This is a genomic window from Hymenobacter piscis, assembly GCF_018760735.1.
In the GTDB taxonomy this organism is placed as follows: Bacteria; Bacteroidota; Bacteroidia; order Cytophagales; family Hymenobacteraceae; genus Hymenobacter; species Hymenobacter piscis.
This window is the reverse complement of sequence record NZ_JAHHZN010000006.1, coordinates 1-57671: the sequence shown is the minus strand read 5'-3', so window position 1 is coordinate 57671 and position 57671 is coordinate 1. Positions and strand designations below refer to the sequence as shown.

At 60.1% G+C, this 57671-nt stretch carries 47 protein-coding genes (1 of these 47 running past the window's edge); 30 read left to right on the top strand and 17 right to left on the bottom strand.

Translation table 11 applies throughout. The annotated features are described in order from the left end of the window. The 5 genes from KLP40_RS08360 to KLP40_RS08340 form a co-directional block, all read left to right on the top strand. Positions 1-496, top strand: partial view of a TPM domain-containing protein gene (locus KLP40_RS08360; RefSeq protein WP_215593324.1) — the 3' end only. Its footprint begins 1031 nt before the window's first position; the window shows 496 of its 1527 coding nt (coding positions 1032-1527); its start codon lies beyond the left edge, outside the window; its stop codon occupies positions 494-496. A 395-nt stretch (positions 497-891) separates the two neighbouring features. Then, a complete protein-coding gene (locus KLP40_RS08355; RefSeq protein ID WP_215593323.1) occupies positions 892-1353 on the top strand; it encodes a cold-shock protein in 462 nt (153 codons plus the stop codon). A gap of 507 nt (positions 1354-1860) precedes the next feature. Continuing rightward, positions 1861-4092, top strand: a complete 2232-nt coding sequence (locus KLP40_RS08350; protein WP_215593322.1) for a beta-1,3-glucanase family protein — start codon at positions 1861-1863, stop codon at positions 4090-4092. Positions 4093-4179: 87 nt separating this feature from the next. Then, positions 4180-6663, top strand: a complete 2484-nt coding sequence (locus KLP40_RS08345) for a carbohydrate-binding protein (RefSeq protein ID WP_215593321.1) — start codon at positions 4180-4182, stop codon at positions 6661-6663. Between the two features lie 475 nt (positions 6664-7138). Then, on the top strand, positions 7139-9421 hold the full coding sequence (locus KLP40_RS08340; RefSeq protein ID WP_215593320.1) for a GEVED domain-containing protein: 2283 nt from the start codon (positions 7139-7141) through the stop codon (positions 9419-9421). Positions 9422-9621: 200 nt separating this feature from the next. Here the strand turns inward: KLP40_RS08340 and KLP40_RS08335 are convergent, their stop codons facing one another. After that, positions 9622-10314 (bottom strand): hypothetical protein, encoded by a 693-nt coding sequence (locus tag KLP40_RS08335; RefSeq protein ID WP_215593319.1) that lies wholly within the window; start codon positions 10312-10314, stop codon positions 9622-9624. Between the two features lie 570 nt (positions 10315-10884). Between KLP40_RS08335 and KLP40_RS08330 the strand changes: the two genes are divergently transcribed. Continuing rightward, entirely contained in the window at positions 10885-11895 is a 1011-nt protein-coding gene (locus KLP40_RS08330) for an AlbA family DNA-binding domain-containing protein (RefSeq protein ID WP_215593318.1), read from the top strand. A 72-nt stretch (positions 11896-11967) separates the two neighbouring features. On the opposite strand, the gene lpdA is transcribed toward KLP40_RS08330, so the two are convergent. The 7 genes from lpdA to KLP40_RS08295 form a co-directional block, all read right to left on the bottom strand. Then, entirely contained in the window at positions 11968-13374 is a 1407-nt protein-coding gene (lpdA, locus tag KLP40_RS08325) for a dihydrolipoyl dehydrogenase (RefSeq protein ID WP_215593317.1), read from the bottom strand. A 310-nt stretch (positions 13375-13684) separates the two neighbouring features. Next, a complete protein-coding gene (locus KLP40_RS08320; protein ID WP_215593316.1) occupies positions 13685-14146 on the bottom strand; it encodes a hypothetical protein in 462 nt (153 codons plus the stop codon). Positions 14147-14229: 83 nt separating this feature from the next. Then, positions 14230-14931: a carboxypeptidase-like regulatory domain-containing protein gene (locus KLP40_RS08315; protein ID WP_215593315.1), complete on the bottom strand. Its 702-nt coding sequence runs from the start codon at positions 14929-14931 to the stop codon at positions 14230-14232. Between the two features lie 64 nt (positions 14932-14995). Next, positions 14996-15442, bottom strand: coding sequence for a hypothetical protein (locus KLP40_RS08310; protein ID WP_215593314.1), 447 nt, complete (start codon positions 15440-15442; stop codon positions 14996-14998). Between the two features lie 168 nt (positions 15443-15610). Continuing rightward, on the bottom strand, positions 15611-15988 hold the full coding sequence (locus KLP40_RS08305; RefSeq protein WP_215593313.1) for a hypothetical protein: 378 nt from the start codon (positions 15986-15988) through the stop codon (positions 15611-15613). 447 nt (positions 15989-16435) lie between these two features. Then, complete coding sequence (locus KLP40_RS08300) at positions 16436-17113, bottom strand: Crp/Fnr family transcriptional regulator (protein ID WP_215593312.1); 678 nt, start codon at positions 17111-17113, stop codon at positions 16436-16438. Between the two features lie 337 nt (positions 17114-17450). Further along, complete coding sequence (locus KLP40_RS08295; RefSeq protein ID WP_317196762.1) at positions 17451-19118, bottom strand: M1 family metallopeptidase; 1668 nt, start codon at positions 19116-19118, stop codon at positions 17451-17453. A 145-nt stretch (positions 19119-19263) separates the two neighbouring features. Here KLP40_RS08295 and KLP40_RS08290 point away from each other — a divergent pair, with 145 nt between their 5' ends. The 4 genes from KLP40_RS08290 (at position 19264) to KLP40_RS08275 (ending at position 24314) form a co-directional block, all read left to right on the top strand. After that, positions 19264-20187, top strand: coding sequence for an EamA family transporter (locus KLP40_RS08290; RefSeq protein WP_215593310.1), 924 nt, complete (start codon positions 19264-19266; stop codon positions 20185-20187). 269 nt (positions 20188-20456) lie between these two features. Further along, the gene (locus tag KLP40_RS08285; RefSeq protein ID WP_215593309.1) at positions 20457-23195 is read left to right on the top strand and encodes an alpha-L-rhamnosidase-related protein; all 2739 of its coding nucleotides are present in this window, start codon (positions 20457-20459) and stop codon (positions 23193-23195) included. Between the two features lie 193 nt (positions 23196-23388). After that, entirely contained in the window at positions 23389-23781 is a 393-nt protein-coding gene (locus tag KLP40_RS08280; RefSeq protein WP_215593308.1) for a group III truncated hemoglobin, read from the top strand. 164 nt (positions 23782-23945) lie between these two features. After that, a complete protein-coding gene (locus tag KLP40_RS08275) occupies positions 23946-24314 on the top strand; it encodes a group III truncated hemoglobin (protein ID WP_215593307.1) in 369 nt (122 codons plus the stop codon). A 225-nt stretch (positions 24315-24539) separates the two neighbouring features. Here KLP40_RS08275 and KLP40_RS08270 read toward each other — a convergent pair whose 3' ends face one another. The 4 genes from KLP40_RS08270 to KLP40_RS08255 all read right to left on the bottom strand — a co-directional run bounded on the left by KLP40_RS08270 (position 24540) and on the right by KLP40_RS08255 (position 31363). After that, positions 24540-25268 (bottom strand): bacteriorhodopsin, encoded by a 729-nt coding sequence (locus tag KLP40_RS08270; RefSeq protein ID WP_215593306.1) that lies wholly within the window; start codon positions 25266-25268, stop codon positions 24540-24542. A 145-nt stretch (positions 25269-25413) separates the two neighbouring features. After that, positions 25414-27057: a 2-oxoglutarate dehydrogenase complex dihydrolipoyllysine-residue succinyltransferase gene (gene odhB / locus KLP40_RS08265; RefSeq protein WP_215593305.1), complete on the bottom strand. Its 1644-nt coding sequence runs from the start codon at positions 27055-27057 to the stop codon at positions 25414-25416. Positions 27058-27171: 114 nt separating this feature from the next. Beyond that, positions 27172-30018, bottom strand: coding sequence for a 2-oxoglutarate dehydrogenase E1 component (locus KLP40_RS08260; protein WP_215593304.1), 2847 nt, complete (start codon positions 30016-30018; stop codon positions 27172-27174). 214 nt (positions 30019-30232) lie between these two features. Further along, a complete protein-coding gene (locus tag KLP40_RS08255; RefSeq protein WP_215593303.1) occupies positions 30233-31363 on the bottom strand; it encodes an L-dopachrome tautomerase-related protein in 1131 nt (376 codons plus the stop codon). 487 nt (positions 31364-31850) lie between these two features. Here KLP40_RS08255 and KLP40_RS08250 point away from each other — a divergent pair, with 487 nt between their 5' ends. Beyond that, positions 31851-32324: an RlpA-like double-psi beta-barrel domain-containing protein gene (locus KLP40_RS08250; protein ID WP_215593302.1), complete on the top strand. Its 474-nt coding sequence runs from the start codon at positions 31851-31853 to the stop codon at positions 32322-32324. 107 nt (positions 32325-32431) lie between these two features. On the opposite strand, the gene KLP40_RS08245 is transcribed toward KLP40_RS08250, so the two are convergent. Together KLP40_RS08245 and KLP40_RS08240 are read right to left on the bottom strand one after the other, a co-directional pair. Further along, a complete protein-coding gene (locus KLP40_RS08245) occupies positions 32432-33445 on the bottom strand; it encodes a hypothetical protein (protein ID WP_215593301.1) in 1014 nt (337 codons plus the stop codon). Between the two features lie 203 nt (positions 33446-33648). Beyond that, positions 33649-34050 carry a hypothetical protein gene (locus tag KLP40_RS08240; protein ID WP_215593300.1) on the bottom strand — a complete coding sequence of 134 codons (402 nt, stop codon included), beginning with the start codon at positions 34048-34050 and terminating at the stop codon, positions 33649-33651. Positions 34051-34195: 145 nt separating this feature from the next. Between KLP40_RS08240 and KLP40_RS08235 the strand changes: the two genes are divergently transcribed. Beyond that, a complete protein-coding gene (locus KLP40_RS08235) occupies positions 34196-36178 on the top strand; it encodes a WG repeat-containing protein (RefSeq protein WP_215593299.1) in 1983 nt (660 codons plus the stop codon). 63 nt (positions 36179-36241) lie between these two features. Here the strand turns inward: KLP40_RS08235 and KLP40_RS08230 are convergent, their stop codons facing one another. Further along, positions 36242-36652: a DUF6799 domain-containing protein gene (locus KLP40_RS08230; protein WP_215593298.1), complete on the bottom strand. Its 411-nt coding sequence runs from the start codon at positions 36650-36652 to the stop codon at positions 36242-36244. Positions 36653-36896: 244 nt separating this feature from the next. Here KLP40_RS08230 and KLP40_RS08225 point away from each other — a divergent pair, with 244 nt between their 5' ends. Further along, complete coding sequence (locus KLP40_RS08225; RefSeq protein WP_215593297.1) at positions 36897-40040, top strand: lantibiotic dehydratase; 3144 nt, start codon at positions 36897-36899, stop codon at positions 40038-40040. Here KLP40_RS08225 and KLP40_RS08220 read toward each other — a convergent pair. Together KLP40_RS08220 and KLP40_RS08215 are read right to left on the bottom strand one after the other, a co-directional pair. Then, entirely contained in the window at positions 40018-40749 is a 732-nt protein-coding gene (locus KLP40_RS08220; protein ID WP_215593296.1) for a LytR/AlgR family response regulator transcription factor, read from the bottom strand. The two genes, KLP40_RS08225 and KLP40_RS08220, sit on opposite strands and share 23 nt — an antisense overlap. 3 nt (positions 40750-40752) lie before the next feature. Further along, entirely contained in the window at positions 40753-41796 is a 1044-nt protein-coding gene (locus tag KLP40_RS08215; RefSeq protein ID WP_215593295.1) for a sensor histidine kinase, read from the bottom strand. A 441-nt stretch (positions 41797-42237) separates the two neighbouring features. Here KLP40_RS08215 and KLP40_RS21410 point away from each other — a divergent pair, with 441 nt between their 5' ends. The 17 genes from KLP40_RS21410 (at position 42238) to KLP40_RS08140 (ending at position 57515) form a co-directional block, all read left to right on the top strand. After that, positions 42238-42372, top strand: coding sequence for a hypothetical protein (locus KLP40_RS21410; protein WP_262898925.1), 135 nt, complete (start codon positions 42238-42240; stop codon positions 42370-42372). A gap of 180 nt (positions 42373-42552) precedes the next feature. Further along, the gene (locus KLP40_RS08210) at positions 42553-43614 is read left to right on the top strand and encodes a glycoside hydrolase family protein (RefSeq protein ID WP_215593294.1); all 1062 of its coding nucleotides are present in this window, start codon (positions 42553-42555) and stop codon (positions 43612-43614) included. Between the two features lie 259 nt (positions 43615-43873). Then, positions 43874-45475 (top strand): HAL/PAL/TAL family ammonia-lyase, encoded by a 1602-nt coding sequence (locus KLP40_RS08205; RefSeq protein WP_246558724.1) that lies wholly within the window; start codon positions 43874-43876, stop codon positions 45473-45475. Positions 45476-45534: 59 nt separating this feature from the next. Next, positions 45535-46260: a 3-oxoacyl-ACP reductase FabG gene (gene fabG / locus KLP40_RS08200; RefSeq protein WP_215593293.1), complete on the top strand. Its 726-nt coding sequence runs from the start codon at positions 45535-45537 to the stop codon at positions 46258-46260. A gap of 8 nt (positions 46261-46268) precedes the next feature. Then, positions 46269-46697, top strand: a complete 429-nt coding sequence (locus KLP40_RS08195; protein ID WP_215593292.1) for an acyl-CoA thioesterase — start codon at positions 46269-46271, stop codon at positions 46695-46697. Then, the gene (locus KLP40_RS08190) at positions 46694-47836 is read left to right on the top strand and encodes a beta-ketoacyl-[acyl-carrier-protein] synthase family protein (RefSeq protein ID WP_215593291.1); all 1143 of its coding nucleotides are present in this window, start codon (positions 46694-46696) and stop codon (positions 47834-47836) included. The genes KLP40_RS08195 and KLP40_RS08190 overlap by 4 nt, the downstream gene beginning before the upstream one ends. 3 nt (positions 47837-47839) lie before the next feature. Continuing rightward, on the top strand, positions 47840-48490 hold the full coding sequence (locus KLP40_RS08185; protein WP_215593290.1) for a beta-ketoacyl synthase N-terminal-like domain-containing protein: 651 nt from the start codon (positions 47840-47842) through the stop codon (positions 48488-48490). Between the two features lie 27 nt (positions 48491-48517). Beyond that, a complete protein-coding gene (locus KLP40_RS08180; RefSeq protein WP_215593289.1) occupies positions 48518-48790 on the top strand; it encodes a phosphopantetheine-binding protein in 273 nt (90 codons plus the stop codon). A gap of 41 nt (positions 48791-48831) precedes the next feature. Continuing rightward, the gene (locus KLP40_RS08175; RefSeq protein ID WP_215593288.1) at positions 48832-49536 is read left to right on the top strand and encodes a 4'-phosphopantetheinyl transferase family protein; all 705 of its coding nucleotides are present in this window, start codon (positions 48832-48834) and stop codon (positions 49534-49536) included. Next, positions 49533-50726, top strand: a complete 1194-nt coding sequence (locus KLP40_RS08170) for a beta-ketoacyl-[acyl-carrier-protein] synthase family protein (RefSeq protein WP_215593287.1) — start codon at positions 49533-49535, stop codon at positions 50724-50726. Before KLP40_RS08175 ends, KLP40_RS08170 begins: the two co-directional genes overlap by 4 nt. Before the next feature lie 19 nt (positions 50727-50745). After that, positions 50746-51762 carry a beta-ketoacyl synthase N-terminal-like domain-containing protein gene (locus KLP40_RS08165; RefSeq protein WP_215593286.1) on the top strand — a complete coding sequence of 339 codons (1017 nt, stop codon included), beginning with the start codon at positions 50746-50748 and terminating at the stop codon, positions 51760-51762. Between the two features lie 34 nt (positions 51763-51796). Beyond that, entirely contained in the window at positions 51797-52279 is a 483-nt protein-coding gene (locus KLP40_RS08160; protein WP_215593285.1) for a hypothetical protein, read from the top strand. Between the two features lie 247 nt (positions 52280-52526). Further along, a complete protein-coding gene (locus KLP40_RS21405; RefSeq protein WP_262898924.1) occupies positions 52527-52655 on the top strand; it encodes a hypothetical protein in 129 nt (42 codons plus the stop codon). A 186-nt stretch (positions 52656-52841) separates the two neighbouring features. Then, complete coding sequence (locus tag KLP40_RS08155) at positions 52842-54137, top strand: phenylacetate--CoA ligase family protein (RefSeq protein ID WP_215593284.1); 1296 nt, start codon at positions 52842-52844, stop codon at positions 54135-54137. A gap of 224 nt (positions 54138-54361) precedes the next feature. Further along, positions 54362-56554, top strand: coding sequence for a TonB-dependent receptor (locus KLP40_RS08150; RefSeq protein WP_215593283.1), 2193 nt, complete (start codon positions 54362-54364; stop codon positions 56552-56554). Between the two features lie 37 nt (positions 56555-56591). Continuing rightward, positions 56592-57242: a tetratricopeptide repeat protein gene (locus KLP40_RS08145; RefSeq protein WP_215593282.1), complete on the top strand. Its 651-nt coding sequence runs from the start codon at positions 56592-56594 to the stop codon at positions 57240-57242. A gap of 111 nt (positions 57243-57353) precedes the next feature. After that, positions 57354-57515, top strand: a complete 162-nt coding sequence (locus KLP40_RS08140) for a hypothetical protein (RefSeq protein ID WP_215593281.1) — start codon at positions 57354-57356, stop codon at positions 57513-57515. Positions 57516-57671 lie beyond the last annotated feature (156 nt).

Here is a 57671-nt window from a genome sequence, read left to right as displayed (position 1 = left end):
CCGCTACCGCCGCCGCCTGCACCAGCTCCGCGAAACACCCTACCCCTGCCCCACCTGCGCCACACTCCTGCACAAGCTCGATGAGCAGGCCGACGACGCCCACCTCCAGCCCGGCCAAGTAGTGGAGGAGCGCATCGATTCCGTGGACTACGACGTGTGGGAGTGCCCCCAGTGCCGGCACACGCTCACCCTCGACTACCTCAACCCGGGCACCGACGTCCAGCGTTGTACCCAGTGCCACCACCACACCGCCGAGCCCCGGCCCAAGCGGGTCATGGAAGAGGCCACTACCTACCGCGCCGGCTGGGGCTGGCGGGTGCACGCGTGCGCCTTCTGCGGCCATGAGGACCTGGAGCGCTACACCATCGCCCAGATCAGCACCAGCGCCTCGGGCGGCTCCTCAGGGTCATCCGGGTCGTCGTCGGATTCGGGCAGCAGCTGGTCCAGCAGCAGCGGGGGCGACTCGGGCGGCGGCGGGGCCGGCAGCAGCTGGTAAGGGGAGCCGGCTCCTGCCTTTCGGGGGGCACCGGCGGGCGTTAGTGGGGAGGCCGCCCGCGCCCGCCGAGCGGGGTGGATTTCTGCGGCTATCCGCTTCCGTTTGCAGAAATTAAAGAGTAACTTTACCACTTTCGCTACTTTGGGTGCCCCCCCGCACGGCGCTATCCGGCGCTCCTGATGGCACCCGCTATCAACCGGTCCGGGAACTTCCCTCCGCCGCGCGGCTACCAGCCTTTCCGGCCGGTTTGCCCGGCCGCCGGGTCATTCCCTCGGCTCCTGGAGCCGTATATAGGAACTTTGCTAGATTCTGCTCCGTTGAGGATCAGATAAAGAAGCTTTACACTTTTGATTTCGCTTTGCGGAGCGAACCTTAAAACCAATCAAACACACCATATGGGTAGATCACAGGCCACCTTCGGCAAAAGGGAAAACGAAAAGAAACGACTGAAGAAGCGCCAGGAAAAGGCGGAGAAGAAGGAGGAGCGCCAGGCTAATTCCAGCAAAGGCCAGGGCCTCGATGAGATGCTCGCCTACGTGGACGAGAACGGCAACATCGTGGACACTCCCCCGGATCCGACCAAGAAAAAGAAAGAGATTCCCCTGGAAAGCATCCGTATCGGTGCCATCCGCCAGGAGGATATGGAGGAGGAAGATCCGGTTCGTACCGGCTCGGTAACTTTCTTCAACGACTCCAAGGGCTACGGCTTCATCAAGGATTCGGCCACTCAGCAGAGCGTGTTCGTGCACGCCAACAGCCTGGGCGGCATTACCATCAAGGAGAACGATAAGGTTTCCTACGAGGTGGAAATGGGCCAGAAAGGTCCCAGCGCCTTCAACGTGAAGCTGGCCGGCTAGCCGGTCCGTTTACAGATAACGACGCAGCCAGGCGGCTGAAGCTCTTGCAGCTTCAGCCGCTTTTTGGTTTTGGCTCCCTTGGATTCAACGCCGGGGCTTCAGTTCTGCATCTATCTGCATCTGAGAGACGGTTAATCAACTAAAAAAAATACCGGTCCGGATTGTTTTTTAAACGCCGGCCGGCGGTCAGCCCTCCGGAAGCGGCATTTTGCGGATGCGCCCGCAGGGCTGCCCGGAACTGGCACGGAGCCGTATCGGGCGTGTGTTGTAAGCGTTTAGGAGCCGTTGGACCGGGCAGAAGCCCCGGCCCAACGGCTTTTTTTTCTCCCCAAAAGAACCTTGCTTGGAGGGCTTAAACCGGAGCTGCACCTAGGCTACCGGCGCGTTTTTCGTTCCGCAAAGGCGGTTGTTGGCGCTGCCTGGGCACCTGTACCGCTCCCCCGTCCTCTGGCCTTGCCTTCGCCGCTGCGCAAAGGCCTTCTGTTCTTCCCACCACAACCTACCACTATGAAAAAGCTTACGCTTCTTTCCCTCCTCTGCCTGCTGCTCGGGGCGCTGGCCCCCTACCCGGGGCGCGCCCAGGGCAACGTTCCGTTTACCATTGCCAATAACTCCCCCTTCGCCGATAACTCCCTGTTCGTAGCCATTGTGGGCATTGACGGGGCGGGCAACCACGTGTGGGTAAATCCGCGCAACGGCCAGGTACTGCCCATGTCGTCGGCGTACAATACCGTGACGGGGCCCACCTACAACGGCAATACCGGCCCGGGCCAGAACTCGAAGTACGCGGGCTGCTTTTTCCGCCTGAGCGACATTCCCAACAAGACCTTCACCCTGCCCTACATTGCCGGCTGCCGGGTGTTCATTGCCCAGGGCCAGCAGCTGTACCTGTACTTCTTCGGGGCTTCGGGCGCGCCCTCGGGCTACGCAGCCCCGGACTTCCAGAACCCCAACGACCCCAACAAGGGAATTCGCTACGAGTTCATCGAGCTGACCAACAACCAGTACGGCTTCTTCGGCAACCCCACCCGCGTGGATTCCTATCACTATCCCATGGGCCTGGAGCTGTGGGGCGGCGGGGGCTACTACAAGCGCGTGGGCGAGCTGAAGAGCCACGCCGATATTCTCTCCGCCTACCAGTCGTTTGCGCCGCCGGCGTTCCAGAGCCTGCTCAATACTGCGGCCGGCACCATCACCTGCCCCGGCAAGTCGCCGGCGTTCCAGAGCGGCGGCACCCAGGTGGGTTACTTCGGCTCCTACATTGATGCCATCTGGAGCAAGTACGCGAACGAGGACCTGATTTTTTACGCCGGCGACGCGGGCGTTTTCAAGGGCCGCATCAGCAACGGGCGGCTCACGGTGGTGGGGCAGTCGGGCGGCTTTGCGGGGCGCACGGGCGTGGTGGCCCGCAAACCCACCACCCAGGAAGTGCTGGAAGGTAAGGGCGCCCTCGACAACCGGGTGGGCGACGGGGACTGCGACCTGGTAGTGCAGGCCCAGCTCTGCGCCGCCATCAACCGCCACGTGGTGAATACCACTACTGCCAACCCCGGCCAGCAGAACTGGTACAACGCGGCTCAGTACTACCAAACGGCCCCGGCCAACTACTACGCCCGGTTCTGGCACCAGGGCGGCATCAGCGTGGACAACCTCAACTACGGCTTCGCCTACGATGACGTGAACGACCAGTCGTCATCGGTGCACGCGGCCCAGCCCACCCGGGTAACGGCTACTTTCGGGGGATTCGCGGGCACTACGCCCCCACCAGCCGGTGGGGTGGCTACGCTGTACAAGGACTGTAACTACACGGGCACGGCCGTGGCCCTGCCCCCCGGCGACTACCCCCTGAGCGCCCTGCTAAGCCGCGGCCTGCTCAACGACGACCTCTCCTCGCTGCGCGTCAGCTCCGGCTACGAAGCCGTGCTCTACGAAAACGACAACTTCACCGGCGCCAGCCTGCTGGTGACCAGCGCCGGCAACGCCTGCTTGGTCGGCAACCCGCTCGGCACCGACAACTGGAACGACAAAACCACCTCCCTGCGCGTGCGAGCCGCCTCCACCGCCACCTTCTCCCGCCTGCTCGAAGCCGAGGCCGCTACCCTCAACAACGGCATGACCGTGGAGGCCTGCTCGGAAGGCGGCCAGAACATGGGCTACGTGGATGCCGGCGACTACCTGGTCTGGAACGCCATCAGCTTCCCCACCTCCGGCGCCTACCTGATTGAGTACCGCATGGCCAGCGGCACGGGCGGCGGCACCCTCTCGGCCGACCTGAACGCGGGCGCCATCCAGCTGGGCTCCACCAGCGTGGGCGGCACCGGCGGCTGGCAGAACTGGACCACCGTCAGCCGCACCGTGAACCTGACGGCCGGCACCTACAACTTCGGCATCTACGCCCAGACCGGCGGCTGGAACCTCAATTGGGTCCGCATTACCAAAGTCAACACTGCTGCCCGCCCCGCCACCGTCACGGCCACGACAGCCGGCGCCGCTGACGAGGCAGCTGACCTGCGCCTCTTCCCCAACCCCGTCACCGATGGCCAGCTTCATTTGACTTTGAATGCTGCGCTGGGCAGCGGCGAATATCAGATTGTGAATACGCTGGGCCAGGTAGTAACCACCGGCCACCTGAGCCAGCAGACAACCCTGAACGTGAGCCAGCTTCCAGCCGGTGTGTACACGCTGCTCGTCATCAGCCCGGACAAGCATAAGCTGGTGCGCCGCTTCAGTAAGCAATAATTCCTGAAAGAAGGGGAAGCAGCCGCTCGGTTGCGTCCCCTTTTCATGTTCTGATTTTACTTCCTCTCCACAACCAACCCTACTACTATGAACAAACTGTATGCGTACGGACTCGGGGCGGCGCTCCTGCTCGGGGGCACAACGGCCACCGCCCAAAACCGGGCCGCCGGCCCCGCTTACGAGTTGGGAAGCACCCAAACGCTGGTTCGCCAGCTCGAAAACCAGGTGGCCGCCGACCTGGCCCGCCGCCAGCCCAAACCCCGGGTAACGCTGCAGGTAGCCGCCAACAAAACCTTCACCGGCCAGGTGAACTACCGCGAAGACCTGGCCGCGGCCGGGGAATACTTGGTAGGCGAGTTGGCCGGTGTGCCAAATTCTTCCTTTTTCGTGCGGGTCGAAGGCAATCAGGTGGAAGGCCATATCATCCTGCGCAACACCCGCCAGGCTTACCGCTACTCGGCCGACGCCCGAGGTAATGCCCAAGTGCAGCAGGTGGATATTGACAAGGTGATCTGCATCGACTACAACCAGCCCCTGGGTTACCAGTATCCGGCCCCACCGAGTGCGGGTACGGCCCAGCGCGCTGCTGTGGTGTCGTTGCAGAGCCTGCCCGGCGCCCGGGGCTGTATTATGCTCGACCTTGATGGCCAGTACGTAGCAGGCACGCCCTGGAACAATGGCAACCCCATCAACGCCGCCCCCTCTGGCATTGAGAACGACGCGGCCAAGGTGCAGGCCTTCTGGGAGCTGGTGAGCGAGGATTTCCGCCCCTTCAGCATCAACGTGACCACCGACGAGGCGGTGTTCAACTCCTACCCCAAAAACATGCGCATGCGCTGCATCGTGACGCCCACCAACACGGCGGCGCCGGGGGCGGGCGGCGTAGCCTACCTGACCTCGTTCCGGGGCAACGACGACACGCCCTGCTGGGTGTTCATGAACGACCCCAAGGCCGGGGGCGAAGCCGCTTCCCACGAAGTGGGCCACACCCTGGGCCTGAGCCACGACGGCCGCCTGAACCCGAACGAGGAGTATTACACGGCCCAGGATAATGCCGGGGCCTGGGCCCCCATCATGGGCGCGGGTTACTACAAGCCGGTTACCCAGTGGAGCCGGGGCGAATACAACCGCGCCAGTCAAACCCAGGACGACCTGGCCATCATTGCCAGCACCACCTACAACGTGGGCTACCGCGCCGACGACCACGGCAACTCCACCAACTCGGCTACGGCCCTGGCCCGCAGCGGCACCAGCCTAACGGGCAAAGGCATCATTGAACGCACTTCCGACCAGGACTACTTCAGCTTCACCACCGGCGGCGGGGCCGTGAGCTTCAACGTGAACACGGTGGGCCGCTACGGCAACCTCGATATTGTGGCGCGCCTGTTTGATGGCCGCGGTACCCAGATTGGTACGTTTGACGCGGCCGGCGGCGGTAACCTGAACGTGACCGTGAATGCCAGCCTGGGCGCGGGCACCTACTACCTGCAAATCGACGGCACCAGCTCCGGCAACCCCGCCACCGACGGCTACTCCGATTACGGCTCCCTGGGCACCTTCACCATCACGGGTACGGCCCCGGCCGGCGGCACCAACTCTGGGGTGGCTACGCTGTACAAGGACTGTAACTACACGGGCACGGCCGTGGCCCTGCCCCCCGGCGACTACCCCCTGAGCGCCCTGCTAAGCCGCGGCCTGCTCAACGACGACCTCTCCTCGCTGCGCGTCAGCTCCGGCTACGAAGCCGTGCTCTACGAAAACGACAACTTCACCGGCGCCAGCCTGCTGGTGACCAGCGCCGGCAACGCCTGCTTGGTCGGCAACCCGCTCGGCACCGACAACTGGAACGACAAAACCACCTCCCTGCGCGTGCGAGCCGCCTCCACCGCCACCTTCTCCCGCCTGCTCGAAGCCGAGGCCGCTACCCTCAACAACGGCATGACCGTGGAGGCCTGCTCGGAGGGCGGCCAGAACATGGGCTACGTGGATGCCGGCGACTACCTGGTCTGGAACGCCATCAGCTTCCCCACCTCCGGCGCCTACCTGCTTGAGTACCGCATGGCCAGCGGCACGGGCGGCGGCACCATCTCGGCTGACCTGAACGCGGGCTCCACCCAGCTGGGCTCCACCAGCGTGGGCGGCACCGGCGGCTGGCAGAACTGGACCACCGTCAGCCGCACCGTGAACCTGACGGCCGGCACCTACAACTTCGGTATCTACGCCCAGACCGGCGGCTGGAACCTCAATTGGGTCCGCATTACCAAAGTCAGCACTGCCGCCGTGGCCGCGCCCGACAGCCCGATGGCGGCTCCCGTGGCCAGCGCCGGCCTCCTGGCTCCCACGGAACTGCTGCTCTACCCCAACCCGGTTAGCGACCGGCTGACGGTGCGGGCCCCGGCCGATTTTGCGGGCGGACAGGTGCGCATCCTCAACATAGTAGGGCAACAGGTGTGGCAGGGTAGGTACCAACCGGACCAGGCCATTGACGTGGCGGCTCTTCCGCCGGGGGTATACGTGCTCAGAGTGACCGGCCCTAATGAGTCTACCATCAGCCGGCGCTTTCTGAAGTAGGCTCGGCCGCCTACCAACGACCCCGCCCCCCGCTGGCAGTTCCCAACCGGGAGTGGCCAGTGGGGGGCGGGGTCATTAGCAGGCAGCCGAGACTGCCGGAACGAGGTAAAAGGACCGCAAAAAAAGTTTGGTACTTACGATGATATTCTCCGTAAGGATTAACAAAATTTTGTTCTTTTCGATGACTCCGTCCCTCCTCTGCCCCCCACCAGACAGCTGGCCCGACGGGATGGTCCGGCTGGTCGTAACACGCTCTTGATGCGGCAAAACAAGTACACAGGTCGATTTTCTGGTGACTGCCCCCGGGTAACGCGGGCCTTCTTGCGGCCAATAACCTAGGCGTCAGCTCTATATATAAAATATCCAATAATTGCACATTATCTATATAGTGGTACATTTGCCGGAAACCAGGGAGCCCGAATCCCTTTCTGCCCCTGGTACTGCTCTCCTTTTCTTTTCCACAACCCCCATTATCATGAACAAATTTTATGCGTACGGGCTCGGTGCGGCCCTGCTGCTGGGCCCATCAGCCGCCTTCGCCCAGAAACGGCCCGCCGGACCGGTGTACCAGTTGGGCAGCGCCCAAAGTCTGGTGCAGCAGCTCGAAAACCAGGTGGCCGCCGACCTGGCCCGCCGCCAGCCCAAACCCCGGGTAACGCTGCGGGTCAGCGCCGACAAAACCTTCACCGGCCAGGTGAACTACCGCGAAGACCTGGCCGCGGCCGGGGAATACCTGGTGGGCGAGCTGGCCGGCGTCCCCGGCTCCTCGTTTTTCGTGCGGGTGGAGGGCGACCAGGTAGAAGGTAACATTGTGCTGCGCGCCGCCAAACGGGCCTACCGCTACTCGGCCGATGCGCGGGGCAACGCCCAGGTGCAGGAAGTGGACATCGACCAGGTCATCTGCATCGATTACGACCAGCCCCTGGGCTACCAGGCGCCCGCCCCGGCGCCGGTCAAACGCGCCGCCGCCGCCTCGGCCGTACCATCGTTGCAGAGCCTGCCCGGCGCCAAGGGCTGCCTCTACATCGACCTCGATGGCGAGTACGTGGTGGGCACGCCCTGGAACAACGGCAACCCGATTGACGCCGCGCCTTCGGGCATTGAAAACGACCCCGCCAAAGTGCAGGCCTTCTGGGAGCTGGTGAGCGAGGACTTCCGGCCTTTCAGCATGAACGTGACCACCGACCTGGCCGTGTTCAACTCCTACCCCATGAACATGCGCATGCGCTGCATCGTGACGCCCACCAACACGGCGGCGCCGGGAGCGGGCGGCGTAGCCTACGTAACCTCGTTCCGGTACAATAACGACACGCCCTGCTGGGTGTTCATGAACGACCCCAAGGCCGGGGGCGAAGCCACCTCGCACGAGCTCGGCCACACCCTGGGCCTGAGCCACGACGGCCGCATCAGCCCCAGTGAGGGGTATTACCAGGGTCAGGGCTCGTGGGCCCCGATTATGGGCGTGGGCTACTACAAGCCCGTTACCCAGTGGAGCAAGGGCGAGTACGCCCAGGCCAACCAGACCCAGGACGATCTGGCCATCATTGCCAGCACCACCTACAACGTGGGCTACCGCACCGATGACCACGGCAACTCCACCACCGCCGCCTCGGCCCTGGCCCGCAGCGGCACCAGCCTGAGCGGCAACGGCGTGGTAGAGCGTACCGCCGACCAGGATTATTTCCGCTTCACCACCAGCGGCGGGGCCGTGAGCTTCAACGTGAACACGGTGGCCCGCTACGGCAACCTCAACGTGCTGGTGCGCCTGCTCGATAGCAACGGGGCCGAGCTGGGCTCCTACGATACGGCCGGCGCCGACAAGCTCAACGCCACCATCAGCACCACCCTGCCCGCCGGCACCTTCTACCTGCAGGTAAGCGGCACCGGCTCGGGCAGCCCCCTCATCGACGGGTATACCAACTACGCCTCGCTCGGCTCGTTCACCATTACCGGTACGGCCCCCACCGACGGCACCACCCCGCCCACGACGCCCACCCCGCCCCCACCCACGCCGCCGGCCCCCGTTACGTACTGCGCCAGCAAAGGCAACAACGTGAGCTACGAGTGGATTGATCTGGTTCGCCTGGGCAGCATCAACCGCACGTCGGGGGCCGATGGCGGCTACTACGACGGGACGGCCCTGAACACCGACCTCCCGGCCGGTTCGGCCCAAACCATCAACATCTCGGCGGGCTTCCGCTCCACGGCCTACACCGAGAACTGGCGCGTGTACATCGACTACAACCAGGACGGTGACTTCCTCGATGCCGGCGAACGAGTTGTATCAGGCGCCTCGTCGAGCAGCGGCACCTTGTCGGCATCCTTCACCGTGCCTGCTTCGGCCATAACCGGCAAAACCCGCCTGCGGGTAACGATGAGCGACAATGCCGCTACCACCAGCTGCAACAGCTACACCTACGGCGAAACCGAAGACTACTCCGTTACCATCACCGACGGCACCAGCCAGCCGGCCGGCACCGAGGTGTACGAAGCGGCGCAGATTACCGCGGCCGGCAACGCTGGCTTCGAGAAGGCCCTGACGCTGTATCCGAACCCGGCCGCCAACGTGCTCCACATCGTGCTGGCCGGTAAGGCCCCGGTCGTGTCCGCTTCAGTTACCGATCTGCGGGGCGCCAAAGCAGCCAACGTCCGCTTCGAAAACGGCCAGCTGAACGTGGCCAACTTGGCCAGTGGCGTGTACCTGCTCACCGTCAGCGACGGCCAGAAAACCTTCCACGAGCGGTTCGTGAAGCAATAGCTGGTTGGAGTAGCCAGTAGGTAGCTGCTGGCCGGTATCCTCCGGATCTTATCAACGAGAAGGCCCGCCAATCGGCGGGCCTTCTCTTTTTGGGCTTACCTAGCCCTACCTCTGGTGGTTGGTTGCCCGGTTATAGCCGGCGGCCGGCGGGTACTGCGCGGGCGGGCAGGAAGCCGGCACCGGAGATTCGCGCAGAAAAACTAGTAGCTCTCCTTCTGGAAGCCGAACGCCCGCAGCTGGGCGGCAAACGTATCGGGGTAATGGGCCTTGAGGTGGTGGATAAGGGCTCCCAGGGCCTTGCGCAGCTGCAGCTCGCCCTGGCCCTTGGCGCTGACCTGGCGGCTCCGTTCACCGGCCGTGGCGGTACTTTCTTGCACCAGCCGGGCATATTCCTGGGTTAGCGGCTGCCAGAAAGCGGTACCGTATTTCTTCTGGTCGAAGCCGTGGGTTTTGAGGGCCCGCAGCAGCTTACTCAGGGCCGTCAGTCGCTCGGCGCGGGCGGCGGGCAGGGTGTATTTGCCGCCCTCTTTTACCAGGCCGAACTCGGGGTAGTAGGCGCGGCCCTCGTTTTCCTCGTGCTCCTCGGCCAGGTAGTTTTTCACGAAGGACAGGCCCCGGGCCAGCTCTTTGTCGAGGGCCTGCAGGCGCCGGGCCTGGGGCGTGCGCTGGTCGCTGGCCGCCTCGGCGGCGGCGCGGTGCCGGGCGAAGTCGGCAGCCTGGGCGGCCAGGTCTTCCTTGCGGAGCCAGAGCAGATCGGGCAGCTCCGAAGTTTGCCAGACCCCGGCGACGGTGGTAGCCAGCGCGGCCAGCGCCACTTCCGAAGCGGGCAGCTGACTGGTACGGCGGATCGGTTTGGGCGTGCCGGCCGGAGCCGGCGTAAGCGAATCGGACATAGTAAAAAAGGTTAGGGTAAAGGATACCAATAAGATAACACTTCCGCCGCAAGCTCCTACCGCCCGGAAGTGCCCGGAAATAAAAATTTTCATCCTCTTCCGGGGAGGAAGTGCCCCGAAATAATTGTATCCATTCACTTCCGCCTCAGAAGAGGGCAGATGCGCTTATTTCGGAACACTTCCGGTGCGGAAGAGGGCCGATGTATTCGTATCCGGGCGTTTCTGGCAGGGAAAAGGTTGGTTGAGATGGTGTAGCAGAACTTCCGCTGGAAAAGCGGTGCTATCTTGTTGCCAACAAACTACCCCTTCCCCCGCAACGCCCGGCTGCTCAAAGACACTACATTAACCCGAACCACCTCGCCCCGCCCCCCCAAAACGGATTCTCCCTCCCACACCGTTAAAGCCGACCTTCTGAACCTGAGCAAGCTACTGGAAGGCGAAACCGTCACCATCTAGGGCTAGCAGTACCAAGTGACCAAGGACGGATTTAAGCTGGTGCAGAAGACATGAGAAAAGCTTACGTAGCTAACTGCTATTTTTTTTGACATACAATTAATTAAAAATATGAATATGTATGATATCATAGAAGACATTATTGCATACGGCAATGAAGGTCATAGTATAGATTTTAAGCAACAACAGTACAACATTGGCAAACACGCCAAAAAACATGAAATACTTAAAGATATAAGTGCTTTTGCAAACCATCCGTCAAATGAAGATAAGTACATCATAATTGGTATAGAAGAAGCAAATGGATCAGCAACCAACATTCACCATATACAAGAAATTGTTGACGAGGCTAAATACCAACAATATATTCATGAATATCTGGAACCAGAAATAAAATTTGAATACAAATCTTTCTTATACAAAGATAATCAAATAGCCTTCTTTAGAATTTACGACAACCATGACAGGCCTTATTTGATCAAAAAAGATGTAAAGAATAGTATCGAAGGAAATAAAATAGAGTTTAGGGAAGGTGATGGTTTCATTAGGAGAGGAACTAGCATAAAGAGAATGACAAGGGTAGACTTTGATAAGATTTATCAAGACAAGCAAAAGAGAAAGGACAGAAAGGAAGATATCATCTTGAAAGCATATATAGGCAACCCAAGTGACGACGAAATATCGAAGTATGACTTTAAGTATTTAGATTTTTCAATTGAGAACAAGTCTAATACCTCTATCAAATTAGATGTGGATGTTCATATATACAAAAGCGACTCAGCAAGCATAATCCTAGAGCACGAGCTAAAATATGAATTACATAGACGAAGAGAAGAGAAAAACAAACACAAATCATTTTCTTCATTCACTCCTTTTACAAACCCATCAATTTTTTCTCGCATAACAAAACAAGATTTTCCTGAAAAGATATTGCTATCAAAATCCAGAGATAAGACAAAAGCACCAGCTATTGACATTCAGCAACAGAATTATGCAATGGATATATTTAACCAAGAAATAATAGCCTTATATAATAACCCAAGTATAATCAAATTAGAAGTGGTTATTAGAAGTGATGATTTCTATGATGGCCCTCTCCTACGACCAATTGAAATTTCCCTACTATGACTCCCAAACGCAAAAGCGGCTGCAACTCCTGAGAGCTGCAGCCGCTTTTGCGTTATGGCATAAGCGCCGGAATTACATGTGAATCGCGCGGTTCTCGGTAGCGGCGAGGCAGGCTTCCTTCATGGCTTCGGCGTAGGTGGGGTGGGCGTGGCTCATGCGGGCTACGTCCTCGGCGGAGGCGCGGAACTCCATGGCCGTTACGGCTTCGGCAATGAGGTCAGCAATGCGCGGGCCAATCATGTGCACGCCCAGGATTTCGTCGGTTTCCTTGTCGGCCAGCACTTTCACGAAGCCGTCGAGGTCCATGGAGGCGCGGGCGCGGCCCGAAGCGCGGAACGGGAACGAGCCGGTTTTGTAGGCTTTGCCCTGCTCCTTGAGCTGCTCCTCGGTGTAGCCCACGGCGGCCACTTCGGGCCAGGTGTACACCACGCCGGGAATGAGCAGGTAGTTGATGTGGGGCTTCTGGCCGGCAATGGTTTCGGCCACGAACACACCTTCTTCCTCGGCCTTGTGGGCCAGCATGGCGCCCCGAATCACGTCGCCGATGGCGTAGATGCCGGGCACGGAGGTTTGCAGGTGCTCATCGACCTTGATGCGGCCGCGCTCTTCCATCTGCACGCCGGCGGCTTCCAGGTTGAGGCCCGCCGTGAAGGGCGAGCGGCCCACGGCCACCAGGCAGTAGTCGCCCTCGAACTTTACTTCCTCGCCCTTGGGGTTGGTAGCGGTTACGGTCACGGCGTCGCCTTCGCGGGTAGCGCCGGTTACCTTATGGCTCAGGAAAAACTCGATGCCGATTTTGCCCAGCACGCGCTTGAGCTCCTTGCCCAGGCCGCGGTCCATGGTCGGAATCAGCGAATCCAGGTACTCCACCACGCTCACTTTGGCACCGAGGCGGGCGTACACGGAAGCCATTTCCAGGCCGATGACGCCGCCGCCAATCACAATCATGTGCTTGGGCACTTCCCGGATGTTCAGGGCCTCGGTGCTGGTGATGATGCGCTCTTTATCCTGGCTGATGAAGGGCAGCACCGTGGGCTTGGAGCCGGTGGCAATGATGACGTTCTTGGTTTCGATCTGCTGGGCCTCGCCGCCGGCGGTGGGCGCAATGCGGATGTGGTTCTTGTCCACGAACGAGCCGACGCCGTGCAGCACGTCGATCTTGTTTTTCTTCATCAGATACACGATGCCGTCGGTGTTGGCTTTCACCACGCCGTTCTTGCGGTCAATCATCTGATTCATGTTCACCTGCAGGTCGCTCAGCTCAATGCCGTGCTCCTGAAAGGTGGTGTGGGCGTTGTGGAAGTGCTCGGTGGAGTCGAGCAGGGCCTTGCTGGGGATGCAGCCCACGTTGAGGCAGGTGCCGCCGAGCGTATCATACTTCTCGATAAGCGCGGTTTTGAGGCCCAGCTGGGCGCAGCGGATGGCCGCCACATAGCCGCCGGGCCCGGAGCCGATGACGGTAACGTCGTATTGGTTCATATTCAGCGAGTGAATTCGGTGGAAATCAACTACCGGCAAAGGTAGGCTGAATGCTTGGATTGTTTGGTTTGGCGGCCGGATAGTTACCCCGGCCCGGGGGCCACACGCAAGGCGGCTCCCCCGCCGGCCAGGGCCAGCAGAGGAGCCGCACGGACTCCGGAAAATCGGCCGGGAGCAGACCGGCGGCGCCTTTGCAGCAGCCCACCGGCCGCCAGGGCCCTGGAGAAATAGCGAAGCGCCGCCTCACTTCCGGACCACCCAAGCAGCGCCCCTGCAGCTACTCAGGCGGATTGCGCAGCAGCACTTCGCGTTAGGTCGCCGGCAGTGGTGGTTCGGCTTCGAGCCGGGCCACCCGCGAGCGAAGAATATCCCGGGCCAGGCCCAGGTTAGTTGTGCGGGCATCCACCACCAACGAAATCAACTGCCGCCCGGTGCCGGTGAGCCGCAACAGGTGCAGCTGACTGGAAAGCGTAATAAGAATATCCTCGAGCTGCTCCCGGGGCAGCTGCAAGGCCACCAGCGCCTGGTGTTTGCAGCGCACCAACCCCAGCTGAAACCGCGTCGCCAGCGTCAGATCGAGCCCGCCGGCCGCGGCCGCGTGAGCGGCCAGGCTGGCGCCCGAGGCCACATCGACCACGGCCACGGCCAGCAGGTGGGGCAGCTCCGCGCGCAGCTCGTCGACCAGCAGAGCGGCCTGGCGAGCCAGGGCCAGCTGGTACCGGCGCACGGCGGGCTGCCGGGCGGCTTTCTTACGATACGACTTGGGTTTCACGCAGGGAATTAACAGGAGAAAAAAACCGGAACCGGGGCGGCCACCCAACCGGTTTTGGGGGCCGCGCCAGGCTCAGGCAGGGACTAGAAAAGCCACCAGCGGCGCTTCTTGGCCGGGGCATCTTCACGGGGCAGCAGCGTTACATCGGCGCGGCCGTTGGCCTGCACGCGCACATCCTCGTCCTGGTAACCACCATAGCCGTAGCGGAGCGCGGCCGTACCCGCGGGCACCTGCAGCATGTACTCGCCCGCGGCGTTGGTAGAAACACCCCGGTAGCTGCCGGGCTGCATGACGGTGGCCCCCACCAGCGGGGCACCGTCTTCGTTCAGGATGCGGCCCCGCACCGTTACCATGCGACGGGCAGCGCTGGCCTCCGTGCTGGCCGCCAGGCTGGCTTCGCCCACGGCCGGGGCCATTTCCTCGGTCGGCAGGTTGTCGGTGAAGGGGGTATTTTCAGCGGGCAGGCGGGTACCGGCAAATACCATGGTGCCCACCAGCACGGCCGAAGCCACCAGGCCGGTAGCGCGCCGACGGAAGCGCACGGGCTCGGTGCGGATGTAGAGCAGCTGCTTCTGCACCCAGCTCGGCGCGGCTTCGGCTTCGTTGGCGGCGCGCAGGTGCTGCCAGCGGGTGAGCGTGTCGTGGGCCAGGTCGGCATCCCGGTGGAGGTAGTCTTCCACGGCTTTGGCGGAGGCCTTGTTCAGGTCGCCCCGCAGGTACGCGTCGCGATACACCGGCATGAGCTCGCCGGTTTCGGGGTTGAAGGGGGAAGCAGTAAGTTTCATACAAGCAGTAGAAATAAGAGTGAGAAAAAAACCGCCGGAAGAAAGGCTGCCCCGCGTGGCCCCGTCAGGTTTCGCAGGTACGCATTACCTCCCGGGCAATGCCTAAGTTGGTGTCGTGGCAGTCCACGGCCACGTACAGGAAGCGCTTCCCGTCGGGCAGCAGCCGCAACAGATGCAGTTGGGAGCTCAGGGTAATGAGCAGTTCGGTCAGCTCTTCATCGGGAGGCAGGCGCAGGGCCTGCATGGCCTGGCGCTGCTGCCGGATTACTTCGGCATTGAACCCGATGATTTTGGCGGGATTGAAGTCTTTGCTGGTGGTATAAGAGGCCAACAGCTGGCCCGAGGCTACCTGGCCCACGGCCGCGGCCACCAGTTCGGGCAGGCCACTGAGTACGCGCGTAAGCACGCGCTCGGCGGCGGTGCGCTCCGGCCCGGCGGGAGCCGTCCCCACGATTTTATTCACGGGCGGCCCCGTCAGGGACTGGATATGATGAAGAAAGGGAATTTGCATGGAGAAGGGCCTGCCAAAAGCGTTGCGAACCAGTCGCCCGCTCCCGGGTAGTGCCGGTAGAAAGAGCCGGAAAACCAGCTACCCGGGCCAGGGAGCCCGGGCCCGGCGCTACCGGGGCGGCCGCCGCGCAGGCGGCCACCCCGGCACCGGGAGGCGCAACGACCCTACCTAGTTAACCGAGGCCGCGTGACTGCGCAGCACCTCGCGGGCAATAGCCAGGTTGGTATCGCGGGAGTTCACTACCAGGTAAATGAACTTGTTGTTTTCCGTGATTTTGAGCAGGTGAATCTGGTTGGAGAGCGTGATGAGGATGTCCTCAATCTTCTCATCGGTGAGCTTGAGGGCCGTCATGGCCTTCTGCTTCTGCTTTACCACTTCCGTGTTGTAAGCGGCGGCCGTATCGGGGTTGATGCCGGGTGAATTGGAGTGGGAGGCCAGGCTCATGCCCGAGTTAGTGTCAACCACGGCCACGGCGACCAGACCGGGCAGGTCGTTGATGATGTCCTGAACTACCTTACCGGCGTTGTTATTTACAGAGTATGCCATGATGCAGGGGAAAAAGGGGGAAGGGGAAATGAAAAAAGTGGAAGTGAAAAGCCGGGCTGCTCCCTGACTGCATGGGGCTCCGGCGGCCGGTACCCCGGACCCACGCGTTGATCCGCGGTGGCCGGCAGTCCGGTAGCGCCCAGGGCCTGGGAGGCAGCCACCTGCTCAACCGTTTTCAGCGGCTGCCAGCAGACTGACTTGCTATACAAACTTCCGCTTTCCCCCAGCCAAAAGAAATGATGCGTATCATTCCTGGAAATGATAATGGTTAAACTTTTCCCCGCGAATTCAGCCTGGGAAACCATTATGGGATTTTAAAAATCCTATTCATACCCAATTCCCTCCAATCGGCTGCGGCCCATGCGCCTTCCCATCCCGGCCAGGCCCCTTACCTGAATCGAACCGCCATGGCCGGAGTTCGTCTGGGCAATTGGCGCAACGGCTCGGCTAATCGTAGCGGCTGGCGAGTTGGGAGAGTTTGTCGAGCTGCCGGATGGTGATGCGGCTGCCCTGGGTGGTTACGAGGCCTTCCTGGCGGAAATCGGAAAGCAGGCGGCTGGCGGTTTCCTTGGTGGTACCGGTGAGGGCCGCCAGGTCGTCGCGGGAAACGGGAATACTAAACGCCGTTTTGGATGTCGTTGCCGCTGCCGTGGCTGCCGTAGTCGGCTCAAACAGGCGGTGCAAGAGCAGCAGCGCTTCGGCCAGCCGTTCGCGCACGGGCTTGTAGGCCGTGTGCAGCAGCCGGCTCTCGGCGTCGCCCAGGTTCTGGGCCAGCAGGCGCAGCAGGGAATGGGTAAACTGCGGATTCTGTTCCAGCAAGCTGAAAAAATCAGGCCGGGGCACCAGGCACACCACACAATCGGTAAGGGCCGTGGCGGTGGTGGTGCAGATGTCGCCGCTCATCAGGGAGCGGTAAGCCAGCACATCGCCCTCCCGGGCCAGGCGGATAATCTGCTCCTTGCCATCGGCGCTGAGCTTGGAAATTTTCACCTTGCCCTGGTACACGCAATAAAGCCCCGGCACCCGGGCTCCGGCCTGAAAAATGTACTGGCCCTTGGCATAGAACTGGTGCTGTTTACTGCCCGCAATCAGCGATAATTCAGTATGCTGGCAGGAACCCAGCAAGGAGTGCTGGTAGTGCGGACATTGCTGACAATTGAGGGGAACTGCAGGCGCTGTCATATTCTTGGTTTAGCTTGGCCCTTCGCCCGGCGCCCATTAGCACAGCCGGTAAAAGTTCTACTGCTATCAATAATTACCCGTCCGGCCCAGCTTCTTCTCCAAGTTAAATAACACTTAAAAAAGTACCAAAACATAGCACTTAAGCCGGCCTTTAATCAACAAATGTAGCGAATAACCAGCTACGCAGTCCTACTATAACACGTTTCAACCGGCAGTTGCAGAGACACTATTATCCCAAATCAGGAAATTCTCATACCAGAATAAGACTACTACCCACCTGTTATTCCAACAGGGTTCCGATATAGCAGTTTTCAGTGTCTACTTCCAGATTACCCCGCGTCAGATTGGGAATATCAATTGGTTTAAATATAGTAGAAACCAGGATATTCTGGTATTCGCCGCTGCCGGCCACCCGCACCCGGGCCGGCAGCTCAAAGCCGGGCACCTCGGTAATCCAGCGGGCCAGGGGCGGGCCGGTGACCGGGAAGCGCACTTCCAGGGTGGGCAGGCTGGTGTGGCGCAGGTACTGGTCGAATACCGGGGTGAGGTTCTGGCCGGTCTGGCGGTTGAAGTAGTCTACCACCTGCGCGGTCGTGACGGTCTGGTGGTAGAAGGTGCGGGAGAGGCCCCGCAGCAGCTCCCGCCACCGGGCATCGTCGGGCACGTAGGCCGTGCGGATGAGGTGGAGCAGGTTGCTGCCCTTGTCGTACATGTCGGAGGAACCTTCCTCATTCACCTCGTAAGGGCCGATGATGGGCGCGTCGTGGCGGATGTTGTGGCGCTGTCCGCGAATGTACTGGCGGGCGGCGTCCTTCCCGAACCGGCTTTCCACGAACAGGGCCTCGGAGTAGGTGGTGAAGCTCTCGTGAATCCACATGTCGGCAATGTCCTGGCTGGTGATGTTATTACCGAACCACTCGTGGCCGCTTTCGTGGATGATGATGAAGTCCCACTCCAGCCCCCAGCCGGTATCCGAGCGGTCCTGGCCCCGGTAGCCGTTCTGGTACTCGTTGCCGTAGGCCACGGCGCTCTGGTGCTCCATGCCCAGGTGGGGCGTCTCCACCAGCTTGTAGCCATCCTGATAGAAGGGATAGGGCCCGAACCAGTATTCCATGCTCTGGAGCATGGGCTTCACGTTCTCGCCAAACTGCGTTCTGGCCTTGCCGAGGTTTTCGGGCAGCACCCAGTAGTCGAGGCTGAGCGGGCCCTGCTCGCCGGCGTAGGTATCCTGGAAGTGGGCATAGTTGGCCACGTTCAGGGCCACGTTATAGTTGTTGATGGGGTTGCCCACGAACCAGTCGAAGCGGGTGGCCCCGCCTTGCAGCCTGGTGGTGCGGCGCAGGCGGCCGTTGGAGACGTCGGTGAGGCCCCTGGGCACCGTAACGCTGATGAGCATGGAATCCACCTCGTCGGCCTGGTGGTCTTTGCAGGGCCACCAGATGCTGGCGCCCACGCCCTGGCAGGCGGTGGCCACCCAGGGCTGGCCCCCGGCGTGCTCGGCAAACACGAAGCCCCCGTCCCAGGGCGCATTTTCTGCTACCGTAGGCCGCCCCCCGTAGTAGACCGTGAAGGCGGCGCGCCGGCCCTGTTTGATAGTTTCGGGAAAGGAAACGAATACGGCGTTGGCTTCGCGGGTGAAGGGCAGCGCCCGGCCCCCGTATTCCACCTTTTCCACGGCCAGGTTGGCAAACAGATCGAACTGCAGGCGGGTGAAATCCCGGGTGGCCGTGAAGCGAAACTCGTTGGAGCCCCGGATGGCGCGCCCGGCCACGTCGAGGCGCACATCGAGGTGGTAGTAGTTGATATCGTAGCAGGTGCGCAGGGGCGTGAGGTGGCCCCGAAGCGAGTCGGCGCGGGTGAAGGTGGGGGCCGCCGGCAGCAGCTGGGCCGCCGCGGGGTGCCGCAGACCGAGCACGGCGACCAGCAGCAGAAGTAGGGAAAGACGCACGGAGAAGCCAGTATAGTGGTGCGCAAAGAACGGCGTTGGCCGGTAAACGCTGCGTGCGGAGCCAGACATCTTAGCGCGAAAGTCAGGGGCGAACTACGGACCAGACCAGTCGCGCGGCGTACCTTCGGGGCTGCTTTTCCGCCCTATGCTCCCTACCCCCTCCCCTGCGCCGTCCCGGACGGCCGTTCTGCTCGCCTTCGCGGCGGTGTACCTTATCTGGGGCTCCACCTACCTGGGCATCCGCTTCGCCATTGATTCCATCCCGCCCCTGCTCATGGCGGGCACCCGCTACGCGCTGGCGGGGGCGCTGCTCTACGGCTTCATGCGCTGGCGGGGCGAGCCGGCCCCTACCCGGCGCGGCTGGCTCACGGCCCTGCTCATCGGCACCTGCCTGCTGGGCTTCGGCAACGGGGGCGTGACGCTGGGCGAGCAATATCTGCCCACGGGCCTGACGGCGCTGCTGGTGGCCACGGTGCCCATGTTTCTGGCGGTGCTGGGCTGGTGGAGCGGCATTTCGCAGCGGCCCCGGCCGCTGGTGGCGGTGGGCCTGGCCATTGGGCTGGCGGGCGTGTACCTGCTGGCCCGCACGCCCGGGGCCGGCCACGTGGCCAAGCCCGGCCACGCGGCCCTGGGCCTGGGCCTGGTGCTCACGGCGGCGCTGGTCTGGTCCATTGGCTCGCTGTACTCCAAAAACCACCAGCCGGCCCCTTCGCCGTTTCTTTCCGGGGGGATGCAGATGCTCTGCGGAGGCCTGCTTATGCTGGTGGTGGGTCTGCTGCGCGGCGAGGCCACCGGCTTCCACTTCAGCCAGGTGACCACCACGTCCTGGCTGGCGTACGTCTACCTGGTCACGTTCGGGAGCATCGTGGGGTTCACGGCCTATATCTGGCTGCTACGGGTAGTGGAGCCGGCCCTGGCGGGCACCTATGCCTTCGTGAACCCGGTGGTGGCCGTGCTGCTGGGCTGGGCTTTCCTGGGCGAAGTCCCCGGCCCGAAAATGCTGGGCGGCGCGGCCCTCATCACCGCCGCCGTGGCCCTGGTTGTCCTCGGCGGCCGCCAGCGGCGCTGATTGGTTGTTGGTTGTTGGTTGTTGGTTGTTGGTTGTTGGTTGTTAGAGGAAGGTAGCCCGGGGGCCGCGTAGCGACTTTCGGTTTGTAGCATTTGTTTTCCGGTTGAACGGTTGCGCCGCGTAGCGGTGCCCGGCCCGGCCGCCCGCTCCTGCGCTATTACGCGGCCAATCTATATTCTCCAACGCCCCACATCGACTGGCTCCCCCTCTCTCCCTGGAGAGGGGGCCGGGGGATGAGGCCCAACCGCCGGGTGCGCTACCTTTGCGCCATGCGCCACTCCCTTCTTGCCTTCAGCCTGAGCACGCTCGGGTTGCTGGGCGCCTGCCAGATGTCGAAACCCGCTGCTACCCCGGCCGTTGCCCGCGCCACTCCCGCCGCCGCGCCCCTGTGGGCCTCGGCCGCTTACACCGTGTACCCCGATTCGCTGGTGCAGGGCGCCTTCACAGCCCGGGCCCTGTCGCGCACCCGCCTCACCTCCGACTACCGGAGCCCCGCCAACGCCTTCCAGAGCCCGCGGGTGAGCTTCAAGTTCAGCCTCAACGGCAAAGACAACGAGATGCCCCCCGGCCAGGACCACCTGGTGGTGGCTCTGCCCGCCGCCGCCGGCACGGCCCTGAGCACGCCACCCATCGTGTTCGGGCAGCAGTACCTGGACCCGCGGCCCGCCCCCGCCGACGCCTACCTCGCCCCCGACACCCCACTAACCATCCGGCTGGATCTGCGGCCGATGCTGGCGGCTTTCCAGGCCCAGGGCTTCTACCAGCTCTACAACGGGCAGAAGCTGTACCAGGCCGATTTCAAGCACGTCTTCGTGGCCGGCAACACGGCTCCGCTGACCTGGGATTTCGACAACCTCATTAACAAGCCCCAGCTGGAGCTGCTTGACCCCGACGGGGACGGCATCTACGAAACGACGGTGGTGCTCAACGCCCACGCCGACCAGCCAACCACCGCCGCCCAGTGGCAGGCCAGCCTCGACGTGAGCGGGTTTCCCCAGCTCGAATCCGACTACCCCCTGCTCGACGCGCTCTATAACCTGGCCCTGGAAGAAGCGAAGCGGGCCGTGGAGCCCGATGGCACCTTCCGCACGGGCCAGGAATGGGCCGGCGTCTGGACCCGCGACATCAGCTACAGCATCATCCTGGCCCAGGCCCTGCTCCAGCCCGAAGTGGCCAAAACCAGCCTGCGCCGCAAGGTCACGCCCACTGGGCGCATCATTCAGGACACCGGCACCGGCGGGGCCTGGTCCGTGTCTACGGACCGCATCATCTGGGCCGCCGCGGCCTGGGAAATCTACCAGACCACCGGCGACGAAGCCTGGCTGCGCGAGGTCTACCCCATCGTCCGGAACACCATCGAGGACGACGTGCCGGTGGCCTACGACCCGGAAACCGGCCTCGTGCGGGGCGAATCGTCGTTTCTGGACTGGCGGGAGCAAACGTATCCCAAATGGATGCAGCCCGCCGACATCTACCAGAGCCAGAATTTGGGCACCAACGCCGCCCACTACCAGGGCAACGTGGTGCTGGCCCGCATGGCCACTCAGCTCGGCGAAACCGATGTGGCCCAGGCCGCCACGGAGCGGGCCGAGCGCATCAAGCGGGGCCTCAACCAGCACCTGTGGCTGGAGGAGCCGGGCTACTACGGGCAGTTTCGCTACGGCCGCAACTTCCCGGTGGTGTCGCCCAAGGCGGAGGCGTTGGGTGAGGCCCTGGCGGTGCTGTTCGGGGTGGCCGAGGAGGGCCGGGCCCGCACGGTGGTGGCCGGCACCCCGGTCATGGACTTCGGCGTGCCCTGCATCTACCCCCAGATTGCCGGCATTCCGCCCTACCACAACAACGCCGTGTGGCCCTTCGTGCAGAGCTACTGGGGGCTGGCGGCGGCCAGAGTCGGCAACGAAGCTTCCTTTCTGGCCAGCCTGATGGCCGTGGCCCGCCCGGCCGCCCTGTTTCTGACCAACAAGGAGAACTTTGTGGCCAGCAACGGTGATTTCGCGGGCACCCAGATCAACAGCAGCAACATGCTCTGGAGCCTTTCGGGCAGCCTGGGGCTGGTGTACAAGGGCCTGTTCGGCCTGAATTTCCAGCCCGACGGCCTCACGTTCCGGCCTTTCGTGCCCGAGGCCCTGCGCGGCACCCGCCGCCTGCGCAACCTGCACTACCGCGACGCCGTGCTGAGCGTGGAGCTGACCGGTTTCGGCCACCAGATTGCCCGCATCACCCTCGACGGCCAGCCCCTGCCCGACGCCACCGTGCCGGCCACCCTCACCGGGGCCCACACCATCCGGATTGAGCTGCTCAACCAGGCGCCGCCCGCCGCCGGCCAGCATCTGGTGCCCCCCCACGTAGCGCCCGCCACGCCCGCCGTTACGGCCACCGCCGGCCGCCTGCGTTGGGAGCCGGTGCCGGGCGCCACGGCCTATCAGGTGCTGCGCAACGGGCAGTTCGCGGCCCGCACCACCGATACCGCCCTGCCCCTGCCCGCCGCCGCCGGTTACGCCGAGTACCAGGTGCTGGCCCTGGACGCCGCCGGTTTCGGGGGCTTCGCCAGTGAGCCCCTGCCGGTGGCCGCTGCCACCAGCCGCACGGTGCTGGAGCTGGAAACGGTGGCCCCCCGGGCGGCGCAACCTTACCAGGGCTATTCCGGCCAGGGCTTCATCGAAGTCAGCAAGAGTGCCAACCGCCGCCTCACGCTGCCGGTTACCGTGCCCGCCGCCGGCCGCTACGCCCTCGATTTCCGCTACGCCAACGGCAACGGCCCCCTCAATACCAGCAACAAGTGCGCTTTGCGCACTTTGCGCCGGGGCGAGGAGCTGCTGGGCACCGTAGTGCTGCCCCAGCGCGGGATGGAAGAGTGGTCGGACTGGGGCTACTCCAACCCGATTGAGGTAACGCTGCCCGCCGGCCGCACCTTGCTCACCCTGACCTTCGAGGCCGCCAATGAAAACATGCACGGCGAAGTCAACCAGGCCATGCTCGACCACCTGCGCATCACGCGTCTGGATTGAGTGGTTGTTGGTTGTTAGAAGAAGATCTGTCATCCTGACGAAGGAAGAACCTTATCCTGTATGAAGTATCGGAAACACGCGGTTTCGTGCCTGCGGGATAAGGTCCTTCCTTCGTCAGGATGACAGTCCTTTTGTGCTGTTCTTTTTCTCCTCTCGCGCCGCCGTTCCTCATTCTCCCCAAACCCGTACTGTTATGCCTTCCCCCCTGCCCGACATCCGGACCGAGAACGACATCCGCCAGCTGGTGGATGGCTTTTACCAGCGCGTGCAGACCGACGAGCTGCTGGGGCCCGTGTTCGGGGCGGTGGTGCAGGACCAGTGGCCCCGGCACCTGGCCACCATGTACGACTTCTGGAGCGGGCTGCTGCTGGGCACGGGTCGCTACCGGGGCCGGCCGTTTCCCAAGCACCTGGTCCTGCCCATTGATGGCCGCCACTTCCGCCGCTGGCTCACGCTGTTCGTGGAAAACACCGAGGCCCGCTTCCAGGGCCCCGTGGCCGACGAGGCCATTTACCGGGCCGGCACCATCGCGGCCGTATTTGAGCATCGTATAAATCAGGCGCACAATCGATTATCTATTCTTTAGAAAAAAGAGGTCATTACAGCATCTAAACCCCGATTACGCGCGTAAAAGCGCATCCTGCCGGTGCTCTGTTCACCGAATGGACAGAAAAGTTTTTTCGCTAAAGCGTGAAAACTGCAAAAACCGCGTAAATTCGCTGCGTATCCGGACCGTTTCCCCTCTCTCGTATGGTTACTTTATCCAGTCTCCCCGATCTGCGCACCGAAGGCGACATCAAGACGCTGGTCGATACGGCCTTCGGCAAAGCGGCCAACGACGAACTGCTGGCTCCCCTGTGCCAGGCCGTAGCCCAGGTGCACTGGCCCCGCCACCTCACCTCCCTCTACGATTACTGGAGCTCGGCGCTGTTGGGCACCACCCGCTATCAGGAAGGACAACTGGTTCCGCTGCACTCCGCCCTGCCCCAGCGCGGGCCGCACCAGCAACGCTGGGCCGACCTGCTGCTGAAAGCGCTGGAAGAAAAGTTTGCCGGCAGCAAGGCGGAAGAAGCCAAGCACAAAGCCGCCACGCTGGCCTCCATCTCCCGCGCCGCCTGATTCGCTTCCGCATCCACCCGTTTTCCACCCACCCGTTCTCCTTTCTCACCCATCCACCCACCCGAAAAACCCGCCGGACCTGAATCCGGCGGTTTTTTTCCGACCGGCCGCCCCGGAGTCTGTTGCAGCAGATGCTTCCGGGTTCCGCCGTACTCGTGCCTGACCGACAACGGCCCCGACTACCATGGTAATCGGGGCCGTTGTCGGTCAGGCACGTTCGCGTTTTCAGGCCGTGGGCAGGGGCTGATGGTGCAGGGGCGGCTTGCGGGCAGCCAGGTCGCGCAGATAGCTCAGGTCCAGAATGCTGAAGCCGACTTTCGACAGGAAGGGCACGACCACGAACAGAATAGTTTCGGTGGTCTGGCTGAACAGGAACAGTCCGGAGGGCCCGAGGGCCCAGATGGTGGGGTAGGCAATCCAGAGGATGGTCAGGAAGCCCAGCAGCTTGTTGTAGATGCCGCCCAGCTCGGCGTCGGAGCGGGTGGCAATCTGGCGCAGCGGGCCCCACAGCACGTACAGCACGGCCACAAAGGCCCCGACCCCGCACAGAAACCAGATCAGCCGGGCCGTGCTGCTTTCCGACAGGTCGGCCAGCAGGCCGCAGACAATCATGACCACATCGGCCGCTACGAGGCCGAAGAGCAAGGTAATGCTGCGCTGGCCCTTGGGCGTGTAGAACATGGCCGTGAAGGCCAGGGCCAGCAGCAGCAGCGGCGTGCTCACCACCCAGTCGAGGTAGCGGGCGTAGTGGGTGATCTGGCCGGCCACCTCGGTTTTGCCCTGGCCCAGGGCCATGCCCGTGTACGCCAGCGCCGACCAGATGGGGATGAGCATGGCGATGCTGTATTCGTACTGCGGGACGTTTTTGGGGTTGCGGCTCCAGGTCCAGAACAGCAGGGCGCCGCCTACCATCAGGGCCACGTACAGCCAGTGGAGTAAGGTTTGAATTTCCATAAGGGTGCAGGGAAAAGGTGAGTAACAGCTCCCTCTACTGGCCAGACTGGCTTTAAGTTGTTTTTAACGTGCCCGACCGGAAGCGGGCAAACAAAAAAAGCCGGCTTCCTGGACTGGAAACCGGCTTTTTTTGCCAAATCAGGATTTACACCCCCAGCAACAGGCGGGTGGGATCTTCGAGCAGCTCCTTCACCCGCACCAGGAACGACACCGACTCGCGGCCGTCGATGATGCGGTGGTCGTAGCTCAGGGCCAGGTACATCATCGGGCGAATCACCACCTGGCCGTTTTCGGCCACGGGGCGTTGGATGATGTTGTGCATGCCCAGGATGGCCGACTGCGGGGCGTTGATGATCGGGGTGCTCATCATGGAGCCGAAAATGCCGCCGTTGGTGAGCGTGAACGTGCCGCCGGTCATCTGCTCGATGGTGAGCTTGTTGTCGCGGGCCAGAGTAGCCAGGCGCACCACTTCCTTCTCAATGCCTTCGAAGCTGAGCTGCTCGGCATTGCGGATAACCGGCACCACCAGCCCTTTGGGAGCCGAAACGGCAATGCTGATGTCGCAGAAGTCATTGTAGACGATGTCGGTGCCGTCAATCTGCGCATTCACGCTCGGCCACTCCTGCAAGGCCACGCACACGGCCTTGGTGAAGAAGGACATGAAGCCGAGACCCACGCCGTTTTTCTCCTTGAACTTGTCCTTGAACTTGGTGCGCAGGTCCATGATGGGCTGCATGTTCACCTCGTTGAAGGTGGTGAGCATGGCCGTCTCGTTCTTCACCGACACCAGGCGGCGGGATACCGTTTTGCGCAGGTTGCTCATCCGCTCCCGGCGCTGGTTCCGGTCGCCGCTGGCCGCCGGAGCAGCCTGCGGGGCCGCTGCCGGCTTGGCCGGAGCCGCAGCGGCCGGAGCCGGTGCCGCGGGCCGGGCCTGGGCGTTGCGGGCATCTTCTTTCGTGATGCGACCATCCCGGCCCGAACCCTGCACATCGGCGGGGCTGATGCCTTTTTCACCGAGAATTTTGCCGGCGGCCGGCGAAGGCGTGCCCGTGGCGTAAGTTGCGCTGTTAGCAGCTGCCTGTTGGCTGTTAGCAGCCGGAGCAGCCGGAGCAGCCGGCGCGGCGGCCGGAGTTGCAGCCGGAGCAGCGGCACCACTGCCACCCTCAATGCGGGCAATGGTAGCGCCGATACCGATGGTTTCGCCTTCCTTGGCCGCGTGGCGCAGGGTGCCGGCCCCTTCGGCGGGCAGCTCAAACGTGGCCTTGTCGGATTCCAGCTCGGCAATGATTTCGTCGCGCTCTACCTGGGCGCCATCTTCCTTCAGCCACTTGGCCACGGTTACTTCCGTGATGGACTCGCCCACGGCCGGAATCTTCATTTCCAGGGTGCCGCCGCCGTTGCCGGCCGGAGCGGCGCCGGCCGCGCCACCGGCGGGCTGGCCGCCGTAGCCAGTCTGGTCGCTGGCTGCCGGGTTTTCCTCGCCTTGGCTCACCGGATCGGTGGCGGCGGCAGCGGCGGGCTGGGTCGGGGCACTGGCAGCCGGAGCCGCGGCACCGTCGCCGTCGATTTCGGCAATGGCCGTACCGATGTCGATGGTTTCGCCTTCGGCTACTTTGATTTTCAGTACGCCGGCCGTTTCAGCGGGCAGCTCGAAGGTGGCCTTGTCGGATTCCAGCTCGGCAATAATTTCGTCGCGCTCTACCGTGTCGCCATCGGCTTTGAGCCACTTGGCAATGGTTACTTCGGTGATGGATTCGCCGACGGCGGGGATTTTGATTTCCAGACCCATAGGTGGGAGTTTTGAAGAGTGGTTCGTTAGCTGCTGGCTGCTGGCTGCTGGCGGTTAGCTTTCCGTTGTATGAAGCGAATAGCCAACAGCCATCAGCTAACAGCGCCGTAAAGATTAGTCCTGCTTCTTGGCTACTTCGGCGGTGGCTTTGATGTTGTCGTCGGCCACGGCCTGCTTGGGCTTGTCGAAGGCGCGGGCCACGAGGTCCTTCTGCTCCTGCACGTGCACCTTGTTGTAGCCGGTAGCCGGCGAGGCCGAGGGTTTGCGGGCAATCACGTCTTCCAGCTCGCGGCGCATGAAACGCAGCAGGTAGTTCCAGTAGCCCATGTTCTCGGGCTCTTCCTGCACCCAGAACAGCTTGGCTTTCGGGTATTTGGCCAGCTCGGCGGCCAGCTGCTTTTTGGGGAAGGGGTGCAGCTGCTCGAGGCGCACAATGGCCACGTCGGTCCGCTTGGACTCGCGCTGCTCCTCCAGCAGGTCGAAGTAGACTTTGCCCGAGCACAGCAGCACGCGCTTCACCTTCTTATCCTCGGCGTACACGTCGCCGAGCACCTCGCGGAAGTGGCCCGCGGTGAATTCCTCCACCGGCGACACGCACAGCGGGTGGCGCAGCATGGACTTGGGCGACATCACGACCAGCGGCTTGCGGAATTCCCAGGTCAGCTGCCGGCGCAGGGCGTGGAAGAAGTTGGCCGGCGTGGTCATGTTGGCCACGATGATGTTGTTCTCGGCGGCCAGCTGCAGGAACCGCTCGGGGCGGGCATTGGAGTGCTCGGGGCCCTGGCCCTCGTAGCCGTGGGGCAGCAGCATCACGAGGCCGTTCATGCGCTGCCACTTGCTCTCGGAGCTCACAATGAACTGGTCAATCATGGTCTGGGCGCCGTTGGCGAAGTCGCCGAACTGGGCCTCCCACACCACCAGGGCCGTGGGGTTGGCCATGGCATACCCAAATTCAAAGCCCAGCACCGCGTACTCGCTCAGCAGGGAGTTGTAAATGGCCAGCTTTTCCTGGCCCTCGCCGATGTGGTTGAGCGAGTTGTACGGAGCCGACGTTTCGGCGTCGTGCAATACGGCGTGGCGGTGCGAGAACGTGCCGCGCTGCACGTCCTGGCCGCTCACGCGCACAATGTGCTTCTCGGTGAGCAAAGAACCGTAAGCCAGCAGCTCGGCGGCGGCCCAGTTGAGCACCCGCGTCTCGAAGAACATCTTGCGGCGCTCTTCCATGAGTTTCTCAATCTGCTTGAGCGGCCGGAAGCCCTCGGGCAGGGTGGTCAGGGCGCGGCCGACCTGCTGCACGGCTTCCTCGCTGATGCCGGTTTCGGGCGACTGGTCGAAGTCCTCGGGTTTGCTCCGGCGCAGGCTGCGCCACTCGTTTTCGAGGGTCTGGTAATTGTAGGGCAGCGGCTTCTGCTTCACCAGATCCAGGCGGGCCTGGAGGGTGTCGCGGAATTCCTTGTCCAGCTCGGCGGCCAGCTCGGCGTCCACGTCGCCGCGGGCTACCAGCGCGGCATTGTATACCTCGCGGGGGTTCTGGTGCTTGCTGATGAGGTTGTAGAGCGTGGGCTGGGTGAACTTGGGCTCGTCCGACTCGTTGTGGCCGTGGCGGCGGTAGCAGACCATATCAATGAAGATATCGGCGTGGAACTGCTGGCGGTACTCGGTGGCCAGCTGCACGGCAAACACCACGGCCTCGGGGTCGTCGCCGTTCACGTGCAGGACCGGCGCATCGATAATCTTGGCCAGGTCGGTGCTGTAAATCGAAGACCGGGCGTCTTCGAAGTCGGTGGTGAAGCCCACCTGGTTGTTGATCACGAAGTGGATGGTGCCGCCGGCCTTGTAGCCTTCGAGCTGCGACATCTGCGTGACTTCGTAGCCGATGCCCTGCCCGGCCACGGCGGCGTCGCCGTGAATCAGGATGGGCAACACCTTATTATAGTCGTTGCCGTAGCCGTGGTCGAGCTTGGCGCGCACGAAGCCTTCCACCACCGGGTTCACGGCTTCGAGGTGGGACGGGTTGGGAGCCAGCTTCAGGTTCACGGAGTGGCCGCCGGCGTCTACCTGGCTGCTGTAGCCCATGTGGTACTTCACGTCGCCGTCGCCCATGGTCAGGTCGGGCACGGCCGTACCCTGGAACTCCGAGAAAATCTGCTCGTAGGTCTTGCCCATGATGTTGGCCAGCACGTTGAGCCGGCCGCGGTGGGCCATGCCAATCATCACTTCCTCCACGCCCAGCTCGGCGCCCTTGCGGATGATGGCGTCGAGGGCCGGGATGGTGGTTTCGCCACCTTCCAGCGAGAAGCGCTTCTGGCCCAGAAATTTGGTGTGCAGGAAGTTCTCGAACACCACGGCCTCGTTGAGCTTGCTCAGGATGCGCTTCTTGTACTCCTTGCTCGGGTTGAAACTGAGCGAATCCTGCTCTACTTTCTCCCGGAACCAGTCCAGCACCTGCGGGTCGCGGATGTACATGTACTCGAAGCCGATGCTGCGGGTGTAAATCTTCTGGAGAGCGGCCACAATCTCGCGCAGCGTAGCCTCCGTACCCAGCCCAATCACCTCGCCGTTGCGGAATCTGGTGTCGAGGTCGGTTTCGCTCAGGCCGAAGTCGGCGATGTTGAGGCGGGCTTTGCGGTCCTTCCGCTCGCGCACCGGGTTGGTGCGGGCCACCAGGTGGCCCCGGCTGCGGTAGGCGTAAATCAGGTTGCGCACCTGGGTTTCCTTGTCGCCGGCCACGAGGTCCACGGCGCGGACGCTGGGGGCTTCGTTGGTGCTGGCGCTGGTAGTCAGCACGCCTTCGCCGTCGGCCTGGGGCAGGTCGCCGCTCGGGTACTGCTGGGCGAAGTCGAAGCCTTCAAAGAATTTCTGCCAGCTGCTGTCTACCGAAGCCGGGTCGGCCTGGTAGGACTTGTAAAGCTGGTCGAGGTACTCGCCGTGGGCGTTGGCGATATAGGAGTATGCGTCCATGCGGTGGGAACTGGTAGTGTCAGGGGGTAAAGGTAACGGGTCTGACTAAGACCCGAAAACTGATATGCGCATCCACGAATAAACCTGTAGAACAAACAGATAGATTCATCAGGCATTTCTTCAGACCGGGCAATACGGCAATCTATTGAAATAGCCGGCATCAGCCAACAAAGCCCGGCTTTGCCCGGCGCGAAAAAAGCGCCGGGCAAAGCCGCTACCGGGCCGCCGGGCGGAAACGGTAGATTTCATACTTCCCCCGCTGGGCCGGGGCGTATTGCAACTGGGAGGTAGTGAAGTACACGTTGCCCTCGGCATCCTCGGCAAACGTATCGGCCCAGCGGATACGGGCATCCTGCACGGCATCGGTCACCGTTCCGGTGCGCGGGTCCGTCACGCGCACCGCATCGGTCGTCAGCATGCCCGACCAGATGCCGCCGTCGGCGGTGCGCCAGAGGCCGTCGGCCGGACCGATGGTGGCCACGGTCTGCACGGCGGCGCGCAGGCTGTCGGCCGGGGTGGCGCGACGCAGCAGGCGGGTGGGCACCCGGAACAGCTTCTCGCCGGTCAGCACCGCGAAGTAGAGCGTGTCCCCGTTGGCGGTCAGCTCAATGCCGTCGGAGTGGACGGGGTTGGTGAATCTGATACCGCCCGCGAACTCCAGGTAGGGCAGCGTGGGCTTGGTCACGGGCGCATCGGCCAGCTGGCGGCGCACCTGCCCGGAGCCCAGTTCCACCACCAGCAGCGCCCCGGAACCCGAGTCGGTGAGGTAAGCCACGTTGCGGACCACGTCCACGCGCACGTCGTTGAGGTAGGATTTGGGGTTCCAGGCCGCCGCCGGGAAGAAATAAGTGCGCAGCAGCTTGCCGCTGGCAATGTCGAAGGCGTGCAGGCGGGGGCCGGAGGGCAGCGCGCCCTTGAACTGGGGGTTGTTCGCATCAACCACCCAGAGGCGGTTGCGGCTATCCGCTACCACGCTCTGCACGCAGCTGAACTGCTCATCGGGCGAGGCACCGGGCTTCCAGTTGTTGCGGGCCGCATCGGGCCAGGGCCGGGTGGTGCCGTCGGCCAGCAGTTCGGCCACCGATACCGGCACATCGTCGGACCAGCGCGGGAAGTTCACGAAGCGGCGGCCATTGGGGGCAATGGTAATGCCGGTCCATTGCCGGTCGTGCTGGGCTACCAGTTCCAGTTGCACGGGAGCAGCCGGGGCAGCTGTTGCCTGAGGTGGGGTTTTGGTTTCGGCGTCCGAGGCAGCGGGCGAGGAACAGGCCACCAGCCAACCCGCGGTTAGCAGTACAGCGGAACGGGACAACAGGCGGGGGCTCAGCAGAGCAGATGGCAGCATACCAGGTGGGGCAGGTTGAGTGGAAAGTAAAAGCAGCGGGGGCGGCCGGTTCACTGAACGGGTTGGGGTTGCTTACGTTCCGCCGGCGGCCGGGTTCCGGGGCATCCATAACCACGGGCACCGTTGCTGCGTATGGGCGGGGCTGCCACTGCAGCTCCGCTGGCTGGGGCCTAGCCCGGTGCAGGAGTCGATTAAAAAAATAGTGCTTACCTTTGGCCCCTTCAAAGCGGAAAGGTTTTATAAGTACAATAATATATCATAATTATACACTTTTAAACCAATTTTCCGCCTCCATTGCGTGCTTTCGGCCCTTTTGCCGTAACCATATCGTCTGGAACTGCCTTCTTTTTTCAAAAAAGACGCTGTTTCCTCCCATAGCCGAGTCGGGCCGGCTGTCTACCCTCTCCGGACCAAGCGAGAGTTCACGAATCCAACAGCCATGTCCATTGCGTTATTTCTACTGACCTTCCTCTTCCCCCCCCGCACGATGGCAGTCCCCCTGATGGCGCTGCCTTCCACCGTAGCCACGCTCACGCCCCGCCCGGTAGCCGTGGCGCTGCCCGTACTGCCGGTTAAAAAAGCTCCCAGTACCTTGTCGTACCGCGTTACGGCCACCACGTACTGGCCCGAAGTGGGCCAGACCGATGACAACCCGATGGAAACCGCCGATGGCTCCATCATTCCGCGCCGCCATTCCAGCAAAACCCGCTGGCTGGCCGTATCCCGCGACATGCTCTCCAAATGGGGCGGTCCCTTCCGCTTCGGCGAAAAAGTCCGCGTCAGCGGCATTTCTGATGACCTCGACGGCATCTACATCATCCACGACACCATGAACCGCCGCCACCGCCACTGCGTGGATGTGCTGGTGAATGAGCAGGAGTGCAAAAACGGCCTGGAAGGCCGCTGGACCGGCATCCGGCTCCACAAACTTGGCCCCGAGCCAACCTGGCAGGCCAGCTAGGTTAGCTGTTAGCTGTTAGCTGTTAGCTGTTAGCTGTTAGCTGACTACTCGATTACCCTGCTTTTAAACGGATTTTTTCGTTTCCGCTCCCCGTTTTCCTTCCCGATTCAGGATTCCTCCGGGTACCGCTCCAGGTGCCGGGGCTGGCCGTGTGCGTCGTACAGAAACGAGAGCGGCTCCTCGGGCCGGGCCATGATTTCCGACAGGGGCAGTTGCCAGCGCTTCCACATTTCCAGCAACGACTGGGCATAGGCGCTGTTGTCCCAGGGATTGAAAATATCCCCCACGGTATCGTCGATGAGGGTGTCCATGATTACCTCCCGGTCGCCGGCCTGTACCGGGCGCGGGTAGTAGTCGGGCACCACGTTGAGCAGGTAGGCGGCATAGTATACCCGGGCCTTGAACTCGGCCACCTGCACCGGATGCAGCGGGCGCTGGGCCTGCCGGTAAACCTGCCGCATTGCCTGCCGGATAATGCCATTATCGACCAGGCAGGCCACCAGTACGGTTTCGTTGAGCTTGATACTGAAGGCGATGGTGCTCAAATCGTCGTCGTACTCGAAGGGCATGTCGTCCTGGGCGGGGTCGGTTTCCAGAATAAAGACCGAGCCCGGCACGAAGTCCTCATACGTCATGGGCACGCGCAGGGCCTGCAAAGGCTGAAAGAAGGCCTGGAAGCGCCGCAGCATCTGGGCATTTTCGGCCAGCGGATAGCGGGGCACGGCCAGCGGGTCGAGCTCGTTGAGCAGCTCCGTTACCAGCACCCCGTAAAACATCTTGCCCAGCCACAGGAACAGCAGCTGCTCATCCAGCTCCCGGAACCCCTGCACGCCCTGGCGGCTGATCTGCTCCAGGTGGGCCTCCAGGGGCTCCACGTGGCGGGTGCGGCACTGCTCACAGCAGGCAATGCGCAGTCCGGGATAGGCCACAATGCTCATATCGAGCAGCTTGATGGACCGCTCGCGCAGTTGGTAGCGGTCCAGGAGCCAGTCGGCAAACACCGGCACCGAATCCTGGCCCGGCACGGTGGATGCCCCGCACAGAAAGCATATCCGCGGGCTGAACTGCATGCCTTCGAAGGGGTCGTAGAGCGTAAGGTCGGCGGGAGCGGAAGCAGGCATGGGCGCAGGGGCAAAAGCAGAAAGAGCAGCAAAGGTACGCCACAACCGCGCTTAGGCCCGCTTTGTTGAGCCCGGGCCGAAGGAGCTTTCCGCTTGGGAAGCCCCTACCGCCTACCCGACCGGAATAAAAGCAGCCCCCGCACTTTACAAGGTGCGGGGGCTGCTTTTATTTCAGCAATGCGCTGTTCAGATTGATCGGGAGTCTAGCGCGAAAGGGCCGAGCCTAGCTTGATCAGCAGCTTACTGAGCTGGGTCAGGGGGGCGCGGTAGTTATCGGCCGTTTCTTCGGCTACTTTGGCCGTTTCGTTGCCCAGCGAAGCCAGAGTTTCGGCCAGATCGTGGGTTTGGGTATCGGAGGCGTGGAGCTGATCCCGCAGCAGCCCCAGCTCCTGGGTGATTTTGGCGAGGCCGGGCCGCTCGGAGGCCCGCAGCACTTCCGTCCACCGGTCAATTTCGGTCAGGCCGTGGGTATCGTTCTTGCCCGGCGTGCCGGCGCTGAGCAGGTTGAGCGTATCGGTGAGCAGGGCGGAATTCTGCTGATCGGTTACGTCGAGGGGCACGGCGGGCAGGGGCGTATTCTGGGGAGTGGAGGCAGTGGAATCCATGGGAAGCAAAACGGATGGTGGGCAATACAACTAGCCGGCTATACTGCTGCGCGGCCGGAAAAGTTGGCATATCCCGGCGCCTGATCCTGCGTACAGGCTCCTCGGCTTACCTTGGCCGGAAAGTTGCGGCCCGCGCCGCCCGCCTATGCTGCACCAGTACCAGTCTGCCCCGTTTTCCTCCCCCGTCCGCCAGCAGCAGTTCGATGCCGTAGCCGCCGCCCTGCGGGCCGAAGCAGGCGCCTCCGCCACTTTGCTGCTGGGCCAGGTGCCGCTGGCCGACGGCCAGGTGCTCGACGGCCTTATTCTGCGCCCGCGCAGCCTTACCATTGTGCAGCTGCTGCCCCTCGGGGGCCAGCTCCACATTCCGGATCTGCGCACCGGTCCGTGGTACCTCGCCGGCGCCCCCCTGGAGCTGCCCGACGACGCCCCTAATCCTTTCGCGCGCTTTGAGCAGCAGCGCGCCGCCCTCGCCGCCCGGCTGCACCACCTGCTGCCGGCCGAGGCAGCCAACCTGCACTTCATCACGGGGCTGGTTTTGTTTGGGGCGCCGGTCAGCTTCGGGCCGGAGGTGGAAGCACGCATGGCCGCTGTGCCGGCCGCTTCCACCTTCCACCTGCTGCCCGATCCGGCCCGGTTCACGCGGCGGCTGGCCCAGCTGGCTACTCCTGAAATCGACCTCACCCCCGCCGACCTGGACCAGGTAGCCGCCGCGCTCGGGGCGACCCCAACGACCGCCCCGCCGGCCGCGGCCGCCGCGCCCTCCCCCCAAGTCGCCTCAGCAGTCCTGCCCGAGCCGGCCACCACCAGCGAGTTGCTGCGCCAGAAGGCCGGCCAGCTCTGGCGCTGGCTGGGGGCCGAAGACCTGGACGAGCTCGACCGCACCTCCACGGGCTACGAAATCGACCTGGACGCCCGCAACCAGGAGAAGCAGGCCCTGGAGGACCTGCGCCTGCGCCTCCAGGCCGATATGCAGCAACAGCTACAGGCCCTCGAAACCCGGGAAGAGGAACGGGAGGCCCGCATGGCCCAGCTTCAGCAGCAGCTGCGCGCCGCCCCCGTAGCCCCCGAAGCGCCCGATCTGCAGGCCCAGCTGGCGGCGGAGAAGCGCGAGAAGCAGGCCCTGGAATCGGCCATGGCAGGCTACCGCACCGAGCTGGAATCCCGCAATCAGGAACTGGGACAGAAAATTCAGCAACTCGAACAGCTCATCACCCGCCTGGCCACCACCTCACCTACCAGCACCGTCAGCTCGACCCTACCGGCCGCCCCACCCGCCAGGGCAGCCGCTGAACCGACGCAAGCGGCCGGGCCGTTACCAGCCCGCCCGGCCCAGGCCCGGCGGGCCAACCCGGGGGCGCTGCCAGGGCAAGCGGCGCGCTGGCTGCCGCTGGCCGGCCGCTGGCTGCGCCGGCGCAACCTGCCGGCCAGCTGGGGCCAGGTGCTTGCGGGCCGTCCCCGCTACGCCGTGGCCGCGGGCGGGGCGGCGCTGTTGCTGGTCCTGGGCATTGCCCGCTGCAGCAGCTCCGATGTCCCCGTGGCCTTCCGCCAGAATGGCCGCCAGGGGTTGCTCACCGCCGATGGCGACACGCTGCTGCCCGCCCACTACACCAGCATCGGCGAGTTCCGGGCCGGCCGGGCCGTGGTGGAGCAGGACGGGGTATTCGGTTTCGTGGGGGCCGATGGGCAGGAGCTGCTGGCGCCCGCCTACGACGCGCTCTACCCCTACGCCGACGGCTATGCCCGGGCGCGGGCGGGCGGCCTCTACACGTTTGTAAACGAGGAAGCCGAGGAGTTCAGCACCTTCTACTATGCCGCCCGCGACTTTTCGGAGGGCTACGCGGCCGTGCTCAACAGCCAGGGCTGGCACTACATCCAGGGGCCTGAAGAATCCCCGGAGCCGGTCGTTTTTCAGGAGGCTTACCGCTTCGAGCAGGAGCTGGCCCGGGTAAAAACCAGGGGCGCGTTCACCTTCATCAGCCCCGCTTACCTGGCCGATACCACCGTGGGCACAGCCCCTTTCGGCCGCTACGCCAGCGCCACCGACTTCGACGCCGATGGCCGGGCCCGGGTCAGGCAGAGCGGCCGTACTTTTTATATCAACCGCGAGGGCGAGGAAGTGCAAGACTGAACCCGGCGCGGCTGACTCAGGCCGCCGGATTTAACTGCGCCCGGCCCGGGGCTGGCGCAAGCGCTAATGCCGGCCTTTGTGCTTGCCTTTGCCCTTGTGCTTGCCCTTGCCGCGCGCCCCCGGCGGATAGCGGACCAGGACCGGCTCGCCGGCCGAACTGCCCACCACCGACGCCCCGCTGAGCTGAAGGCGGCCGGTGCGGCCCCGTTCCACGGTGGCCACCTCCCCCAGCATGCTGCACCCCTGCCCGTCGCGCAGCTCGGTGCGGCGGCCGTCTTTTTCCACCACCCACCCGTCGCGCGTGACGCGGCGGCCGTTGGGCAGCTGCACATCGTGGGGCATGGGCCGGATTTCGCCGTTGCGGATCAGAAACACCGCGCCATCGCGCCGCTGAAAGCCGTCGTTGGCCTGAGCGGCGGCCAGGTGAGTCAGCAGGGTAAGTGCCAGAACAGATAATATGAATCTAAAATGCATAAGCGAGGGGGAAGAATAGCAGGGCTGCGAGAGATGTCCTGCTATACTGACAGCTTTACCAAACGGTCATACTGCGCTGCCCTGGATTAGGTTGAACGGCTACTAACAGCTGGCACATAAGCGCCATTTGTCAACGTACCGCATGCAGGATATGATGTACGAATAATAGGATTTTGCTTTTCAGTCCCAACAATTCGCTATATAGCATGACGCCATATATTCAGAGTAAAGTCGCTTATTTTCTATGGAAAACACCTACTGTTTTCATTCTTCTCTTGTTGTACGCATGCCCGCAAAGCCTTTCCAGCGGAAGTTTGATGAGAAATCCATCAGGCGGGCACTAGCTGATCCGGCTCTAACGGAGGCCCTTTACCTGGCTTCAGTCAGTCTGGCAGATGATGCCCAACGAATTCAGACCGGCGAAGACTTGGGCGAAAAGAAGCTGAGTAAAGTATTTGCCAGTCTCAGTCGCTATTACAGCCGCATGAGTAGCCGTTGCACTCCTTTTGCGTTGTTCGCCGGCTGCGGCGTAGCAAGTTGGGGGCAGCATACCCATATCGTGCGGAGCAGCCAGTCTGCCAGACGGCACACGCGCTTGGATATGCACTATCTGGGCGCCTTGGCCAGCCGCTTGGCAGAACGCCCGGATGTACGTCAACAACTCCGCTATTTCCCCAACAGTAGTCTATACGCCCTAGGTGAGGAGGTGCGGTATACTGAATTTCGATACGACCAGACATCCTTGATCCATCAACTTAGTGCTGTAACAGGCTCCGACACCTTACTGCAGGCCTTGGACCATAGTCGACCAGGCATCACCCGCCAAGCCCTCGCAACAGCCCTGCTCAGTGACGATTTACTGCTGGAAGACACGTTGGGTTTCGTGGATGCTCTTATTGAAGGTCAACTGCTAGTCAGCGAGTTGGAGCCCACAGTTACCGGGCCGGAGTTTATGACCCATGTACTCCAGGTTCTGGATCGCCTGCAACAGGAGCAGCCCAATAATCCGCTGGCTAGCATCAGACACGTACTGCGAGCAGTGCAAGGTGACTTGCTGGAGCTTGACCGGCCTGGCTCCGTAAATGCCCCGCACTCCTACGAGCAAATCATTCAGAAGCTTACGGCATTAGAGGCACCCTTGGAAGCCGGCAAATTATTCCAGACCGACCTCACGTATGACCTGGGCGGTGCCACGCTGGCCGAATCAGTTCAATCACAGCTTCTGGCAGCCGTTGAAGCACTTACTTATCTGGTGCCAGCCACCCAGCACCACCAGCTGAAGGCATTTCAGCAGCACTTTTATGCTCGCTACGCCGATCAGGAAGTACCCCTGCTTGAGGCGCTGGATAGTGAGAGTGGTATTGGATACGCCGGCAAGCGCGAGAGTTACGCGTCCCTGGTCCACGATCTGGCTCCTCCTGCCCCAACGGATGCTGGTAAAACTATCAATACCGCCGGTATTCAGCAACTGCTTCACCAGAAGCTTGTGCAGGCCGAGCGTAGCCAGGAATATACTATTCACCTCACCAAGGATGAGTTGCGAAGCTTCGCCCCGGTAGCACTGCCCTTGCCAGCATCCTTGTCGGTAGTGTTTCACATGGGTCCCAACCAGCAACTCGTACTCGAATCGGTGGGTGGAGCGAGTGCAGCCAACTTGCTAGGGCGGTTTGCGCACGCGGATGCCGCCATTGGAAAGATTGTGCGGGACACCACTCAATTCGAACAGGAAAGAAATCCGGACGTACGATTCGCTGAAGTATGCCATCTGCCCGCCAACCGAGTAGGTAATATTCTGTTGCGGCCTCACCTGCGTGATCTGGAAATTCCTTATCTGGCGCAGTCCACTCTTTCGGCGGAGCAGCAAACTCCCTTGCAGGATTTGTATCTATCGGTGCGGGCTGGCAAGCTTATTCTGCGCTCACGTCGGCTAAATCAACTCATCATTCCACGCCTGAGCTCTGCCCACAATTTCACCCGGCAGGCCCTGCCCATCTATCAGTTTCTGTGTGATCTGCAAACGCAGGGCTTCCAGACCCAACTCAACTTTAGTTGGCAGGCAGCTGCTTTTCCGACCAAGTTCTTCCCTCGGCTGACCTATGAGCAGGTGGTCTTACGCCCTGCCTCATGGAAGCTGGACGCTGCCGATTTGGCCACACTAGTAAAAGCTTCGCCAGCAGATCTGATACCACATCTAGAGATCTTTCGGACCCGTTGGCAATTGCCGGAACTCTTCACGTTGGCCGATGGTGATAATGAATTGCTGGTTGATGCCCATAACCCGCTCACGGTTCGCGCCTGGTTGGATCTGGTTAAAAGCCGCACCAGCATTGAGTTGAAGGAGTTTCTGCAGGAAACAACTACCCGGAGCCCGGTGACGGATGCCTCGGGGCACCCTTACGTGAGCCAGTTCGTTGCCACCCTTCTTCGAAAGACCGTCAGCTACCCGCGCATACCTTTACCCCACATTAGTTTATCCGGCTCCCACGTTCAACGCAACTTCACCCTAGGCTCGGAATGGTTCTATACCAAGCTTTACTGTGGTCAGCAGGTAGCTAATCGGATTCTGGGAAGCGTAATCAGGCCGCTCACTGAAACTCTGCAGGCCGAAGGCATCATTGATAAGTGGTTCTTTATCCGCTACGCCGATCCAGATGACCACCTGCGCGTCCGCCTACACTTGCCCGATCCGGCCAACGTAGGGCAGGTAATCCGCTTGGTGGAGCAGTATCTCCAACCACATCTTGCGTCGGGCTACGTCTGGAAAATGCAAACCGAGACGTACTGTCGCGAACTGGAGCGCTACGGCCCGCAAACCATCGAACTGGCCGAAGATCTTTTCTGTCTCGACAGTCGGTACGCAGTAGCCCTGTTGGCTTATGAGGGAGATGCTCTCCAAGCTGACGCAACCTATTGGCTGTGGAGCATCCGCATCGTTGATACGTTGTTGGACGCCTTCCACTATTCCACTGAGCAGAAAACCGAACTACTTCGCCGTATCAAGGAAGCCTTTGCCCAGGAGTTCCGAATGGACAAAAGCCTTAAACTACAGGTCGACAGCAAATTTCGGCACCATCGCGCGGCCATTTACCGGATTCTGGAACTAGAAGAGCGGGAAGCTACCCGGGCCGGCGAACCAATGCCGCTCCTGACCTACCACCGTACGACGGCAGCCCGACAGATTATCCAGCAACTATTGCAGCGGCATATAAACGGCACCCTCGAAGTACCGCTTGATCAGCTACTGGGCAGCTACGTGCACATGTTACTGAACCGGCTAATTTCTTCCCAGGCCCGGCTGCACGAAATGGTAATCTATGACTTTCTATTCCGTCATTATCACTCCCAGCAGAGCCGAGCGGCCGCACTTACTTCCGGTTACCGCTCATAATTTTCTCTTGCAGCGCCTTGAAAAAAGCCGGACGGTACGTTTCTCCTAACGGGACGTACGCCTTCATGTCCTTGAACAGAATCTGTCCTCCGTCGAGGGCCCGTATTTTATTCAGCGAGACAATGTAAGACTTGTGTACCCGCATAAACTGTCCGGAGGGCAGTTTTTCTTCCAGATCCTTAATATTGAGCAGAGTAATCACCCGGTCTTCACCAGTGCAGATAGACACATAGTTCTTGAGCCCTTCCACATATACAATTTCATCAAAGCTGACCTTCAGCATTTTGCCTTTATTCTCTGTTTTGACGAAGATATATTCATCCTCTTTGGGCAATTGCCACTTGGGCGAGGGTTCAGTAAATATGTTGAGGGCTTTTTGGGCTGCTTTCAGGAAACGGCTGAAATCAATGGGCTTGAGCAGATAGTCTAGGGCATTTAATTCAAAGCTCTCAACTGCAAATTCGCTGTAAGCTGTCGTCAGGACTACCCGACTACGGCCGTCCAGTAGCTTCATAAACTCCAGACCAGAGAGCTGAGGCATGTGAATGTCCAGAAATATCAGGTCGATGGGCTGCTGCTGCACTAAGCTGAGTGCCTCCAGGGGATTGGTGGTGGTGGCCGCGAGTGAGAGAAAAGGGGTCTTGCTGATGTAAGATGTCAGGATGTCAAGGGCACCCTGTTCATCATCCACAATGAGGCAGGAAATCATAGCTTACAGATCTAGGGAAAGAGTACAGGTGTAAAAGTCGGCCGAGTCGTTCACTACCAGGGAGTGGCGCCCTACATACATCACTTCCAGCCGCTTGCGGGTATTGGCCAGACCAATACCCGTCGTTTTCTCTTTTGGGCCGTGTCGCTTCTTATTGTGGGTATAGAACAACAGTCTGTTGTCCGTCATTTGCAACTGAATGATGAGTGGGTGGTCTGCATCGAACAGTTCCCCGTGCTTGAAGCAGTTCTCAACAAACGTAATGAGAACCAATGGCAAAATCATCAGATAATATAGACTTCCCTCTATTTTAAATTGAACCTGCAACCGGTTTCCGAAGCGGAGTTGATTGATTTCTATGTAATTCTGCAGATGGTACACTTCCTCTTCCAGCATTACTTTACCACTCTCCTCTGGCTCTTTCAGCGCGTAGCGCATAATGCTGGAAAGGAGCAGAATGCTCTTGGCCGCGCTTTCAGACAGCGGATACACCTGCGCATAGAGGAAGTTTAGGGCATTGAACAGGAAGTGAGGGTTGATCTGGCTTTTGAGGAAAGCCACCTCCGCTTCCAGTAAGTTGCGTTCAGCGATGCGTAATTGGGCTTCCTGCTTGCGGCGTTGCTTTTCGTGCATGACCGCATTGCGGGCAAACCAGTAGCCAAAACTGAGCATGAGAAAGTAAATTCCTCGCGACACCGTTTGCGCCCAGAATAACTTGGCTGAGCTAACGGGCCGGAGCATATGCTGGCCTAGTTCGGGCAGCAAGTACATATTGAGTCCACCCCGCAGTGCTACGTAAGCTGCAAAAATGGCTAGCAGAGCCACTACGAACAGTAGGTAATTGCGCTTCCTGGCCAACCAAGGCAGTAGCAGCTCTGCGTTGGCATAAAAGAGCAGCGCATAGATAACGAAGTTGAGTAGTGTCTCCCAATAGTTAAGAGCACCAACATTAAGCAAGATCAGCAGAGAAGATTCGTAGAATATGTAAACCAGCCAGACGGCCAAATGCGTAGCAACAATTTTTACATTAAAAGTTACTATTTTCATATATCAACCTTGAGCATTGGAAGAGCAATATATAGAAAGGGGACAACCAAACCCAGTGTATTGCTATCCCAACGCCGGACAATTGCTTATTCTACCAGCGCGCAACCATTGGTAACACTGATAGGGGCTACGCCTTAGAATTCATCTGAGGCGACCGGAGGACTGCTGCAACCAATGCCATGACCAGCCGAGGTACTCATCCAAACTGGTCCCTAATCAGTTGCCTGTTGCTATCACTCCGGCACCATTTGTCCTCGACCGTTCCTGCTGAAGCGCATTTCTCCGACTCCGTGAAGGGTGCCCCCGCGGCCAAACTACGCTTTCGCCGGATTAGTCCCGCGAAAAGCCCGGTTGGTGTAACAGTTTTCCTAGCCTCTGCCGGCTCGCCTAAGTTTGTTTCAGTCATCCACCAACACACTCTCACTCTCTTACTACCGCCACATGAAAACTGCTACCACATCCTCCAAGCTTAGCCTGCAGAAGAAAGTTATTACCCGCTTCACCCAGGTGCAGCCTGGTTCAGCCCCCAGCGTCGGCACTCTCGACACGTGGACTTCCATCCTATCGAGCTTCTAGAGCCGACTTTGCGACATGCCCATTCGAGCCATTACCTGTTCTCGTGATTTACTTTATTCCATGAATCATTAACCCCTGACCTTCTGGGCTTTTTCACAAAAGCTCAGAAGGTCAGGATATTTATATTATCCCATGCTAAGCAATTTATTTACATCAGTCTATTCGCACTACAGTACCATCATGAAAGAAGGTGACAGCTTATTCAGTAATCCCGTGTACAATTTTCTACTTTTTAAAAAGACGGGGCAGGTTTCTCATTTAGCTAAAGCCATAGAGGTCGTAAACCAGACAGCAATTGCACCTATCTTGTCGCCTTCGTGTTCAATAAAAATAACGTGGCTACACCATCAGGTTTCCCTTTACACCAATCCTAATAATAACAATAATTTATCCGCACATAAATTAGATAGCTATCTTTACTGCTTAATAAATTCAGATATCATCCATGTAAATGAAATTAACAACGCCATATCACATATACTATATTATAGCAAACATTTCGACTTAGCAAGCTATGAAGGTATTTTAACTAAGCAAATACATACGATATATTCACAAAGCAAAAGATCTATTTTTACAAAAAACACAAAATCTACAATTCGCCTTTATAAAAACGGAGGACTGCTGCTCGAATTAGATTTACTAATCAACTTGCATGCTAAAGGTATTGCCCCGCAGCTTATCCAGGAAATACTACACAATGAGCTCAAGTTCCTTATTTCAACCCGACGGGAGACTGATTTTTCCAAAGGTCAATACGCTATTTTTCCTGACCTTGTCTTCAACGACGGATCAGGGCATTCATATTCCAACAAGCTAAGTTGGGCCAGTGGCGTTGATTTGCCAATTGCCCTGTTGCTGTATCAGGCTGAACTGCTTTTCCATGATTCGGAATTAGGCAGAATTGCAGATTTGGTAGGACTAAATACTACTCTTCGGACTGACAGCAGCAGTAGCGGATTACAAAATGCCTATTTTCAGGAGGGTAGCGCTGGCGTTGCCTACCTCTATTACAAGCTGTACCGCTTAACCAAAAACCCAGCCTACGAGAAAAGCTTCCGCTTCTGGCAACACCATCTCCAGAAGCAAATTATGCACGAAGAGGCTATAGCACTATTGCCAGGACAGCGCCCAGAACTACTCTCTGAGTTCTGGGAGGCTAAAGCTCTTCTACATCTCCTACCGCAGCAGAATATAAGTATTTCGGCTGACTACCTAGACATATCAGCAGTTGAATTGTAATATAAAACAACACCCTGTATAATGGCTTTATGCAAAGGCATTTGGTTTACACCAGATGCCTTTTTTATTGTTCTATTAATTATTTTTTTATCAAATGCATTTGATAGTATCAACACCCTTTTCACACCTATAATTAGCCAGTTGGTGTAAAATATTTCACTATCCTATCACATACATCGACATTTATATCAGAAAACAGGCCGCAACCTGATTCGTGCACCAGCCATCCAAATAACTACCACCATTCATCTTCCTTGCCATGATTACGACTGTAGGCAACCGCAGCATCACGTTGAATGATTTCTACCAGATTTTATTTAAAGATGACGATATAGCAATCAGCGAATCAGCTATGATTCGTGTAAATGACTGTTTCTCTTTTCTGGTTGATTTTGCCAAAGATAAGTTAATTTATGGTATCAACACGGGGTTCGGGCCGATGGCTCAGTACCGAATAGATGAAACAGAGCAAGCCCAGCTGCAATACAACCTGATCCGGAGCCACTGCGCAGGCCAGGGCAAAGCAGTAGACACCATTTTCGTTAAGGCCCTCATGATTGCCCGCCTTAATACGTTTTTGCAGGGTAAATCAGGTGTTCATCCCGAAGTAGTATTACTATTGCAGGAGTTCATCAACCGCGACATTTTCCCTGTCATCTTCGAGCACGGTAGCGTGGGTGCCAGCGGCGACCTGGTGCAACTGGCCCACTTGGCCCTCGGTCTTATTGGGGAAGGTAAGGTCTGGCACGAGGGCCGGCAGACCCCCACGGCCGAGGTGCTGGCGGCGTATGGCCTGGCCCCGCTGAGCGTGCACTTGCGGGAAGGCTTGGCCTTGATGAACGGTACCTCCGCCATGACGGGAATAGGAGTGGTGAACCTTATCCATAGCCGCAACCTGCTCAACTGGGGCTTGGTGGCGTCCAGCCTGCTCTCGGAAATTGTGGAATCCTATGACGACCACTACTCAGCCCCGCTGAATGAGGCCAAGCACCATCCCGGTCAGCAGCACGTAGCCGCCCAAATGCGGGCTGTGCTTCAGGACAGTGCCTTGGTGCGCAAGCGCCACGAGCACCTCTACGATAAGAAGGTAACGGCCGACGTGCTGGAAGATAAAGTGCAGGAGTTCTATTCCATTCGCTGCGTGCCCCAGATTCTGGGACCAGTGCACGATACCATCACGAATGCCACCGCGGTGGTAATGCACGAGATTAACTCGGTGAGTGACAACCCAATCATTGACCAGGAGAAGGGCAGCGTATACCACGGCGGAAACTTCCACGGCGACTACGTTTCGCTGGAGATGGACAAGCTCAAAATTGCCATTACCAAGCTCTCCATGCTGGCTGAGCGCCAGCTCAACTTTCTGCTCAATAACAAGCTCAACCAGAAGCTACCGCCCTTCGTGAACCTCGGTCGACTGGGCTTCAACCTCGGCATGCAGGGGGCCCAGTTTGTGGCGACCTCCACGGTGGCGGAGAACCAGACGTTCTCGTTCCCGATGTACGTGCACAGCATTCCCAACAACAACGACAACCAGGACCTGGTGAGCATGGGCACGAATTCGGCCCAGATTACGAGCAAGGTTATCGAGAATACTTACCAGGTGCTGGCCGTTCAGCTGCTGACCACCATCCAGGCCGTGGACTACCTGGGCTTCGAGAACCGGCTTTCGTCGGTGGCGCGGGGCGTGTACCAGCAGTTGCGGGCTCTGGTGCCCGTCTTTACGGAGGACACCGTGATGGCCGAAAAGATTCTGGTCATCAAGGAGTACCTCCAACACGAGCATATCCAATTACCCACACCCGACGTGACCGAATCCAAGGTGGCCGTGCCGGAGCAAGTATCCGAACTGGTTGCCTGACCCCGGCGCCTTAGTTGGCCGCGCCGACGACGCTTTTACCTTTTAGTGCAACCAAGAGTATGAAGTATGCATTCGTGACGGGTGGCTCCCGGGGCATTGGCCGCGCCATTTGCCTGAAGCTGGCCGAGCAGGGCTACCACCTCGTCATCAACTACGTGGCCAACCAGGCTGCCGCTGAGCAAGTTCAGGATCTGGTGCGGGCCCAGGGCATGGAAGCCGAACTGCTGCGCTTCGACGTGGGCAATAGCCAGGAAGTGGAACAGGTTCTGGGCACCTGGCTCGCCGACAACCCCGACAAGCGTGTAGAAGTGCTGGTCAACAACGCCGGTATTCGTCATGATGGCCTGCTGATGCTCATGACCAACGAGGAGTGGCAACAGGTGATGGACGCCAGCGCGGGCGGCTTTTTCAACGTGACGCGCCTGCTGATCCGCAACATGATCCGGCAGAAATCCGGGCGGGTCATCAACATGGTATCCCTATCGGGGCTGAAGGGGCAACTGGGCCAGACGAACTACTCGGCCGCGAAGGCGGCAGTTATCGGGGCAACCAAGGCGCTGGCTCAGGAAGTTGGTCGGCGGGGGATTACGGTTAATGCCGTAGCCCCGGGGCTGATCCGCACTGAAATGCTTCAGGGCCTGCGGGAAGAGGATTATCTGCCGCTTATTCCGATGCACCGCTTTGGGGAACCAGAGGAAGTAGCCAACCTAGTAGGCTTCCTGGCTTCGGGGCAAGCGGCTTATATCAGCGGACAGGTTATTTCCATCAATGGAGCTCAGTACTAACCCAAGCTATGCTGCAGATTATCAGAGAAGTAACCGTCCGTTTTTGTGAGGTTGATGCCATGCACATCGTCTGGCACGGGCACTATATAAAGTACCTGGAAGACGGCCGGGAAGAATTTGCTCGCCAGTACGGCCTGGGCTACCATCTGCTGGAGAAAGCCGGCTACGGCATTCCGCTCGTGAAGCTGGACATCGACTATAGACGGGCGGCCCGCTATGGGGATACGCTCACGGTGGAAACCCGCTTCGTGCCCAGCGCCACGCCGCGTATCTGCTTCGAGTACTGCATCCGCCACGCTGAAACCCGGCAGGTAGTGTGCACGGCCCGGACTACCCAGGTTTTTACCGATGCTCACCTGCAACTGCAGCTTCTGGCGCCCCCGTGTTTCACGGAGTGGCAGCAACGCTGGCTACCATCCCCCGCCCTACTCGCATGAAAAAGATCTTCTCCATGGCCAGCAGTTGCATCACGCCCCTGGGCTTCGGCACCGCGGCTACCTTTCAAGCGGTACAGGCCGGGCAGTCGGCCCTGCGCCCCCATTGGTTTGACTTCTCCGATGAAAGCTTCTGCGCCGCCACGATTGACGAAACTCCGCTAACGACCCACTTCACGGCCCTGGGTTACGCGGCGCACCAGTACAGCAAGCTGGAACAAATGAGCATTATGGCTTTGCGGGATGTGCAGGCCCAGTTTTCGGAACCCCTGACCGGTCCGGATACGCTGCTGGTGTACTGCTCCACGAAGGGCAACATTGCCCATTTGGCCAGCGGTACTGAGCAGCCGGTAGCCCCCGCCCTCTACCTGAGCCACCTGGCCCGCACCGTGGCCCGGGCCTGCGGCTTCGCTCATACCCCGCTGGTGTTGTCCAACGCCTGCATTTCCAGTCTGCAGGGCGTACTGGTGGCGAAACGACTGCTCAGCACCGGCCTCTACCGCCACGTAGTGGTAGTGGGCGCCGATGAGGTATCCAAGTTTACGCTCTCAGGCTTCCACTGCTTCAACGCGCTCAGCCGCCAGCCCTGCCTGCCCTTCGACGCGGCCCGTACCGGCATCAACCTCGGCGACGCCGCGGTAGCCCTGGTGCTGACCACGGCCCCCGCCACCAGCGCCGAAGCGGTGGAAGTGGTAGCCGGTTCCAGCACCAACGACGCCCACCATATCTCGGCACCATCGCGCACCGGAGAAGGTCTGTACCAAGCCATTACCCGCACGCTCCGACAGGCCGACGACGACACCGTTGACTTCATTGGGGCCCACGGCACGGCCACCCGCTACAACGACGAGATGGAGGCCCAGGCCTTCCACCGGGCCGGCTTGCAGGAGGTGCCGCTGCACAGTCTCAAGGGCTACTTCGGCCATACTCTGGGCGCGGCCGGGCTGCTGGAAGCCGTGATGGGCATTGAGTCGATGCGGCACCAGGAGCTGATTGTATCAAAGGGATACGAAACGTGCGGCACTACCCTGCCCGTGCGCCCGGTGCTGCAACGCGGCCCGGCCCGGTTGCGCCGCTTTCTGAAGACTTCCTCCGGCTTTGGGGGCTGCAACGCGGCCGTTCTTTTCGCCACAACTGCCTGACCTATGGAAACGAGCATTACCGCCACCTGCGCTATTCGCGGCCGGCAGATTTTCCTCAACGGAACCCTCCTATTCGAGGCTCCCGAAGACACGGCCGCCGACCTCTCCGACTTCCTCATTGCCGGCTACCGGCACTTCGGGGTGAGCTACCCCAAGTTCTTCAAGATGGATGTGCTCAGCAAGCTCGCCTTTCTGACGGCTGAGCTGCTGCTGCCCAAGGCGGGACTACAAGACCGACTCCGCCCCGCCGATATCGGGGTAGTGCTCACTAACCGCTCCTCCAGCCTGCTTACCGACGTGGTACATCAGCAAAGCATTGCGGAGCCGGCCAGCCACTTCCCGAGCCCGGCGGTGTTCGTGTACACCTTGCCCAACATTGCCATCGGCGAAATCAGCATCCGCCACCAGCTTACGGGCGAAAACAGCCTGTTCGTGACCGAGTCCTTCGAGCCGGCCATGCTGGTGCCCTACGTGAGCCAGCTGCTGGCCGAGAAAAGCTGCCAGGCCTGCCTGTGCGGATGGCTGGAAGCAGGCCTCACGGGGCACGAAGCCTTCTTCTACCTAGTCGAAAACCACGCTTCTCCCGCGCCAACTCCCCGTCCGCATCGGGTGCCCGACGTGGAGTTGCTCTATTCCCAACCGCATTATTCCTAATTCATTTTCACCTTTTTCCCCACTACCATGTCAACGCTCATCGAACAACTCAAAGGCCAGATAATTCAGGAACTGAATCTGGTAGATCTGCAACCCGCTGACATCAACCCCGACGCTCCCCTGTTCGACTACGACGGGCTGGGCCTAGACTCCATCGACGCGCTGGAGCTCACTGTCATTCTAAGCAAGTATTACGGCATCAAAGTCACTGATCCGGCCCAGATGAAGAAAGCCTTCTTCTCGCTGGCTACGCTGGCCGAATTCATTGCCGAGCACCAGTCGGCTCCGGTAGCCGCCTAAGGACAGCCGGCCCGGGCTTGGGCCCGGGCCGCCTCCAGACTATGATTGAGCTGTGGTATACTCCTTTCGGGCTGGCGGCCCTGCCGCCGATGGTACTGGCCGGGTACCTGGCCCGGCTGCCACCCGCCTGGCAACAACGGGTGCTGGCCTGCCGCCGACCCGCCCGCCAGCAGGCTACGCTATTCGGGGCACTACTGCTCCAGCACGCCCTGAGCGCCCAGGCGGAGCCGCAGCTACTCGAGCATGTGCAGCGCACGCCCGATAACCGACCTTACCTGCCTGGCTCCGAAATCGATTTTAACCTGGCCCACTCGGGTGGCTACGTGGCGTGCGCACTAAGCACCACCTGCCGCGTTGGCCTTGACATGGAGTACCGGGCACCCAAAAGTATTCGCGCGTTTCGCCCGCATTTCCGCTCCGCAGAATGGGCGGCCATAATGGCTCCCAGAACCGACACGCTGCAGCAATTTTACAACCTCTGGACCCAGAAGGAAGCCGTGGCCAAGGCCGATGGCCGGGGCCTGAACATTCCACTGCGCGAGATTCAGATTCAACACCGGCAGGCCCTGCTGGCCGGCACGCATTGGCACGTGCGGGAAGTATGGTTGCCAGAGGCCGCGGCCTATACCCTGCATGTGGCCTCCAGCCAACCCGAAGCCCTGACCCCACTCCGCCAAGTCAGCTTCCCGATCCTGTCTTCCAACCCAACCGACCACTATCCACTCATCAGCTACCGAAGCGCATGATTAACGTGTATGTAACGGGTATCGGAATGATATCCGCGCTGGGACCCGATGTGGCCACCGCGCTCAATACGCTGCAACAGAGCCGATCCGGCCTGGGCCCAATTCACCATGTTACCACCCGGTTGCAAGGACGTTACGTGGCCGGAGAGGTCAGCTTCTCAGACAACGAGTTGGCTATGCTGGCGGCTCTGCCCGATGCCGAACTGACCCGCACGACGCTGCTTGGCTATCTGGCGGCCCGCGAAGCCTGGCAGCACGCCGGCCTCGGTCCTGCCGATACTGCGCGGACGGGGCTGATATCGGCTTCAACGGTTGGCGGTACGGGACACGCGGAGCATTTCTATCAGGATTTTTTGGAAGCGCGAGTCACGCCGGCTTTCATCGACACCTACGACAACGCTGACAGCACGGAATTCATCAGCCGTCGGCTCGGAATCCGCGACTTGGTGACCACCGTGAATACGGCCTGTGCTTCCTCGGCTAATGCCATTGTATTGGGCGCCCGCCTGATTCAGCAAGGCGTGCTGGACCGGGTAGTGGTAGGAGGAACCGACGCGCTGGCTCGGTTCACGCTCAATGGCTTCAATTCCCTGCTGCTGCTCGACCCCGAACCCTGCAAACCCTTTGACGCCAACCGTAAAGGCATTAATCTGGGCGAAGGGGCCGCCTATCTGGTGCTGGAAGCAGAAGCCACTGCCCGTCAGCGGAAAGCCCCGCTCCGGGCCCGGCTCAGCGGGTACGGTCTCACCAACGACGCCCACCACCAGACCGCGTCCTCGCCCACCGGCTATGGATTGCAACTGGCCATGCACCAAGCCCTGCGCCGGGCGGCACTGCCCCCGGAGGCCATCGGCTACCTCAACGCTCACGGCACGGGCACGGCCAACAACGACCTTACGGAAGGCCAGGCCATCCGGGCCGTTTTCCCCGATCAGGCTCCGCCTTTCAGCTCCACCAAGCCCTTCACCGGACACGCACTGGGAGCAGCCGGTGGCATCGAAGCGGTACTGTCGGTACTGGCTCTCAACCAGGGGCTGATCTGGCCCAGTCTGAATTTTGCGGAGCCCATACCTGACCACGGGCTGGTTCCGGTGCGCACCCTTCGGACAGTCCCCAACCTGCACCACGTGCTGTCGACTTCTGCCGCCATGGGCGGATCCTGCTGCGCCCTGCTTTTCTCTCAGCCCTAAACCCTTAGCTGCCTTTGTCATGCGCGCCTACATCAACAGCATCCACAGCATTAATCCGTATGTCCCTACCGAGCCGGTCCGAGTCGGCCCGCTCACGGCCCCCGACCCGGCCTATGCCGATGTACTGAGTGCGGGCGAGCTGCGCCGGACTCCACGTCTGGTAAAAATGGGGCTTTACGCGGCCACGCACTGCCTCACCGATGCCGGGCTCAGCCAGGTAGACGCCATTACCGTAGGCTCCGGCCTGGGCAGCTTTGACGGATTTGAAAAGTTTGAAACCTCCCTGCTGGAGCACGCCGAGGAAACCATTCCCCCCACGCCCTTCATCCAGTCGCTCGATAATGCGGTGGCTGGTCAGTTGGCTCTCCGACTGCAGTGCTACGGGTATAACATGACCTACACCCACCGGGGGTTTTCCTTTGAAACAGCGTTGCTCGATGGCCTACTGCTACTCAACGAGCCTGATAGCGCCATCACTAACGTGCTGGTAGGCGGCCTCGACGAAAGTACCTCCACATATACCAACCTGCTTGAGCAGGCCGGCCACGTGAAAGCGCCTGCCCAGGCTGGTCCCGTGGAACGCAGTACCACATCCGGCGTGCAGCCCGGCGAAGGAGCCACCTTCCTGGTGCTTTCCGCCAACCGCCAGCCCGGCACTCTGGCTACGGTGCGAGCCGTGCGCACGTTGTTCAACCCGCGCACCGATTGGGAAGTAACCCAAGCCATAACCGACTTGCTGCAGCAACAGCAACTCAGTCCCGCCGAGTTAGATCTGGTGCTGGTCGGACAATCCGGGGATGCCGCTGCGGACCAGAAGCTGCGGGCCGCCGACGCCTTCCTACCGGTTACGCCCCGGGAGTACTTCAAAAACTACTGTGGCGAGTACCACACGGCCACTGCTTTTGCCGTGTGGCTAGGCGTCAGGCGCCTGAATGAGACTGCCGCTAGCGCCAGTGCACCCACGCCTACTACCTGCCTGATCATTAACCACTACCGTGATGTCAACTACAGCTTCATCCTCCTCGATCGGGACTGAGCCAACCAGCCGGCGTTCCGCACAGGCCCGACCGATGACGACCCGCCCGCTAGTTGGCCCTGATCAGGTGGCGGCCTATATCCCGCAGCAAGCTCCGTTTGCCCTCATCGATACCCTTTACCATTGCCAGCCCGATGAAGCCTGGGCCAGCCTGTGGGTGCACCCCGAGCACCTGATGGTGCAGGACGGCTACCTTAGTGAGGGGGGCATTCTGGAGAGCATGGCTCAGGCAGTAGCCCTCAAAGCCGGCTACGAAGCCCGCCAACAAGATGCTGCTCCGCGCATCGGTTTTATTGCGGCCCTCAAGCAGGCGCACATCTACCAGATGGTGCCGGTGAATCATACCCTGATTACACACGTGGAAATATTGCTCCGCGCCCCGGACATGCTGGTCGTTCGCACCACCAGCCGCTACCACGAGATACTGGTAGCCCACTGTGAGATGCGCCTGTTTCTGGAGCCCGAGCCCGAATATGTTACCCTCGCCCTAATTCCGACCTGCCATGCAACGCACTGACTACCTTCTGCTGGGCACTTTCTTCACGCTTGATTCCCAGGTGCAGGAACTCGATCAGCTCCATCTGCAAGTCCGCCTAAACTCCCGTCACGCATTGTATGAGGGACATTTTCCGAGCCGCCCGGTTGTGCCAGGGGTTTGTGTGCTGGGCATGGTAAAGGACGTACTACAGCATCACCTGTCCCAGCGGCTACTGTTAAGGACCTGCACCAGCGGTAAATTTCTCCGCCCCATCGACCCCTTTACAATGGCCACCCTGGACCTGACGGTTCAGTACACCCCCCGCAACCTGCTCCTCGATTTTGTAGCCAGCATTCAGCATGAGCGCCACGTGCTCTGTCGGGTAATGGGCTGCTTTCAGCCCTACGCTACCTAAAAGGCCGTTCCGCTTCCTTTTTCGAAACGGTATTTACCCGGGACATCACCTAATACCCTAACGCTGCGCGCCCTGCCGGGTAGCGCATGCTCTCCTACCTCTGCTAATCAGGTCCATAAGCTGCCCGCAGACGGGCAGCATGGCCCGCCCTTGTCCAACCTCGCCACTTCTTCGCCTATCAGCCTCATGTCTATTCCAGCTATTGAATTTCAGTCCGCCGCGGCCATCAAAGCGTTTCAGGAAGGCAAGCTCCGGGAACTGCTCACGTACCTGGCGACGCACTCCCCGTTCTACCAACGTGCCTTCGCCCGGGCCAACATTCGGCCTGACGACATTCAACGACTGGATGATTTGGTTAGGCTACCGGTAACAACCAAGCACGACCTGCACCAGCATTCTGAAGATTTCCTGTGCGTGGATCCCCGGCACATTGCTGATTATGTGTGTACCTCCGGGACCCTGGGGCAGCCCGTTACGTTCGGGCTCACCGATCATGACCTGGACCGCCTGGCTTACAATGAATTTCTCTCCTTGGGCTGCGCCGGTGGCGGCCCGGGTGAGCTCTACCAACTCACCACCACACTCGATAAGCGCTTCATGGCGGGACTGGCCTACTTTCTGGGGGCTCGCCGCCTGGGGGCAGGAATTATTCGGGTAGGCAGCGGAGTACCTGAAATGCAGTGGGACACCATTCAGCGCCTGCACCCAACGGCTATTATTGCGGTACCGAGCTTTATTCTCAAGCTGCTGGAATACGCCGATGAGCACCAGATTGATTACGCCTCCAGCAGTGTACGCCGGGTAATCTGCATCGGCGAGAACATTCGCAACCCCGACTTCTCTCTCAACACTCTCGGCCAGCGCATCCGCTCCAAGTGGAATGTGGCCCTACATTCCACTTATGCCTCCACCGAAATGGGCACATCGTTCACCGAATGTGAGGCGGGTCAGGGAGGCCACCATCATCCGGAACTGCTTATCGTGGAAGTGCTCGATGCCCGCAACCAGCCCGTGCCGGAAGGGGAGGTGGGCGAGCTGACGATTACAACGCTGGGCGTGGAAGGCATGCCGCTGCTACGGTTCAAAACCGGCGACATGTGCGCAGCTCACTCTGCAGCCTGCTCCTGCGGACGTTCCACGCTGCGCCTAAGCCCAATTGTGGGCCGCCGGCAACACCTAGTAAAGTACAAGGGCACCACACTCTATCCTCAGCTCATTCACGATGCCCTCCATGAGGTAGACTTCGTCAAAAACTTCCAGGTAGAGAGCTATACCAACTCCATCGGCACCGATGAGTTGCTGCTGCACATTGGCTGCCATGAGTTGTCAGACCACGCAAAAGGCCATCTGCGCGACCACCTGCGCGCCAAGCTGCGCATCGTGCCCTCCTTGGAATTTAAACCGGTAGCGGAAGTACACAGCCTTCTGTTCGCCGGCGACAGCCGCAAGCCGCGCACGTTCCTGGATCGACGAGCCGCTTGAATGCATGTTCTCCCGAACCAAGCCTGCCCGACCCGGATAAAAGTGATAAAAACACCCGCTTAATACCGAGAATCCGGGAGTTGGTGTAATAGATTATCTACCAGGAAAATATTTCTACAATTTTAAATCATCAAGCAAGGCAGCACACCGCTAGCCATCCCAAATCAGAATAAAAATATTATACAAAAACAAAATCTTCTGATAATAAAAAAGCCATCATAGCCATGAAAAATAATTTATTAATTATTAGCACGCTCGGCCTTATTACTATAGGAGCTGGAGTAGCTCATGGCCAAAGCAGTATCACTGGCATTGTAACCGATTATAACGCCAAACCCCTGGCCAACGTCCGCATTGCGCTGGACGGCAGCTACGATGGTACGGTGTCGGGGCCGGATGGCCGGTTTAGCTTTGAAACCGTCGAAGTAGGTCCTCGACTGCTTCTGTCCACGGCCGATGGCTTCCAGGATGTCATTCAGGAAATCAACATCCCTGATTCAACAGCAACGGTTCAGTGCCAGATTGTTTTTACGATAAAGGCGCTGGCGCTGGGCAAAGTAGTAGTGCTGGCGAAAAAGTTTGAGAACGATGATAAAAACAAGGTTCTAACGCTCAATTCGACCGAGATCCTGACCACCGCCATGGATGGCAACGTAGTTTCGGCGCTCAAAACACTGCCCGGAGCCCAGCAGGTAGGTGAAAGTAGCGGCCTGTTTGTGCGGGGCGGTACCGGTACCGAAAGCAAGATGTTCATGGATGGGCTGCTGGTCAATAACTTCACTTATAGCACCCCGGCCAACCAGGCCTCCCGGAGCCGCTTCGCGCCGGGCTTGTTCAAGGGGGCTTATTTCAGTAGTGGAGGATACTCCGCCCTCTATGGCCAAGCCCTGTCCTCGGCCCTGGTTCTGGACTCAGAAGACCTTCCGGCCAGCAGCAACGCGGACTTTGGCATCTCCCCGCTTTCTATTGAAGGAGGCATACAAATTCTTTCAAAAGACAAAAAAAATCTAACCGGAATTTTTACAAAGTACACCGATTTAGATTTGGTTTTTTCATTAATAAAACCTAATATTACTTTCACTAACGCACCCAAATATTTAGACGCAAATTTTTTTATAAAGAGAAAAATAAACGACAAAGGAATACTAAAATTATATAATAGTATAGGCCGGAGTAACTTATCCCTGGCCCAACCAAATACGGATTACGCTACCCTTCTTGACCAGGTCAGTCTTCGCAACACCAACCTCTACTCCAACCTGACTTACAGCCAGGGCCTAAGCAAGGGCTGGAAGTTTTACCTCGGAGCCGGCCTCAATTATAACTTGGACCGCTTCGGCCTGGCTCTGCGGCCCGATGGCACTAAGCACTCAGTGTACGACTCCCTGAGTTACGACAAGACCTCTTTGGTGCAACTACGCACTGTGCTTTCGAAGCGGGTGCTCAATAATGGCCGCCTGCAATGGGGTGCCGAGTTCATGCGCACCGTTGAAGGACTGCACTCGGACCGCACCAGTCTGGGAAGCAACCAGGACAGCTACGGGGCCGGGTTTGTGGAGCTTGAGTCCTCCATCACCGACAACTTATCAGGCCGCATAGGGGTGCGGGTAGAAAACAGTACTCTGCTCCACCAGCACAAGCTGGCACCACGCTCTTCGCTCAACTATACTTTCAGCAATAAGAGCCAGCTGCTGGCCTCCTACGGCACCTTCTACCAGAAACCGGAGAAATACTATTTACTGACCGATAATAGCCTGCAGTTCAGCCGGGCCGACCACTACATTCTTACCTATCAGAAACTCGACAACTACTATACTTTCCGAACGGAGCTGTACTACAAAAAGTACAACGGGCTCATCAGGACGCTGCCGCAGCTTTCCAACAGTGGCTATGGGTACGCTCAAGGCCTGGAGGTGTTCTGGCGCGACAAAAAGACCCTCAAGGGCATTGATTACTGGGTAAGCTATTCTTACCTCGATACGGAGCGCAATTACCTGGATTATCCTTTGGCAGCGCAACCAAGCTTTGCGGCCAGGCACACGCTCTCGGTGGTGGCCAAGCGCTTCTTCCCGGCCCAACGGATTAACCTGAGTGCTTCCTACGCTTTCGCCACTGGCCGGCCCTACTTTAACCCCAACCAGTCGACGGATGAGTTTATGGCCGACCGCACCATCAACTTCAACAACCTGGGCCTAAGTATCTGCTACCTGCCTAAAATCGGAAAGTCATTTTCAGTAATTGCTCTGACTTTCAGCAATATCCTCGGCAATCAGCAAGTATTCGGCTACACCTATTCCCGGCTCGACCCGCAACTGCGGACGCCTATTACGCCCACCAACAACCCGTTCGTTTTCCTGGGTCTGTTTATGAACTTCGGTGTCGACCGGACCAATGATGTGATTGATGGCCGTCTGTAAATCCTTTCCTGACCCCTTGTACACAACCTTCTTGCTCATGAAAAAGACCTTGCTATTCCTCGCCCTATGCACCAGCACGGCCAGCTATGCTCAATCAGCCAAATTTCAGAAGGCCATTGCCCAGAACTTAGCGAGCCTAGACACAGCCACTACGGAGAGCACCTATCAGAAGGCCGGTGCTGCCTTCGAGCGCATCGCCACCGCTGAGAAAACGCAGTGGCTACCCTATTACTACGCCAGCTACTGCGCCATCCGGGCCGTGCGGTTCGAGCAGGACCTGAATGCCATTGACACCAAGCTGGACCAAGCCGAACTTCTGACGCAGCAAGCCAATTCCCTGAGCCCTAACAATTCGGAAATCTATTGTCTGAACGCTCTGATTGCCTTCTTTCGGATCAATGTCGACTTCATGGCCCGGGGGCCGGAATACAGTGCCGTGGGCTACGCCGCTCTCCAGCGGGCCAAAGAGCTGAACCCTAATAATCCCCGCCCTTATCTGCTTATCGGCCAGAGTAAGTTTTCAACTCCAGAGCAGTTTGGGGGCGACAAGAAGCTTGCCTGCCAATATTTTGAGAAAGCCGCGGAGCTCTTCTCCAAAGCCCCGGAGTCTACCCTTGAACCCCACTGGGGCAAAGCGGATGCCCTCCGTGCCAACAGTAACTGCCAGGCCCAGGCGGCCGCCAAGTAACCACCCAAAACACGCAACTGCCTCTAACTGCAGAATACCATTTTACGGGGCCGCCGAAAACCGCTTAGAGTAGGCACATCCTTTCTTTTCCCTCTTTTCCCTTTTTCCATTATGCTGCACGAAACCACTACCCCCGCCATCGTTGCCCAGGACCAGCAGGAGCAGGAGCTCACCAACGGACTGTTCGTTCTTGAACTCGAAGAACGCCTCGAGATGGTGCAGGCTGCCGCCGCCGGTCCTGTTATCAGCTGCTGCCTCGACAGCGCCGCCTAAGCGCGCTGCCACCACTCGCCACACCACACACGGGGCCGCCGAAAACCGCTTAGAGTAGGCACATCCTTTCTTTTCCCTCTTTTCCCTTTTTCCATTATGCTGCACGAAACCACTACCCCCGCCATCGTTGCCCAGGACCAGCAGGAGCAGGAGCTC

What these genes read in the sequence shown, in the direction of transcription:
- KLP40_RS08355 (WP_215593323.1), top strand. Translation starts at nt 892, where the DNA reads ATGGGTAGATCACAGGCCACCTTCGGCAAAAGGGAAAACGAAAAGAAA.
- KLP40_RS08350 (WP_215593322.1), top strand. Translation starts at nt 1,861, where the DNA reads ATGAAAAAGCTTACGCTTCTTTCCCTCCTCTGCCTGCTGCTCGGGGCG.
- KLP40_RS08345 (WP_215593321.1), top strand. Translation starts at nt 4,180, where the DNA reads ATGAACAAACTGTATGCGTACGGACTCGGGGCGGCGCTCCTGCTCGGG.
- KLP40_RS08340 (WP_215593320.1), top strand. Translation starts at nt 7,139, where the DNA reads ATGAACAAATTTTATGCGTACGGGCTCGGTGCGGCCCTGCTGCTGGGC.
- KLP40_RS08335 (WP_215593319.1), bottom strand. Translation starts at nt 10,314, where the DNA reads ATGTCCGATTCGCTTACGCCGGCTCCGGCCGGCACGCCCAAACCGATC.
- KLP40_RS08330 (WP_215593318.1), top strand. Translation starts at nt 10,885, where the DNA reads ATGTATGATATCATAGAAGACATTATTGCATACGGCAATGAAGGTCAT.
- lpdA (WP_215593317.1), bottom strand. Translation starts at nt 13,374, where the DNA reads ATGAACCAATACGACGTTACCGTCATCGGCTCCGGGCCCGGCGGCTAT.
- KLP40_RS08315 (WP_215593315.1), bottom strand. Translation starts at nt 14,931, where the DNA reads ATGAAACTTACTGCTTCCCCCTTCAACCCCGAAACCGGCGAGCTCATG.
- KLP40_RS08310 (WP_215593314.1), bottom strand. Translation starts at nt 15,442, where the DNA reads ATGCAAATTCCCTTTCTTCATCATATCCAGTCCCTGACGGGGCCGCCC.
- KLP40_RS08305 (WP_215593313.1), bottom strand. Translation starts at nt 15,988, where the DNA reads ATGGCATACTCTGTAAATAACAACGCCGGTAAGGTAGTTCAGGACATC.
- KLP40_RS08290 (WP_215593310.1), top strand. Translation starts at nt 19,264, where the DNA reads ATGCTCCCTACCCCCTCCCCTGCGCCGTCCCGGACGGCCGTTCTGCTC.
- KLP40_RS08285 (WP_215593309.1), top strand. Translation starts at nt 20,457, where the DNA reads ATGCGCCACTCCCTTCTTGCCTTCAGCCTGAGCACGCTCGGGTTGCTG.
- KLP40_RS08280 (WP_215593308.1), top strand. Translation starts at nt 23,389, where the DNA reads ATGCCTTCCCCCCTGCCCGACATCCGGACCGAGAACGACATCCGCCAG.
- KLP40_RS08275 (WP_215593307.1), top strand. Translation starts at nt 23,946, where the DNA reads ATGGTTACTTTATCCAGTCTCCCCGATCTGCGCACCGAAGGCGACATC.
- KLP40_RS08270 (WP_215593306.1), bottom strand. Translation starts at nt 25,268, where the DNA reads ATGGAAATTCAAACCTTACTCCACTGGCTGTACGTGGCCCTGATGGTA.
- odhB (WP_215593305.1), bottom strand. Translation starts at nt 27,057, where the DNA reads ATGGGTCTGGAAATCAAAATCCCCGCCGTCGGCGAATCCATCACCGAA.
- KLP40_RS08260 (WP_215593304.1), bottom strand. Translation starts at nt 30,018, where the DNA reads ATGGACGCATACTCCTATATCGCCAACGCCCACGGCGAGTACCTCGAC.
- KLP40_RS08255 (WP_215593303.1), bottom strand. Translation starts at nt 31,363, where the DNA reads ATGCTGCCATCTGCTCTGCTGAGCCCCCGCCTGTTGTCCCGTTCCGCT.
- KLP40_RS08250 (WP_215593302.1), top strand. Translation starts at nt 31,851, where the DNA reads ATGGCAGTCCCCCTGATGGCGCTGCCTTCCACCGTAGCCACGCTCACG.
- KLP40_RS08245 (WP_215593301.1), bottom strand. Translation starts at nt 33,445, where the DNA reads ATGCCTGCTTCCGCTCCCGCCGACCTTACGCTCTACGACCCCTTCGAA.
- KLP40_RS08240 (WP_215593300.1), bottom strand. Translation starts at nt 34,050, where the DNA reads ATGGATTCCACTGCCTCCACTCCCCAGAATACGCCCCTGCCCGCCGTG.
- KLP40_RS08235 (WP_215593299.1), top strand. Translation starts at nt 34,196, where the DNA reads ATGCTGCACCAGTACCAGTCTGCCCCGTTTTCCTCCCCCGTCCGCCAG.
- KLP40_RS08230 (WP_215593298.1), bottom strand. Translation starts at nt 36,652, where the DNA reads ATGCATTTTAGATTCATATTATCTGTTCTGGCACTTACCCTGCTGACT.
- KLP40_RS08225 (WP_215593297.1), top strand. Translation starts at nt 36,897, where the DNA reads ATGGAAAACACCTACTGTTTTCATTCTTCTCTTGTTGTACGCATGCCC.
- KLP40_RS08220 (WP_215593296.1), bottom strand. Translation starts at nt 40,749, where the DNA reads ATGATTTCCTGCCTCATTGTGGATGATGAACAGGGTGCCCTTGACATC.
- KLP40_RS08215 (WP_215593295.1), bottom strand. Translation starts at nt 41,796, where the DNA reads ATGAAAATAGTAACTTTTAATGTAAAAATTGTTGCTACGCATTTGGCC.
- KLP40_RS21410 (WP_262898925.1), top strand. Translation starts at nt 42,238, where the DNA reads ATGAAAACTGCTACCACATCCTCCAAGCTTAGCCTGCAGAAGAAAGTT.
- KLP40_RS08210 (WP_215593294.1), top strand. Translation starts at nt 42,553, where the DNA reads ATGAAAGAAGGTGACAGCTTATTCAGTAATCCCGTGTACAATTTTCTA.
- KLP40_RS08205 (WP_246558724.1), top strand. Translation starts at nt 43,874, where the DNA reads ATGATTACGACTGTAGGCAACCGCAGCATCACGTTGAATGATTTCTAC.
- fabG (WP_215593293.1), top strand. Translation starts at nt 45,535, where the DNA reads ATGAAGTATGCATTCGTGACGGGTGGCTCCCGGGGCATTGGCCGCGCC.
- KLP40_RS08195 (WP_215593292.1), top strand. Translation starts at nt 46,269, where the DNA reads ATGCTGCAGATTATCAGAGAAGTAACCGTCCGTTTTTGTGAGGTTGAT.
- KLP40_RS08190 (WP_215593291.1), top strand. Translation starts at nt 46,694, where the DNA reads ATGAAAAAGATCTTCTCCATGGCCAGCAGTTGCATCACGCCCCTGGGC.
- KLP40_RS08185 (WP_215593290.1), top strand. Translation starts at nt 47,840, where the DNA reads ATGGAAACGAGCATTACCGCCACCTGCGCTATTCGCGGCCGGCAGATT.
- KLP40_RS08180 (WP_215593289.1), top strand. Translation starts at nt 48,518, where the DNA reads ATGTCAACGCTCATCGAACAACTCAAAGGCCAGATAATTCAGGAACTG.
- KLP40_RS08175 (WP_215593288.1), top strand. Translation starts at nt 48,832, where the DNA reads ATGATTGAGCTGTGGTATACTCCTTTCGGGCTGGCGGCCCTGCCGCCG.
- KLP40_RS08170 (WP_215593287.1), top strand. Translation starts at nt 49,533, where the DNA reads ATGATTAACGTGTATGTAACGGGTATCGGAATGATATCCGCGCTGGGA.
- KLP40_RS08165 (WP_215593286.1), top strand. Translation starts at nt 50,746, where the DNA reads ATGCGCGCCTACATCAACAGCATCCACAGCATTAATCCGTATGTCCCT.
- KLP40_RS08160 (WP_215593285.1), top strand. Translation starts at nt 51,797, where the DNA reads ATGACGACCCGCCCGCTAGTTGGCCCTGATCAGGTGGCGGCCTATATC.
- KLP40_RS21405 (WP_262898924.1), top strand. Translation starts at nt 52,527, where the DNA reads ATGGCCACCCTGGACCTGACGGTTCAGTACACCCCCCGCAACCTGCTC.
- KLP40_RS08155 (WP_215593284.1), top strand. Translation starts at nt 52,842, where the DNA reads ATGTCTATTCCAGCTATTGAATTTCAGTCCGCCGCGGCCATCAAAGCG.
- KLP40_RS08150 (WP_215593283.1), top strand. Translation starts at nt 54,362, where the DNA reads ATGAAAAATAATTTATTAATTATTAGCACGCTCGGCCTTATTACTATA.
- KLP40_RS08145 (WP_215593282.1), top strand. Translation starts at nt 56,592, where the DNA reads ATGAAAAAGACCTTGCTATTCCTCGCCCTATGCACCAGCACGGCCAGC.
- KLP40_RS08140 (WP_215593281.1), top strand. Translation starts at nt 57,354, where the DNA reads ATGCTGCACGAAACCACTACCCCCGCCATCGTTGCCCAGGACCAGCAG.